The sequence below is a fragment of the Hymenobacter coalescens genome, assembly GCF_054783195.1.
Map to the genome: position 1 here is coordinate 115,344 of NZ_BAAGRA010000003.1, position 57,671 is coordinate 173,014.

Genomic DNA, 57,671 nt, shown 5'->3' on the forward strand with positions numbered 1-57,671 from the left:
GACATCAAAGCCGAGGATCAGGCCCCGGTGGCCGTGCTCAATAGCGCCGACATGCAGTACTAACGCTTCCGGGGCCGCTGCTCAGCGCCCGGAGCGCGCCGCGGTTCGGCTGGCGGCCGCCAGATGCGCCTGATTCTTCGCTCCCTCACCGCCTTCCCGCCCGCGCATGAAACCATCCCGTCACCTGTTCGCGGTGGGGCTCATCACCTCGCTGTTTTTCCTCTGGGGCCTGGCCGTCAACCTGAACCCGGTGCTCATTCCGCACCTGAAAAAGGCTTGCCAGCTCTCGGACGCGCAGTCGGCGCTGATCGATTCGGCCTTTTTTGCGGCGTACTTCCTGGTGGCCCTGCCGGCCGGACAGTTCATGCGGCGCTTCGGCTACAAGGGCGGCATCATCCTCGGGCTGGGGCTGTTTGCCACCGGCGCCTTCCTGTTTTATCCCGCCGCCGAGGCGCGCGCCTACGGGCTGTTTCTGGGCGCGCTGTTCATCATTGCCAGCGGGCTGACTTTCCTCGAAACCGCCGCCAACCCCTACATCACCGTGCTCGGCGACCCGGACGGGGCCACCCAGCGCCTGAACTTCGCGCAGTCGTTCAACGGCCTGGCCGCCACGCTCGCCCCGCTCATCGGCGGGCAGCTCATCCTCTCGGGGCGCACGCTCTCGACCGCCGACGAAGCGGCCATGAGCCCGGCGCAGCTCGGTGCCTACCTCAGCCACGAAGCCCAGGCCGTGCAGCTGCCCTACCTGGTCATCGGCCTGGTGGTGCTGCTGGTGGCGGTGGTGCTGTACTTCACCCGCCTGCCCGACATCGTGGAGGCCGAAGCAGCGCCCGGGGTGGCTGCGGGCTCCATCTGGCAGGAGAAAAACCTGCTGCTGGGCGTGGCGGCGCAGTTTTTCTACGTCGGCGCGCAGGTGTGCGTCAGCTCCTTCTTCATCCGTTTCGCCGGCCGCGTGGCGGGCATCGATGAGAAAACGGCGACGTTATACCTGTCCGGAGCGCTGCTGGGCTTCATGGCCGGCCGCTTCATCGGCACGGCGCTGATGCGCGTGGTGGCCCCGGCTCGGCTGCTGGCGCTCTACAGCGTGCTGAACGTGGTGCTCATCGGGCTGGCCGTCACGCTGCGGGGGCAGCTGCCGGTGTACGCGCTGATGGGGGTGGAGTTCTTCATGTCCATCATGTTCCCGACCATCTTCTCGCTGAGCATCCGCCGCCTCGGGGCCCACACCAAAACCGGCTCCTCGCTGCTCATCATGGCCATTGTGGGTGGGGCGGTGTTCCCGGTCATCATGGGCCGCCTCTCCGACGCGAGCAGCATTCAGACGGCCTACGTGGTGCCGGGCGTGTGCTTCCTGATGGTGCTGCTGTTTGCCCTGCGCAACGCGGCTGCCCAGCCGCGCCCGGTGCTGGTGGCCACGCACTGAGATTTAAGGAGGAAGGAGGAATGATCAATGAGCAATTAACAATGAGCAATGGGCGTAACCTGGCCGGTAGGCCGGCGTAGCTTCCTTCATCCTTCATCCTTCATCCTTCATCCTTCATCCTCCTCATTCCCCCTTCGCATGTTCGACCTAAGCGGCAAGACGGCCGTTGTGACCGGCGGCGGCAGCGGCATCGGCCGCGCCATCAGCCAGCTGTTTGCCCGGCAGGGCGCCACCGTGCACATCCTGGAGCTGAGCACCGAGGCCGGCCAGGGTACCGCCGACGAAATTCGGGCGGCTGGCGGCGCCGCTCACGTACACGCGGCCGACGTGAGCCAGCAGGCCCAGGTGGCGGCGGTGCTGGCCGGCATCGGACGGGTGGATATTCTGGTCAACAACGCCGGTGTGGCACACGTGGGCAACGTGGAAAACACCGCCGACGCCGATTTCGACCGTGTGTACCAGGTCAACGTGAAGGGCGCTTACAACTGCCTGCACGCCGTGGTGCCGGGCATGAAGGCGCAGGGCGGGGGCGTGGTGCTGAACCTGGCGTCCATCGCCGCGCACGTGGGCATCACCGACCGTTTCGCTTACTCCATGAGCAAGGGCGCCATCTTCGCCATGACCCTCTCGGTGGCCCGCGACTACCTCGCCCACGGTATCCGCTGCAACAGCATCTCGCCGGCCCGCGTGCACACGCCCTTCGTCGACGGCTTCATCGCCAAAAACTACGCCGGGCAGGAGCAGGAAATCTTCGATAGGCTTTCCCGCAGCCAGCCCATCGGGCGCATGGGCCGGCCCGAGGAGGTGGCCGCCCTGGCCCTGTACCTCTGCTCCGACGAAGCCGGCTTCGTCACCGGCTGCGACTACCCGCTCGACGGCGGCTTCATCCGGCTGAATAACTGATGATGGTTGATTGTTGATGGCTGATTGTTAATCGCCTGGGCTACCAAACCATCAACAACCATCAACAATCACCTATCAGCCATCAACAATCAACCCCCACCATGAAACTCATTCGCTTCGGCCAGCCTGACCAGGAAAAACCCGGCGTCCTGCTCGACGGCACGCGCTACGACGTGTCGGCCCACTTCGTCGATTACGACGAGAAGTTCTTTGCCCACGGCGGCTTGGCCCAGCTGGCCGACCTGCTGCAACGCCAGGCCGGGCAGCTGCCCGTGGTGCCCGCCGAGGTGCGCCTGGGCGCGCCGGTGGCCCGCCCCAGCAAAATTGTGTGCGTGGGGCTGAACTACTCCGACCACGCCCGCGAGGTGGGCGCCACGCCGCCCGCCGAGCCGGTGCTGTTCTTGAAATCGACCACGGCCATCGTGGGCCCGACGGACGACATTGTCATTCCGAAGAACTCGGTAAAAACCGACTGGGAAGTGGAGTTGGCGGTGGTTATCGGCCGGAAGGCCTCGTACGTGACGGAGGCCGAGGCGCTGCAGTACGTGGCCGGCTACGTACTGCACAACGACGTGTCGGAGCGCGAGTTTCAGATGGAGCGCGGCGGCACCTGGGACAAGGGCAAGGGCTGCGACACCTTCGCGCCCATCGGCCCCTTCTTGGCCACGCCCGACGAGATGCCGGACCTCGACACCCTGCGCCTGTGGCTGTCCGTGAACGGGCAGATGATGCAGGACGGCACCACGGCCGAGCTGATCTTCCGCATTCCGCACCTGATCAGCTACATCTCGCAGTTCATGACCCTGCTACCCGGCGACGTGATTTCCACCGGCACGCCGGCCGGCGTGGGCTTGGGCATGAAGCCGCCCGTGTACCTGCAGCCCGGCGACGTGGTGGAGCTGGGCATCGACGGCCTGGGCAGCTCGCGGCAGGTGGTGAAGGCCTATGAGCCGTATTGACGCCCACCAGCACTTCTGGCGCTACGAGCCCGTGCGCGACGCTTGGATAAGCGCCGACATGCAGGCCATCCGGCGCGACTTCGGGCCCGACGACCTGGCGCCGCTGCTGCGCCGGCACGGTTTCCAGGGCTGCGTGGCCGTGCAGGCCGATCAGTCGGAGCGAGAAACGGCGTGGCTGCTGGCCCTGGCCGCCGCGCACCCGTTCATCCGCGGCGTGGTGGGCTGGGTGGATCTGCAAGCCGCCGACGTGGTCGAGCGGCTGGCCTACTACCAGCAGTTTCCCCGGCTGAAGGGCTTTCGGCACGTGCTGCAGGGCGAAGCCGACCGGGCCCTGATGCTCACGCCCGCGTTCCGGCGCGGCCTCGGGGCGCTGCAGGCGCACGGCTTCACCTACGACCTGCTCATCCGGCCCGATCAGCTGGGCTACGCCGCGGAGCTGGCGGATATCTTCCCGACGCAGCCCTTCGTGCTCGACCACATGGCCAAACCCTACATCCAGCGGGGGGAGCTGGAGCCTTGGCGGCGGCAGCTGCGCGCGTTGGCCGGGCGCGAAAACGTGCTCTGCAAAGTGTCGGGGCTGGTAACCGAAGCCGACTGGCAGCACGCGCAGCCGGCCGACTTCCGGCCCTACCTGGACGCGGCCTTCGAAGCCTTCGGGCCGCAGCGCCTCCTGTACGGTTCCGACTGGCCCGTGTGCAACGTAGCCGGCGGCTACGCGCGGGCCTATGGGCTGGTGGAGGACTACCTACGCACTTTTTCGGCCGAGGAGCAGCGGCAGTTCTGGGGCGAAACGGCCGCGCAGTTCTACCGGCTGTAGCGGCGGCCGTTCAATGTCAGCAGTCGAAGACCAACGCAGTGAACGAGCGAGGCGCGGGTACGCGTCTTCCCAACGCATTTTACCATGAATCTGGAGCTACAGGACAAAGTCATCATCGTCAGCGGCGGGGCCAAGGGCATCGGCGAGGGCATCGTGCGCGTGCTGGCGGCCGAGGGCGCCGTGCCGGTCATCCTCGGCCGCCACGAGCCGGACAACCAGCAGACCGTGGCCGCGGTGCAGGCCGCCGGCGGCCACGCCGCGCAGGTAGTAGCCGAGCTGGCCGACCCGGAAGCCTGCGAGCGGGCCGTGCGGGCCGTCGTCGAGCAGTTCGGGCGCCTCGACGGGCTGGTGAACAACGCCGGCGTCAACGATGGCATCGGGCTGGAGCACGGCTCGTACGAGGGCTTTATGGCCTCGTTGCACAAGAACGTGGTGCACTACTACCTGCTGGCCCACCACGCGCTGCCCGAGCTCATCAAGAGCCGCGGGGCCATTGTCAACATCACTTCCAAAACCGCCGAGACCGGGCAGGGCAACACCTCGGCCTACGCGGCGGCGAACGGCGCCCGCAACGCCCTCACCCGCGAGTGGGCCGTGGAGCTGCTCAAGTACCAGATCCGCGTCAACGCCGTGGTGGTGGCCGAGTGCTGGACGCCGCAGTACGAAGCGTGGATTCAGACGCTGGCGCACCCCGAGGACAAGCTGCGCGAAATCACCGGCCGCATTCCGCTGGGACACCGCATGACCACGGCCGAGGAAATTGCCCACACCACCGCCTTTCTGCTCTCGACGCGCAGCAGCCACACCACCGGGCAGCTCATCCACGTCGACGGCGGCTACGTGCACCTGGACCGCGCCCTGGCCAACGCCTAGACGTGCCGGACGCAGGCTGCTTGCCCGTAAAGCGGAACCCGTGCGGGTCGGGCCTGCGCGGGTTTCCCTTTACAGGCAAGTAGTTCGACTCCAACCCGAACCAATTCCTCCTATAACCGAACCAGTTCGGGTCCGACCCGAACTGGTTCCTCTTTTTGGCCAACTAGTTGGGGTTCGATCCGAATCAGTTCGTCTTTCCGGCGAACCTTTCGGGGACCGATCCGGACCAGTGTGGGGGCGACGCGAACTCACGGGCGTCGCAAGCCAACCGGTTTGCGTCCGACCCAAACCGCTACCGCAGCAGCACCACGAGGCTGCGGGCGCCGTGGGCGCCGATGACCAACGACTGCTCGATGTCGGCCGTTTTCGACGGGCCGGCGATGAACACGCCGTACGCGCCCGTGTGCTGCACGGCCGCGTAAGCCTGGTGCATGGTGGCCACGATCTGGCGGTGGTCGAGCACCAGCGCCAGGTGCTGGGTAATCATGGGCAGGGCGCGGTGCAGCATGTTGGCCTCGGGCACCCACACGGCCCCGTTTTCGGCCACCCCGATTTCGCCGGCCAGCACGGCCAGGTCCACGGCTTCCAGGGTTTCGGTCGGGGTCTGCGCGTCGACGGCGATGGTGGCCGGCATCAGGGCGGAGGCCACGCGCACAGCCTCCGGAAACAACTGCCGCACGGACGCGTCCAGCGGCTGCGCGGGCGCCAGGCGAATGACCTGCCCACCAATGAAGTGCAGCCACTCGGTGAAGCGCGCCACGGAGGCCTCGCCGCCAAAATCGGCCACGGGAGGCAGCGGGGTAGGAGCGGGGCGGTTGGCCCGCACGGCCGCCAGGATAGATTCGCGGGAGGACATGTGTGATGTAGTGAGTTGGTGAAATAGCGCGTTGGTGGTTTAGTGACTTAGCGTATGATCGAACGACGATTCACTAAATCACCAACGCACTATTTCACCGTTTGCTGATACCAGTCGCGGAAGCTTTGGGGGGGCGGCTCGGGCAGCTCCCGGGCTTTGGCCCAGGGGTTCAGGGCGGTGGCGTGGGTGAGGCCGTGGGGCAGCAGGCGTAGGCCTTCGCGGGCGATTTTGCCGCCGAGGCGGTAGATGGCCGGGCGGGCCAGCACGCTGCTCAGGAGCTTCATGCCCAGCTTCTTGGCGGCCAGTAGCTCGCCCTGTGCACCGATGATCTGCCGCCACTTGTAGAGCTGGGTGTGGATGTCGATTTTGACCGGGCACACGTCGGTGCAGGAGCCGCAGAGCGTGCTGGCAAAGGGCAGGGAGCTGTGCTTGTGCAGGTCGATGTTGGGCGAGAGAATGGCACCGATGGGCCCGGGCACGGTGAAGTCGTAGCTGTGGCCGCCGCTGCGCCGGTACACCGGGCAGGTGTTCATGCACGCCCCGCAGCGGATGCATTTCAGCGAGGCGCGGAAGTCGGGGCGGCCCAGCTGCCGCGTGCGGCCGTTGTCGACGAGGACGATGTGCAGCTCGCGCCCGGCTGCGGGCCGGGTGAAGTGCGAGGTGTAGGTGGTGACGGGCTGCCCGGTGGCGCTGCGGGCCAGCAGGCGGGTGAACACGCCCAAATCGGCGGTGCGCGGAATGAGCTTTTCCAGGCCCATGCAGGCAATGTGCACGCGGACCAGGTTCACGCCCAGGTCGGCGTTGCCCTCGTTGGTGCACACCACCACGGCCCCGGTTTCGGCCACGGCGAAGTTGACGCCGGTAATGGCCACCTCGCCGGTCACAAACTTCTCGCGCAGGTGCAGCCGGGCGGCTTCGGTGAGATTTTGCGGGTCTTTTTCGCCCTTGGGCGTGCCCAGGTGCCGGTGAAACGTTTCGCCCACGTCCTCTTTCTTCAGGTGAATGGCGGGCAGCACCAAGTGGCTGGGGGCCTCCTCGCGCAACTGCACGATTCGCTCGCCCAGGTCGGTGTCGATGGTCTGGATGCCGTGGCGGATCAGGTAGGGGTTGAGGTGGCATTCCTCGGTGAGCATGGACTTGCTCTTGACGATGCGCGTGGCCCCGGCCTGCCGGATGATGCCGAGCACGATGCGGTTGTGCTCCTCCGCGTCGGCGGCCCAATGGACCGTTACGCCGTTGGCCTGCGCGTTGCGCTCAAACTGTTCCAGGTACTCATCGAGGCGGCTGAGCGTGTGTTCCTTGATGTCGGAGGCCAGCTGGCGCAGCTGCTGAAACTCGGGCATGGCGTACACGGCCTTGTCGCGCTTCTGGCGCACAAACCAGAGCGTCTCGTCGTGCCAGGTGGTGCGCTCCGCGTCCTGGGTGAAGGCGGCGGCGCGTTCGGGGTGGTTCATGGATGTGGGGCGCAGTGGTGCTACAATTCAAAGCCGTAGCACCACTATCGTTGCTGATGTGGGGGCAGAGGTGCCGTGGGGTTGTCGTTCAACGATAGTGGTAGTGCGGCTTTAGCTACGCTGACCTCCGGTTAGAGTCGTACTACCACTATGCGTTACAGCGCGGCCACCGCGCCGGGCACGAAAGTCGAAACCGACGGGCTGGGCTGTTGCAGCGCCTCGTTCAGAATCTCGGCCGCGTGCATGACGCGCATGGGCAGCTGCCGGCGCCGCACGATGCCCTCCAGGTGCATCAGGCACGACATGTCGCCGCCGGTGAGCACCTCCGTACCGTTGCGCACGTGGTCGGCCACGCGGTCCTGGCCCATGCGCGCCGACACGGCTTCCTCCGTGATGCAAAACGTGCCGCCGAAGCCGCAGCACTCGTCGTTGCGCGTCAGCTCGGTCAGCGTCAGGCCGTCCACCGAGCGCAGCAGGCGGCTCAGCTGCCCGTCGCGCACCGGCGTCATCTCCGATTCGTTGGCCTGGTGCAGCCCGCGCTGCCCGTGGCAGCTCAGGTGCAGCCCCACTTGGTGCGGAAAGCGGCCCGGCAGCTCCGTCACGCCCAGCACCGTGGTGATGAAGTCGAACAGGTCGTAGGTCGACTGGCGCACGTGCTGCACGGCGGCGGTCTGCTCCACCACATCGTAGTGCTTGCGCACGTGGTACACGCAGCTGCCCGAGGGCGCCACCACGTAGTCGCAGCCCGCGAAGGTGCGCGCGAAGTGCTGGTACACCGGCTTGGCGTCCTGCTCGCAGCCGGTGTTGGCCATGGGCTGCCCGCAGCAGGTTTGCTGCAGCGGAAAATCAGCCCGCACGCCCAGCTTTTCCAGCAGTTGGTAAGTCGCAATGCCCACCCGCGGGTAAAACTGGTCGACGTAGCACGGAATAAACAGGCCTACTTTCATGGGAAAGCAGTTGTCGGTTGTTGGTTGTCGGTTGTTAGTTCGTTCTGGCAAATCGAGAGAACAGACTGACAACTCACAGCCGACAACTGACAACCAATTTAGGTAAACAACAGCTGCGTTTTGGTCCAGGCTTCGCCCTGCTCCAGGTGCGTGAGGGCGCCCAGCGCGGTGGCCTGCGGCACCTCCAGGGTGCGGATATCGGCCTGGGGAAAATTCCAGCTCAGCACCTGCATAAACAGCGGGTTGCGGGCGAAACCGCCGTCGACGTAGATGATCCGCTCGTCCTGGTGCACCAGCTTGATGGACTCGGTCAGAATGTCCATCAGCCCGTGGATGAGGTGGTGGTAGGCCTCGCCAGCCGTTTTGAAGGCCGACAGGTCCCACTCCTGCACCGGCGCCTCGGGGAAGGGGCCCGTGCCGGCCATGCACCACGGCCGGAAGCGCTCCGAGGCCTCGTCGTAGGGCCGCGCCAGCACGATGCTGTGGTAGAAGTCGGGCTTGACGTGGAAGTGGTTGGCAATGCGCTGTACCTGGTAGTCGTGCTCGCGGCCGAAGAACACGCGCGCGGCCTTGGTCATGCGGCCCTTCGGCGAAAGGAAGCTCAGGCAGTCGCGGCGCAGCAGCTCGGGCGTGAGCGGCTGGTCGTTGAAGGGGTTCAGCGTGATGGCCCAGGTGCCCGTAGAGACGAGCAGGAACGGGTCGGCGCACTCCAGCAGGTAGGGCAGCACGGCCGCGGAGGAGTCGTGCAGGCCCACGCCCACCAGGATGCCGTCGACCACGGTGGCCACTGAATCCTGGGTCAGGGGCGCCAGCTTGTCGTCGATGCCCTCGCGGTACACCCAGTCGTGGTAGCGGTTCTGGCGAAAGTCCCAGAGGCCGGTGTGGCAGCCCACGGAAGTGTAGTCGCTGAAGGCCTCGCCTGTGATGAGGTAGGAGAGGTACTGCGGCAGGTGCAGCGAGGTGCGAATGCGCGAAAACTGCTGCGGCTTGGCGTGCTTCAGCCAGTACAGCTGCAGGCCCGAGTTGAGCATGCCCAGCTGCGGCGAGCAGGTAGCGGCCGCAAACTCCTGCGGCGACTGGTCCAGCTCGTCGTAGAATCGCTCCAGCCACTGCTCCGGCAGGGGCTTGAGGTAGTTGTAAAGCGGGAGCACGGCCTGGCCGTTGGCGCCCAAATGCACGAAGCTGGCCCCGTACGACGTGAAGTTCACGCCCTTCACGGAGTAGTGCGGGTTCTGGCGCAGCGCGTGCCAGTGGTCCTGCACCCACTGGGTCAGGCGGGCCAGGCTTTCGCAGGGGAAGCCGTCGTCGTCGACGGTTTCCACGCACACGTGCTGCTTTTCCTCGATTATCTGCCGGTCCTCGTCGAAGAGGATGACCTTCTTGTTGGTCTTGCCCACGTCGAAGACGGCGTAGATGGTCTTTTTCATACGAGTTGGCTTACAGGCCGGTCGACAGGCTGAGCTTGCCGCGTTGCTGGACAAGTTGTTCGCGAATGCGCTGCGTGCGGTACGCCGCCACGGGCTCGAGGGCGCCGCCGGCCTGGCGGTACGCCTCCTGCACCAGGGGCCGCACGTCGGTCAGGAAGGCGTCGCGCAGCAGCTCCTCGGCGCGCACCACGTCGTTTTGCTGCTGCAGCTCGCCGAGGGTGGCGCGGTCCACCAGTAGGGCCTTGGCGTAGGCGCCGAGGATGTTGTCGACCGACTGCAGCAGGTCTTCCAGCGGGTCTTTCGTGTTATGGCTCGCGTCGATCATGTAGGCCACGGCCGGGTTGTGCACGGCCGCGTCCTGGGTTCCGTCCACCAGCTCGTTGAAGATGAGGAAGAGCTGGAAGGGCTTCATGCTGCCGGTGGTCAGGTCGTCGTCGCCGTACATGGAGCCGTTGAAGTGGAAGCCGCCGAGGCGCCCGAAGTGCAGCAAACGGCCCACGATCTGCTCGATGTTGGTGTTGGGCAGGTGGTGGCCCAAATCCACGAGTACCTGCGCCTGCTGGCCCAACTGCTGGCACAAGGAGTAAGAAGTGCCCCAGTCGGGGATGATCATCGAGTAAAAATTCGGCTCGTAGGGCTTGTACTCGATGAGCATGGTCCAGTCGGAGGGCAGGGCCTCGTAGATGGCCGCCAACGACTCCTGGGTGCGCTGGTAGGCGCGGCGGAAATGCTGCTGCCCGGGGAAGTTGGAGCCGTCGGCCAGCCACACGGTGTGCGTTTTGGCGCCGAGCTGCTCGCCGTAGCGCACGCACTCGATGTTGTGCTGAATGGCCTGCTCGCGTACCCCTTGCTCGGTGTGGCACAGGGAGCCAAACTTGTAGGAATACGCCTGCTCTTTCTGGTCCTGGAACGTGTTGGAGTTGACCGAGTCAATCACCAGCCCGCTCTGCTGCAGGCGCTGCTGAATGGCGGCCACGTCGGAGGGAATGTCCCAGGGAATGTGCAACGAAATGGCGTTGGAGGAGCCGTTGAGCTGGTTGAGCACGCCGATGTCCTGGATTTTTTCCTCCAGGTTGCGCGGCTCGCCGCCCAGCGGAAAGCGCCCGAAGCGCGTGCCGCCCGTGCCCAGCGCCCAGCTCGGAATGGCCACCTGAAACCGCACCAGCTGCTGAATAACCGCCTGCGCGTCGAGGCCGCGGCGGGCCAGCAGGTCGCTGAGGAAACCGAGGCGCAGCTGGTGCTCGTCCTGCAGCGGCTGATTGAGGTCGTGGATGCGTTGGGCGTCGATCATGGTCGGGCAAGGAGTAACGACGGCGCGGCGGGCTGAGTGAGTAGTCACCGCGCGTCGGGTGGGACATGGCAAAGCGTAAGCAAAGTAGCGGCGCCGCCGGCCGGAACTGTTCTGAACTCTCCTGCTACCGGTGCGAATGCGCAGAGAAAGGTTGCGCGCAAGGGGCCGTGCCGGCCATGGGCCAGGGTTCCGCAAACAAGAACGTCCTGCGAAGTGCCAACGAACCAACGGTTGTCGGCGCTCCGCAGGACGGCTGGCGTCGGGTGTGCCCGACGCGCTACAGCGAGCCGCGCCGGATGGTGTAGAAGGGGTTCTTCACCTTCTCGCGGCGACCCTGCAGCAGCAGCTCGGCCGCGGTCTGGCCCATAGCCTCGAAGTCGGTGGAAATGACGGTGATGCCCAGCAGCTCCTTCAGGGTGCTGGTATTGAACGAGAGGATGCCGATTTCGCGGCCCAGCAGGAAGGGCGTCTGGCGCACCTTCTTGATGAGCTCGGCCAGGTCGGTGGTTTCCACCACCACGTAGGCCGTGCCGGCCTCCAGCACCTCGTTCATGGCGTGCTCCTTGATGGCGAATTCCTTCCCGTTTTTGGCGCAGAAGGTGCGGAAGCCCCAGGCAATTTCCACCGGGTAGTTGTTGCCCACGCTCGGCAGCACCAGCACCAGCCGGTGGTACTTGGCCAGCAAATCCTGCACGCCTTCCAAGGCCCCGAAAATGTCCTTGTCGAAATCCTGGAATACGCTCAGGCAGGGGTGTTTCAGGTCGGGAATATCCTTGTCGAGCAGCACCAGCTCTCCGGCCGGAATAGAGTTCAGAATGGTTTTGTAGTCAGCTTTATCCAGGTCCTGGGTAAAGTGCGGCATGATGACGTAATGATTATACTTGCCGAGGCTTTTTTCCATGATATCCTGGAATAAGCTGGCGCTGTAATGGTGAATTTGTAAATCCACGGATGCCCGGTCGCCGAGCGCATTCAAAAACGCGTAATAAATAATTTTTTTATAGGAGCTTAATTTATTAAACACGAGCAGGATTTTTAGCTTGCTCGCGTCGGTGGCCTGCACGTAATAGCCTTTGCCCTGCACCGAAGTAATGAAGCCGCGGGCGCGCAGCTCGCGGTAGGCCTTTTCCACGGTGTCGCGCGCCAGGTAGTACTCCGCGCTCAGCTCGCTGATGGAGGGCAGCTGGTCTTCGCGCTTAAGTACGCCGCGCTCGATGTCGGTAATTACCGACTGCACAATTTGCTTGTACTTTGGAGTCTTGTCAAAGGGCTTAAACTGCAGCTTATACATGCCAGAGGCGCAGGAGCAAGAGGTGGGGGCTCGAGCCAGCCGGGCGCGGAGCGGCCGGGGCAGCTGGCGCGCCCGCACTGCCGGGACAGTGCAGGGGTGGCGCAGAGCTGGGCGACCCGGGTGGAAGGAGGTCAGCGACAGACAAAACTTAGCAAATTCGGCGGACTCCAAGAAGCCAAAGGCTTAATTATTTGCGCAAACGATGCCGGGAACGTTGTCAGAATGGAATAATTGAAACGATAAAATATAATTGTTCAGTAAAGAAAAAATAGAGCCACTCCAAAAAAAATAAATAAGCCGGCTCAGCGAGCCGGCTTATTTATTTTCTCTCTTGCGCAACAAGGAATTGCGCTGGTTCCCCAGGTGGCGATTAGCGCACGAAAGCCATGGCCACGCCGCCGTCCACGTTGAGCACGTTGCCGGTGGACTTGCTCAGCGAGCCGTCGACGAACACGAGCACCGCCTTGGCAATGTCCTCGGCCAGCACTTCCTCGCCCAGCAGGGTGCGCTTGGCGTAGTGAGCTGGCAGGTCTTCTACCGACACGCCGTAGGCCTTGGCGCGGCCGGCGGCCCAGTCGCCTTCCCAGATCTTGCTGCCGCGCAGCACGGCGTCGGGATTGACGGTGTTGACGCGGATTTTATCCGGGCCGAGCTCGGCCGCCAGCAGGCGCGACATGTGCAGCTGGGCGGCTTTGGCCGTGCCGTAGGCCACGTTGTTGGGGCCAGCCACCAGCCCGTTCTTGCTGGCTATGTTCACCACGTCGCCGCCGAGCTGCTGCTGGCGCAGGGTTTCCACGGCCTGCTGCGTCACCAGGAACTGGCCCTTCACGAGCACGTCGTTCAGGATGTCCCAATCGGCCTGCGTGGTTTCAGCCAGCGGCTTGCTGATCGAGAGGCCGGCGCAGTTCACCACGATATCGACGCCGCCGAACTGCAGGATGCCCTGGCGCAGCGCCTCGCCGATGCCCTCGGCGCTGGTCACGTCGATGGGCGCGGTTAGGGCGTTGTCCTTGCCGTAGTGCTGGCGCAGCTCCTGCTGGGTTTCTTCCAGCCGGTCGCGGTCAGCGGCTACCACGCAGGCGCCATTTTGCAGCAATACCTCGCAGATGGCCTTGCCGATGCCGCCGGTGCCGCCCGTCACGAAGGCCACTTGGCCGGACAGCGACTTGGGCTTGGGCATGCGCTGCAGCTTGGCTTCTTCGAGCAGCCAGTATTCGATGTCAAACGCCTCCTGCTCGGGCAGGCCCTGGTACTCCGATACGGCCTCGGCGCCCTTCATCACGTTGATGGCGTTGGTGTAGAACTCCGCGGCCACGCGGGCGGTCTGCTTGTCCTTGGCGAAGGCAAACATGCCCACGCCGGGCCACAGAATCACCACCGGGTTCGGGTCGCGGCGGGCGGGCGAGTTGGCGTGTTTGCTGCGCTCGTAGTAGGCGGTATAGTCCTGGCGGTAGGCCTCAAACTGCTCCTGCAGGTACTCCTTCACCGCGGGCAGCGGCTGGTGCATCTGGGCCGGGTCGAGCACCAGCGGGCGGATCTTGGTGCGCAGGAAGTGGTCGGGGCAGGAGGTGCCCAGGCGCGCCAGGCGCGGCAAATCGTGCGAGTTGACGAACTCGAGCACGCGGGCATCGTCGGTGAAGTGGCCGAGCATGCGGCGGTGGCCCGAGGCCAGGCCGCGCAGCGTGGGCATCACCGTGGCGGCGTGGCGGCGGCGGGTGGCCGCGTCGGGGCCGTTCTGCAGTTTGGTGCCGCCGAATACCGGGCGCTTCTGGCCGTAGTGGGCCTCGAGGTAGGCCGCGGCCTGCTCAATGACTTCCAGCGTGTTGATATACGAGTCGTAGCTCGTGTCGCCCCAGGTGAAGAGGCCGTGGCCGCCGAGGATGACGCCGCGCAGGCCGGGGTTGTTTTTTACCGTTTCCTCCAGCTTCAGGCCCAGGTCGAAGCCCGGCCGCTGCCAGGGCAGCCAAGCCATGGTGTCGCCCCAGATTTCGCGCATGATCCGCTCGCCGTCCTTGCTGGCCGCAATGGCGATGAGCGCGTCGGGGTGCAGGTGGTCGATGTGCTTAAAGGGCAGCAGCCCGTGCAGCGGCGTATCGATGCTGGGTGCGGCGCACTTCGGGTCGAACAGGCAGTGGTCGAACAGGGCCACCATCTCGTCTTCGAACTGCAGGCCACGGTAGCGCTGCTTCAGGGCGTGCAGCTTCTCCACGTAGAGGTTGGCGCAGCCGGCCTTGGTCAGCGTGCCGATGTCGCCGCCCGAGCCCTTCACCCACATCACCTCGGCGGGCTGCCCGGTGACGGGGTCCGTGGCGGTGATTTTGCAGGAAGTGTTGCCGCCGGCGTAGTTGGTCAGGCGCAAATCGGCGCCCAGCAGGTTCGAGCGGTACAGGAACAGGGCAACTTCGTCGCCGGCAAGCTCGGCCGCCCGGGCGTCGTCCCACAGGTAGCTGACGTGCTGAAAGGTGAGCGTTTTTTCCATATTACGCCTTGGTTGATGTCGCAGGGAAACGGTAGAGACTTTAGCTTTCGACAAAGTACGCCGCCGCTGCCGGCCCCCACATCCTGCACTCTCCTGCTCGCGCCCAAAAAAATGTGCGCATCGGCGGGCGGGCCTGGCCGGGTGAGTAAGCATTTACTCGTGTTCAGGAGGGAGCAGGAGAGTTGGGCGCCTGCTACGGGGCAGATTTGTTTAAAACCACAACACGCATATGGCTGTCATCTGGGGAGTAATACTGCACGCGCTGGGGGGCTTTGCTTCGGGAAGCTTCTACCTGCCCTACAAGAAAGTGAAAGGCTGGGCCTGGGAAAGCTACTGGCTCGTAGGCGGTATCGTCTCGTGGCTGATTGCCCCGCTGGTGCTCGGCTCGCTCACCGTGCCCGACCTGCTGGGAGTGCTGCGCGAGGCCAGCAGCTCCGACCTGTTCTGGGTGTACATCTGGGGCGTGCTCTGGGGCTTCGGCGGCCTCACCTTCGGGCTGGCCATGCGCTACCTGGGCCTGTCGCTGGGCATGGCCGTCACGCTGGGCCTGTGCGCCGTGTTCGGCACGGTGGTGCCCCCGCTCTGGAAAAGTGAGTTTGGCCAGCTGCTGGGCACGCCCTCGGGCCGCATGATTCTGATGGGGCTGGTGGTGTGCGTGGCGGGCATTCTGGTGTGCGGCGTGGCCGGCATGATGAAGGAAAGGTCGCTGACCGACGACCAGAAGAAAGCCACCATTGCCGAGTTTGACCTGCGCAAGGGTCTGATGGTGGCCGTGTTTTCGGGCATCATGAGCGCCTGCATGTCGTTTGGCCTGGAAGCCGGGCAGGGCATTGCCGACCTGGCCGTGCAGCACGGCGCCGACCCGCTCTATAAGAACAACGCCATTCTGGTGGTCATCCTGCTCGGCGGCCTGACCACCAACGGGCTGTGGTGCCTGTACCTGAACTTTAAAAATAAAACGTTCTCGGATTACACCAACATGACCGCGCCCGTGGCCCGCAATATCTTCTTTTGCGCCCTGGCCGGCCTCACTTGGTACCTGCAGTTCTTCTTCTACGGCATGGGCGACACCAAGCTCGGCGACTATCGTTTTTCGGGGTGGACACTACATATGGCTTTTATTATTACCTTCAGTTCGCTCTGGGGGCTGTACCTCCACGAGTGGCGGGGGGCCAACCGGCCCACCATGCGGACCGTGTCGCTGGGTATCCTGGCGGTGGTCTTGTCCACGGTGATTGTCGGCTACGGCAACTACCTTGGCTCGCAGGATTCGGCGGACGCAGCGCAAGCTGCCGAAACCGCTCGCCCACAGGCCCGTACCACCACCAACGCGCCCGCGCAGTCGTTGGTCGCTCAGCAGTAGGCCCTCCGGGCCGTCGAATGACAGTACATGCGCCGAACACCCTGAGTGAGTGAAGCAAAAGAGGTCAGCCCGCCCCGGCTGACCTCCTTTGTTTTGGGGCAGTCGGGGCCGCGCCCGGCGCGGGCGGAGCAGGACCCAAGTGGCGGGCATTGGCGCCGCTGCCGCCGGCCGGGCTGGTTGCGCCTTTCACGCCGTCGTGCCACGCCGCCCGGCCCACTCCCGCGGCTGCTCCGTGGGCGGCGCGTGCGGTTGGCGGCCGGACGGGCCCTGGCAGTGCCAGGCGGCCGCGCAAGCCCGGGCCTGAGAAGCCCTGCGGCCGCGGCAGGAGGGAGGCTGAGTGGGCCGAAAAGGGATGGTGCTTTCGGGTACTCTCCTGCCTGCCGAGGCCGCCCGGCAAAAATTTACTTTTGGCTATGTTCAGCGGGCTGAATGCCGGGCCTGTGCCAGGGCCGACGGCGCGGGCAAAGCACCGAAAAGTACCTCCGGCTTCCGGAAAAAAGTGAGTGCCCACGCACCAAACAGTACTCTACAGGACAGTTTCGGTGCGCCGTGGAAATAGTTTGGCTTCCGAATCGGACGTCTTCCCCACTCTTCTTCCCACGACACACACCATGAAAAAGTTTTACGCATGGCAACGGTATCAGCCGCAGGCAGCCTTGTCGCTGCTGCTGCTGGCCGTGCCGGGCCTGGCGCCCGTGCAGGAGGCCCACGCCACGGTTATTACCCCGGCCGAATGGCAGCTCACGGGTAAGGTCGTTTCGGCCAAAGGCGAAGGCCTGCCCGGCGTGACGGTGGCGCTGAAAGGCACCTCGCGCGGCATGACCACCGGCGTCGACGGCTCGTTTGCGCTGTCGGTGCCCGAAACGGCCGGCACGCTGGTCTTCAGCTTCGTGGGTTTTCAGACGGTGGAGCGCCAGTTCTCGGGTGCCCAGACGTTTACCATCACGCTGCAGGAAGACACCAAGGCGCTGGAAGAAGTAGTGGTGGTGGGCTACGGCACCCAGAAGAAGGCCGACGTGACCGGCGCCATTGCCACCTTCAACGCCGAGAAGCTGGAAGAGCGGCCCCTGGCCCGCGTGGACCAGGCGCTGGTGGGCCAGCTGGCCGGCGTGCAGGTAAAGCAAAACACGGGCGTGCCCGGCCGGGGCTTCTCGGTGCAGGTGCGCGGGGCGGGCTCCATCTCGGCCGGCAACGAGCCGCTGTACGTGCTCGACGGCTTTCCGCTCGATAACGTGAGCCAGAACGGCGGCGGCCGCTTCGCCAACGGCAGCCCGCTGGACAACATCAACCCCAACGACATCGAGAGCATTCAGGTGCTCAAGGACGCGGCCGCGGCCGCCATCTACGGCTCGCGCGCGGCCAACGGCGTGGTGATTATCACCACCAAGAAGGGCAAGACCGGCAAGCCGCAAATCACCTTCAATACCTACGCGGGCATCTCGCGCGCGGCCAAAAAGCTCGACCTGCTCAGCGGCGACGAGTGGACGGAGCGCGCCATTGAGATGATCAACGCCAACTGGGTGGCCTCGGGCCCGGGCCGCACCGCCAACCAGACGACGGCCGACCGCCGCCGCATCCTGAACCTGGCCCCGACGGCCATCAACAACTCGCTGCTCATCGACGACCGGTGGCTGATTCCGGGCCACCCGGGCCTGCAGTACGTGGACTGGCAGGACGAGGCCTTCCGCACCGGCCAGACCCAGAGCTACCAGGTGGCCGCCAGCGGCGCCGCCAACAACGTGAACTACTACATCTCGGGCAACTACACCAACCAAGAGGGCATGATGGTGGGCCTGGGCTACAAGCGCTACTCGGCCCGCGCCAACGTGGAGGTGAAGGCCTCCGACAAGCTGAAGTTCGGGGTGAACATGACGCCTTCGTACTCCGTCACGAAGGACCCGGGCATCGAGGGCAAGGACAACCGCCTGCACCAGCTCGTGTCGATGACGCCGGTGGTGGAAGACACGGCGGGCGTGAACACCGCCTACGGCAAAAACGAAGCCTACCGCTGGGGCGTGTCGACGGCCAGCCCGGTGCGCGTGATGGAAAACGCCATCGGCGAAACCAAGTCGTTCCGCACGCTGAGCACCGTCTTCGCCGAGTACGAAATCATCAAGGACCTGCGCTTCCGCACCACGCTGAACCTGGACAACAACGACGTGACGGCCAAGTCGTACGCGCCGCCGACGCGCACGCTGCCCACCTCGCTGGCCTCGGGCTCGTACAGCGGTTTCCGCCGCCAGACGTTCGTGAACGAGAACACGCTGACCTATAGCAAGGTCATTGCCGACAACCACGACTTCACGGTGCTGGCGGGCTACGCCTACAACACGTCGAAAATCGACAACGTGCGCCTCGGCGCCTCGGGCGGCTTCATCAACAACACGGTGACCACGCTGAACGCGGCCACCAACATCAACGGCACGGGCGCCAACAACACGACCGAGTCGAAGAACGTGCTGATTTCGTATTTCGGCCGCCTGCAGTACAGCTACCAGGGCAAGTACCTGCTGAGCACCAGCATCCGCCGCGACGGCTCCTCGCGCTTCGGCCAGGAAAACCAGTGGGGCGTGTTCCCGGCCGCTTCGGTGGGCTGGCGCATCTCGCAGGAGCCGTTCATGCAGAACGTACCCGGCCTGAGCGACCTGAAGCTGCGCGCCAGCATCGGCCTCTCCGGCAACAACTCCATCGGCGACTACAACAGCATCGCCACGCTCGGCTTCAACAACTACGCCTTCGGCGGCGCGCTGGCCACGGGCCAGGCCCCGAACCGGGTGGAAAACCCGCTGCTGCAGTGGGAAAAGAACCGCACCATCGACTTCGGCTTCGATGCGGGCCTGCTCAAGAACCGCATCTACGCCTCGTTCGACTACTACACCAAAACCAGCAAGGACCTGCTGCTGAACGTGCCCATCAACCTCGCCTCGGGCTTCGCCACGAACTTGGTGAACATCGGCGAGGTGGAGAACCGCGGCTGGGAAGTGGAGCTGACCACCCACAACCTGAACAACGCCCTGAGCTGGACGACCTCCATCAACTTCTCCCACAACCAGAACGAGGTAAAGCACCTCGGCCCCGGCGACGCGACCATTGAGGTGGCCTCGGTGACGGACCTGCCCAGCAACGTGCTGCAGGTGGGCCTGCCGATGTACAGCATCTACGTGGTGAAGCAGCAGGGCATTCTGACGCAGGCCGACATCGACGGCGGCGCGGCCCTGTTCGGCAACCAGTCGGCCGGCGACCCGCGCTACGAGGACTTCTCCGGCCCGAACGGCCGGCCCGACGGCAAAATCGACGCCTTCGACCGGCAGGTGGTGGGCCAGCCCAACCCCAAGTACACCTGGGGTATTACCAACACCTTGAAGTACAAAGGCTTCGACCTGAGCTTCCTGGTGCAAGGCCAGAACGGCGGCTACATCTACTCCATGCTGGGCCGGGCCATCGACCGCACCTCGGTGGGCTACCAGGAAAACGCCCTGGGCCACGTACGCGACCGGTGGCGCAGCCCCGAAGACCCCGGCAACGGCGTCAAGGGCAAGGCCAACGCCAAGTTCGGCTTCATCAAGAACACCGACTGGCTGTACTCCTCCGACTACTACCGCGTGCGCAACATCACCCTCGGCTACGACCTGGGGCGCATCGTGAGCAAGCGCGTGGCGCAGGGCGCCCGCCTGTACGTGACGGCCGAAAACTGGTTTGGCCACGACAAGTACTACGGCGGCTACAACCCCGACGCGGTGAACACCGACAACGGCAGCACCTTCACCTCGGGCGTGGACTACGGCGGACTGCCGCTGGCCAAGTCGCTGATCCTGGGCCTGAACGTGACTTTCTAAGCATCAAGAACAGAGGCCCCGGGCGTGAGGGGCAGGCAGCGGCCGACCGCGGCGGCGCCCCCGACTCAAGCCCTCCGGCTCACTACTTCTTCCCGACATTCCCATGAAAAAGATAACGCTGCTGCTGGCTACCGCGTGCCTGCTGGCCCTGGGCGCCTGCGAAAAAGACCTGAACCAGACGCCGATTTCCAACGGCTCGGTGCCCGACTTCTACAAAACCCCGCAGGACTTCGAGCAGGCCCTGACGGCCGTTTACAGCCAGCTGCGCGGCTACCCGAACCGCCAGCTGTTCCTCTCCGAGCTGCGCTCCGACAACATCTACGCCGCCAGCAGCCAGGGCGTGCGCGACTGGGACCCGATCAACAACTTCGCCACCGCCCTCTCGAGCAGCGCGTATATGACCGACTCCTGGGCCACGCCGTTCAACGCCATTTTCCGGGCCAACGTGTTCCTGGATCAGCTCGGTAAGAACGGCACGGTGGTGGGCGAAACGCTGCGCAAGCGCTACGAGGCCGAGGCCCGGTTCCTGCGCGCCTTCCACTACTTCGAGCTGGTGCGCACCTTCGGCAAGGTGCCCATCATCGACAAGCCGATGATTCCGCAGGAAGTGGCGCAGATTCCGCGCAGCCCCGTGGCCGACGTGTACACGCTCATCATGTCGGACCTCACGTTTGCCAAGGATAACCTGGCGCTCAATTACACCGGCACCAGCGTGGGCCGCGTGACCAGCGGCGCGGCCAAGGGCCTGCTGGCCCTGGTGCACCTCACGCGCTCGGGCCCCACCTACGGCATCGAGGGCCCGGGCCTGGGCCTGAACGAGTTCCGGCAGGCCTACGACCTGCTGCGCGAAGTGGAGACGAGCGGCCGCTACACCTTCGCCCGCAACACCGGCACGGCCACCACGGCCTACGCCAACATCTTCTCCTACACCAACGAGAACAACCCGGAGGTGGTGTTGGATGTGCAGTACATCGTGGGCCTGGGCGCCACCTTCCCCGGCATCTTCGTGCCCGATGCCTACTTCACGTCCCTGGGCATTCCGTTCGGCTCGCGCGGCATCGAAATCAAGCCCGTGTCGACCAACATGTACAACTCGTACCCCACCACGGACGTGCGCCGGGCCTTCAACATCCAGCTGGGCTACACCCAGGCCGGCGTAACCGACAACCGGCCGCTGCTCAAGAAGTGGATCAGCGCCGCCGGCCGCGGCACCGGCGACTCGGATTGGCCCATCAACTTCATCGTGATGCGCTACACCGACATCCTGCTGATGAAGGCCGAAGCCATCCTGCGCGGTGGCGTGGGCACCCCGGCCGAGGCCCTGACCATCGTGAACGACGTGCGCACCCGCGCCGGCATTCCCACGCTCACCAGCCTTACCCTCGACCAGCTGCTGGAGGAGCGCCGCCGCGAGTTTCTGGGCGAAGGCCTGCGCTGGCACGACCTGGTACGCACCGGCAAGGTGCTGGACGTGATGAACGCCTGGCTGCCCACCGAAGACACCCGCAACGCCATGCCGGAAAGCATCGGGCCGAACCACATCATCTACGCCCTGCCGCAAAACGAGCTGAGCGCCACCCCCGGCCTCTACGAGCAGAACCCCGGCTACTAAGCCCCTTCTTTGACACCGATGGAAAGCCCGGTTTTCGCCTTGTCCCGAAGGCGGAAATCGGGCTTCCTATCTTTTCGCGTTCCACCCACCGCGCCCCACCCCGGCTAATGGCTGAAAACCCCTTCCGGCTCACCCGCCGCCGCTTTTCTTTCCCGCTTTTCCCGCGCACCTGGGCAGGGCTGCTCGCCTGGGCCGCGTGCGCCCTGCCCGCGCCGGCCGCGCAGGCCCAGGCGCCGGCCCCGCCGCTCTGGCACGGGCAGGAGCGCACCCTGCGCTACCGCCCCGACGGGCAGGATTTTGTCATCGTCAACGGCGACCGGCGCTTTACCCGCGCGCTGTACGGCACCAACACGGCTTTCCGCGTGGAAACCGGCGACTTGCCCGAGTTTGCCCTGTACCTGCCCGGCATGGGCGGCAACCTTAAGTTTGGCCTGCTGGTGGGCGGGCAGAGCAAGTGGCTTACGCAGGCCGCCCGCATCGAGGCGCGCTACCGCCCGGGCGCCATGCTTTACGACATTCAGGACCCGCTGCTGGGCACGGGCACCCGGCTGCGCCTGACCGTGCTGGCCCAGGCCGACGCCGAGGGCGCGCTGGTGCGGGCCGAGCTGCAGGGCCCCACGCCGACGCCCGTGAGCCTGGTGTGGGCCTTCGGCGGCGCCACGGGCAAGAAGTTCAGCCGCGACGGCGACATCGGGGCCGACCCGGAATCCAGCTTTTACCTCAAGCCCGAGAACTGCCGCGACAACCAGGTGGAGCCGCGCGCCAACGCTTTCACCCTGTACTACGGCGCGGCCAAGGCCAGCGAGGCCCGCAAGCGGCTGATCGGCGTGGCCCCGCCAGCGGCGCAGATCAAAGTGGGCGACGCGGCCCAGCAAACCTCGCCGCAGCTGTTTTGGGAGGCGGCTGCCTCGGCAGCAGCGGCTCCAGCGGCCCCGGTGGCGGCCGGCCGAGTGCCGGTAGCGGCGGGCCGGGTCCTGTACTTCGCGGTGCAGAAGCCCGCCGACGGCGCGGCCGCCGCGCTGCGCTACGCCGACCTGCCGCGGGCCTTTGAGCGGGCCGAAGCCGCCCGCCGGCAGCTGGCCGGCCGCGTGCAGGTGCTGACGCCCGACGCGTACCTGAACACCCTGGGCGGGGCCCTGAGCGTGGCCGCCGACGCCATCTGGGAAGCTCCGTCGTACATGCACGGCGCGGTGGCTTGGCGCATGCGCCTCAACGGCTGGCGCGGCCCCTACGCCGCCGACCCGCTGGGCTGGCGCGACCGGGCCCAGACGCACTTTCGCGCCTACGCGCAGTCGCAGCTCACGCAGCCCGAAATCGGGCCGGTGGTGATGGACACGGCCCTGAACCTGGCCCGCTCGCAGGAAAAGCTGGGCACCAGCGTGTACTCCGAGGGCTACATCAGCCGCAACCCCGGCGGCGACTTCCGGCCCCACCACTACGACATGAACCTGGGCTTCATCGACCAGCTGCTGCGCCACCTGCGCTGGACCGGTGACCTAGCCTTTGCCCGCGAGATGTGGCCGGTGCTGCAGCGGCACCTGGCCTGGGAAAAGCGCAACTTCGACCGCGACAACGACGGCCTCTACGACGCCTACGCCGCCATCTGGGCTTCCGACGCGCTGCAGTACAGCGGCGGAGCCGTTACGCATTCCTCGGCCTATAACTACCTGGCCAACAAGCTGGCCGCCGAGTTGGCCGGGCTCCTGGGTCAGAACCCCGAGCCGTACTGGCAGGAAGCCGCCAAGATCCGGCAGGCCCTGAACGCCCGCCTGTGGATGCCCGCCCTCGGCTGGTACGCCGAGTACCAGGATGCGCTGGGCAGCCGGCAGCTGCACCCCGCCGCCGGCCTGTGGACCATCTACCACGCCCTGGATTCCGAAGTGGCCGACGCGCAGCAGGCCTACCAGGCCACGCGCTACCTGGATACCCAGCTGCCGCGCATTCCGGTGCGGGCCACGGGCCTGCCCGACGAAGGCTATTACCTGCTCTCGACCACCAACTGGCAGCCCTACGACTGGTCCATCAACAACGTGGCGCTGGCCGAGAACCTGCACGCCTCGCTGGCGTACTGGCAGGCCGGCCGCCCGGACGCGGCCTTCCGGCTCTGGAAAAGCGCCCTGCTCGAAAGCATGTACCTGGGCAGCAGCCCCGGCAACTTCCAGCAGGTCAGCTTCTACGACGCGCACCGCGGCGAGCTGTACCGCGACTTTGCCGACCCCATCGGCGTGGCGGCCCGCACGCTCGTGGAGGGCCTGTTCGGCATCCGGCCCGATGCCCTGCACGATACCCTGCTGGTGCGCCCGGGCCTGCCCGCCGCCTGGGATTCGGCCGCGCTGGTGGTGCCCGACGTCACCTTTCGCTTTCGGCGGCAGGGGCAGCGCGAGGTGTACCAGCTGACGCCGCGGCTGCCCAAGCGCCTGGCGCTGAAGCTGCAGGTACCCGCCCTGGCCACCGAAGTGGCGGCCGTGACGGTGAACGGCCAGCCCGCCGCTTGGCGCAACCTGGCGGGGGCGGTGGGCCAGCCGGTGATTGAAATCAGCAGCGCGCCGGCCGCGCAGTACGCGGTGGAAATCCGCTGGCAGGGCTCGGCGCCGACCTTCGCGGCGGCGGCCCCAACCGCGCCGCCGGCCAAGCGCCGCACGGCTTTCGAGCCGCAGCGCCAGGGTAGCCTGCAGTGGTGGGCCCCGCGGCACCTGGACGAAGCGCCGCCCGCGGCCGCCGCGGCCGCCGCCGCTACGCCCGTGGCCAAGCGCTGGGAGACGGTGGAGCTGACGCGCCACTTCAACGATGAGGTCAACCGGATTTTTCAGCCCAACAAGTACCTCGCGCCCCGGCCCGCGGGCCCCACGCTGCAGCTGCCCACCCAGGGTATCGGCAACTGGTGCTACCCGCTGATCATGGCCAATATCGATGATGCCGGGCTGCGCCGCCTGGCCGGCGCCAAAAACGAGATTCGGCTGCCGGCGGGCGTGCCGCTGCGCACGCCCGGCGCGGCCGGGGCCCGGAACGTGCTGTTCGTGTCGCAGTGGGACAACTACCCCGATGCGGCCACGGTGCCGCTGAAGGGCCGGGCCGCCCACGCGTACCTGCTCATGGCCGGCTCCACCAACCCCATGCAGAGCCAGCTCGACAACGGCGAGGTGGTGGTGCACTACACCGACGGCACGTCGGCCCGCCTCGCGCTGCGCAACCCCGACTCCTGGTGGCCCATCGAGCAGGATTACCTGGACGACGGCTTTGCCTTCCGCACCGGCGCCCCGCACCCGCTGCGCGTGCACCTGAAAACCGGCCGCCTGGTGCTGGGCAGCGAGTTCGACCAGTACACCAGCCTGAAAGGCTACAGCACCCGCGTCATCGACGGCGGCGCGGCCACGGTGCTGGACCTGCCCCTCGACCCGAAAAAGAAACTCAAAAGCCTCACCGTGCGCGCCCTGGCCAACGACGTGGTCATCGGCCTGATGAGCGTGACCCTGGCCCGGCAATAGCTTTCACTCGCCAGGGTAGCGCCGCCGCGCGGCGTCCGGCCGTTGGGCCGAACCCGCGGACGACCATCCTTGGCAACCATGATGGCGACGCGACGACGCGTTTCTGCATCCACCCCCTCCATATGTCCACCTCCCGCTTCCTTTTTCTCTCCCTACTCGGCCTCGGCGCCGCGGCTTTGCCCATGGCTGATGCGCTGGCCCAGGCCATCAACCGCCAGGCCGTGGTGGAGCGCCACAAAGTGCTGAACACCACCACCGATTCGCTGGCTTCGGTGAACGTCGGCAACGGGGCGTTTGCCATGACCGTCGACGTGACGGGGCTGCAAAGCTTCCCGGAGTACTACCAGAAGGGCGTGCCGCTGGGCACGCAGTCGGAGTGGGGCTGGCACCGCTTCCCGAACACCCAGAACTACCAGGTGGAGGAGGCCCAGCGCCAGTACGAGCTGAACGGCCGCAAAATCCCGTACACCGTGCAGGTGAAGGCGCCCGAGCGCAACAAGCAGGCGGTGGACTTTCTGCGCGCCAACCCGCACCGCCTGCAGCTGGGCAACCTGGGCTTCGTGCTGCTCAAAAAAGATGGCTCCCGCGCTACCATCAAAGACCTGCGCGACATCCGGCAGGAGCTGAACCCGTGGACCGGCGAAATCCGCAGCCACTTCGTGCTGGAAGGCACCGCGGTGAACGTGGTGACGGTGGGCCACCAGCAGCAGGACGCGGTGGCCGTGCAGGTGAAGTCGCCCCTGGTGAAGCAGCAGCGCCTGAAGGTGTTTTTGCGCCTGCCGTACCCCACGGCCGAGTGGAGCGACGAGGGGGTGAACTACAAGGATGCCGACAAGCACCAGTCGAAAATCGAGCAGGCGCAGGCCAAGTCCGCGGTAGTGACGCACCAGCTGGATAATGACCGGTACGCCGTGGCCCTGGGCTGGAGCGGCGACGCCCGGCTGACGGCCGGTGCGCAGCCCCACGAGTTTGTACTCACGCCGGGCAAGGCGCAGGACGTGCTGGAAGTCAGCGCCCGGTTTGCGCCCCAGAGCAAGGGCGCGCTGCCCAGCTTCGCCGAGGCCCAAAAAAGCAGCCAGGCCGGCTGGAAAAGCTTCTGGCAGAGCGGCGGCGCCATCGACTTCGGGGCCACCCCGGACCCGCGCGCCAAGGAGCTGGAGCGGCGCATGATCCTCTCGCAGTACCTGATCCGCAGCCAGGAGACGGGGCAGTTCCCGCCCCAAGAAACGGGGCTGGTGTACAACAGCTGGTTTGGCAAGCCTCACCTGGAAATGCACTACTGGCACGCCATGCACTACGGCCTGTGGGGCCGCACCGCGCTGCTGGAAAAAAGCCTCGACTGGTACCTGCGCCCCGAAATTGTGGCCGGGGCCAAGACCCTGGCCCAGCGCCAGGGCTTCGAAGGGCTGCGCTGGCAGAAAATGACCGACAACGAAGGCAAAGAAGCGCCGTCGTCGGTGGGCGCGTTTTTGATCTGGCAGCAGCCGCACTTCATTTACTTGGCCGAGCTGGTGCGCCGCCACGGCAACGCGGCCGCCCAGAAGAAGTACCAGGAGCTGGTGTTTGCCACCGCTGATTTCATGGCCTCGTACTCCTTCTACGAGAAGGACAAGGACCGCTACATCCTGGGCAAGGGCCTGATTCCGGCGCAGGAGCGCTTCAAGGCGGAGGAAACCTTCAACCCGACCTACGAGCTGGTGTACTGGCACTGGGCGCTGACCACGGCGCAAGAATGGCGCAAGCGGGCCGGTCTGCAGCCCAATCCCAAGTACGACCAGGTGCTCCAGAAGCTCTCCAAGCTGCCCGAAGCCAACGGCGTGTACCTGGCCACCGAAAGCGCCACCGACTCCTACACCAACCCCGAGTACAAAACCGACCACCCCTCGGTGCTCGGCGCGCTGGGCATGATGCCCGCGACGGGCCAGCAGGACGCGGCCACCATGCGCCGCACCTTCGACCTGGTGTGGAAGGACTGGAGCTGGGACAAAACCTGGGGCTGGGACTTCCCGATGACCTCCATGACCGCCACCCGCCTGGGCCTGCCCGACAAGGCGGTGGACGCGCTGCTGATGCCCATCAAAACCAACACCTACCTGCCCAACGGCCACAATTTCCAGGACGACCGGCTGCGCATCTACCTGCCCGGCAACGGCGGGCTGCTGGCCGCTGTGGCCCTGATGTGCGCCGGCTACGACGGCAGCAAAACCGCAAATCCTGGCATTCCGCAGGGCTGGACCGTGAAGTGGGAAGGCCTCAAGCCGATGCCCTAGCAGCACGACCCCGTCTCCCGGCTCCGCCGAAGCCGCCAGGCAGCCTGCCCGGCGTAAGCGAGGCATCTTTACCGCTTCATCCTCTGACTTCTCACAGGCTGCTCGAACTCAATCACCTCAGCCCATTCCACTGTCGGGAAAGGGCCGTGAGTTCCAGCTGCCAGCCTTGATCCATGACGAAATACCTCCCCATCCTTGCCCTGCTGACGCTGCCCGGCCTGCCGACCGCCGCGCAGTCCTTCGCCCCGAACCTGCCGAAGGTCAACCTGACCTCGTTTCGCGCCGACACCTTCGCCATCACCAAGTACGGCGCCGTGTCCGACGGACTCACGCCGAGCACTCAGGCCATTCAGCAGGCCATCGATGCCTGCGGGCAGGCCGGCGGGGGCGTGGTGCTGGTGCCGCGCGGCCACTGGCGCACGGCCGGCCTGGAGCTGCGCTCCAACGTGAACCTGCACCTGGCGCCCGGCGCCTTTGTGCAGTTCTCAAACAACCGCGCCGACTACAAGCTCATCAAAACCAACTGGGAAGGCCTCGCGGCCGTGCGCAACCAGGCGCTGATCTACGGGCAAAACCTGCAGAACGTGGGCATCACAGGCCACGGCATCCTCGACGGGGCCGGCGAGGCCTGGTGGATGGTGCAGAAGGCCCGCACCACCGAAGGCGAGTGGAAAAAGCTGGTGGCCTCGGGTGGGGTGCTAAACGAGAAGCAGGACCGGTGGTACCCTTCGGCGCAGTCGTTGGCGGGCACCAAGGTGAAGGAGGCCGGCGTCATCACCGAGGAGAAAAAGGAAATCAAGGACTTTGAGGACCTCAAGGACTACCTGCGGCCCGATTTTCTGGTGCTCGACCGCTGCCAGCGCCTGCTGCTGGAAGGCGTCACGTTTCAGAACTCGCCGGCCTGGACGCTGCACCCGATGATGAGCCAGGACGTGGTGGTGCGCAACGTGCGCGTGCTCAACGGCCCCTACACCCCCAACACCGACGCGCTGGACCTGGAATCGGTGAACCGCGCCCTGGTGGAAGGCTGCACCTTCGATGTGGGCGACGACGCCATCTGCATCAAATCGGGCCGTAACGAGCAGGGGCGGCAGCGCGCCATGCCCACCGAAAACATCCTGGTGCGCAACTGCACCGTGTACCGGGCCCACGGCGGCTTTGTCATCGGCTCGGAAATGTCGGGCGGGGCGCGCAACATCCACGCCCACAACCTGACCTTCATCGGCACCGACATCGGGCTGCGCTTCAAGACCACGCGCGGCCGCGGCGGCGTGGTGGAGGACATCTTCATCGAGAACGTGGACATGAAGGACATTCCCGGCGAGGCCCTGCTCTTCGACATGTACTACATGATCAAGGACCCCACGCCGCAGGTGGCGGGCTCCAAGGAGCGGCCCGTGTCGCCGGCCCAGCCGGTGGGGGGGGGCACCCCGCAGCTGCGCAAAATCAACATCCGCAACGTGACCTGCAACGGGGCCCGCACCGGCATCCTGGTGCGCGGCCTGCCGGAAATGGCCATCAAGGACATCAGCATCGAAAACGCCGTGCTGCAGAGCCAGAAGGGCCTTACCTGCATCGAGGCTGATAACATCCGGCTGAAAAACGTGACCTTGCTCACCCGCGACACCGACCCGGTGATGGAAGTGCACAACAGCCGCAACATCTCGCTCGACGGCATCCGGTACGCGCCGCAGGCCGCCGTGCTGCTGCGCGTGTCAGGCGCCGACAAGGCACAGGACGTCAAGCTCCGCAACACCGACGTGAGCCAGGCCAAGCTGGCGGTGGAGTACGGCTCGGGCGTGAAAAAGAAAGCCGTGAGCGTAGCCAAGCGCTAATCGGCTACCGCAACCGCTCAGCATCTCCCTTGTGGTAAACTAAGCTACCAATTGCTGCGGCTGATTATTGCCGAGCTTATCAAGTAGTACAGTTTACCGAGTAACGGGCCGATGCTTGCCGTAATGCGTACCCCAGCCGAAAAGCAGGCTTGGCTCTTCTAGTTGCTAGCCAAGCCGATCAACTAATTTTTGTGTCCTCGCCACTTCGCTTTCCTATGCGACTTTACCGTTTGCTTTTGCTACTGATCGGCTTGCTGGGCCTCAGCCAGGCGGGCCAGGCCCAGGCCCCGCCGGCCGCGCGGCCCTGGTCGCAGCGCATGGCCGATTCGTTTATGCGCTGGTACCCCGACTCGGTGCCGGCGGTGCGCAACAAGGCTGCCCGCTGGGGCTACGAGCACGGCCTGATGCTCAAGGCCCTGGAGCGCGTGTGGCAGCGCACCGGCGAGCGGCAGTACCTCGACTACATCGTGCGCACGATGGACCAGTCCATCGGGGCCGATGGCTCCATTCAGCGCTTCAAGCTGGAAGACTACAACCTCGACAACATCAACGCCGGGCGCACCTTGCTCACTCTGTACCAGCAACCCCAGCTGCCCCGCCGCGAGCTGTACCGCAAGGCCGCCGAAACCCTGCACCGGCAGCTAGAAGGCCAGCCCCGCACCCAGGAAGGCGGCTACTGGCACAAGAAGCGCTACACCAACGAAATGTGGCTCGACGGGCTGTACATGGCCGAGCCGTTTTCGGCGGAGTACGCCAAGCTGTTCAACCAGCCCCAGGATTTCGACCACGTGGCCCTGCAGTTTGCCCTGGTGGAAAAGCACATGGCAGACCCCAAAACCGGCCTGCTCTACCACGGCTGGGACGAGGCCAAAACCGAGCAGTGGGCCAACAAGCAGACCGGCCTTTCGCCCAACTTCTGGAGCCGCGGCATAGGCTGGTACGCCATGGCCCTCGTGGATGTGCTCGACTATTTCCCCAAAGACCACCCGAAACGGCAGAACCTCATCCAGTACCTGCAGCGCCTCGCGCCGGTGCTCACCCTGTACCAGGACCCTAAATCCGGCGGCTGGTGGCAAGTCACCGACCACGGAGGCCGGGCCGGCAACTACATCGAAACCTCCGGCACCTGCATGTTTGTGTACGCGCTGCAGAAGGGCGTACGCCTCGGCTACCTGGATAAAAAGTACGCCGCCTCGGCCCGCAAAGGCTACGAAGGCGTGCTCCGGCAGTTCGTAGCCGCGCAGCCCGACGGCACCCTGGCCCTGAACGGCACGGTGAGCGTGGGCGGCCTCGGCGGCTCGCCCTACCGCGACGGCAGCTACGAGTACTACCTCTCCGAGCCGCTCAAGCAAAACGACTTCAAGGGCGTCGGGCCGTTCATCATGGCCAGCGTGGAAATGGAAATGGCGGGCCAGAAAAGCCGCTAGCCGGAGTAGCCAAGCCCACCGGTCGAATCCAAAAAAGGCCGCCCCGAACAATCGGGGCGGCCTTTTTGCGGATTCGACCGGTGGGCAAGTGCCGCTTGGGCGCTTCTGGTTTTAAAGCGTGCTGGGCGCTTCTGGTTTTAGGTCATGCTGAGCTTGTCGAAGCATCTCTACCGCTTCATCAGATACTATTCAACGAAGCGGTAGAGATGCTTCGACAAGCGGACGCCAGATGAGCATGACGTGCTGGAGGCATCATGGTAGCAAAGTCCCCACTACGGTCTAAAACAAATCGTCCTTGGCCGGGGCGGTGTAGGGCTGCGGGGCGCCGCTCATCTTGGGCAGGCCGAAGTAGAAGTAGAGCGTGCGTTTGCGGGTGCCGCTGAGGTGGTTCAGCTCGCTCTGCGGGCCCAGATTCTTGGTGTCCGCGTCGATGTTCAGGGCCAGCTTGGTGCCCAGCGGCGGAATGGCGTCGAGAAAGGAGAGGTTGCCCACGGGCAGCTGCGGGTGGGGCTTCACGCCCGAGAGGCCGTAGAAATCAAAGAGGCGCGCGTAGAGGCCCGCATCGGGCGTGGCGACGAGAAACTTGCCCTCCACCGTGTTCAGCTCCAGCCAGCTGATGTCGGCGAAGTAGCCCTTGAACTCGGGGTAAATCCACGGCGCGGCGCCGGTCTGGGTGTTGTTGTAGGCGTTTTCCCACACGTTGGTCGTCACGCCCTGCAGGCGGTTTTTCCACACGCGGTAGGGACCCTTGCCCAGCCACTTGGCGCCGAGAACGAAGTTTTCGGGGTAGGTGAAGCTCAGGCCCGCGAAGGGTACGTCGCCGCTCACCGCGTACTGGTAATCGAGCTGCAGCCAGCCCGAGCCGTACATCTTCCAGCGCACGGCCTGCAGGTCGCCCTGGTAGCGCGCCTCGATGACTTCGCCGTCGGCTTCCGAGCGGTACTGCAGGCCCTCGAAGCGGGCGTTGCCGGTCACCAGCACCGGCCCGTTGCCGAAGCTCAGCCGGTCGCCGTTGTTGCCCTTCAGCCCGCTGATGCGGCCGGTGGTCTTGTTCCAGGTGACGGTGATGCCCCCGGCTTTGAGCGTGAGCGTGGAGTCGGTTTCGGTGCGCTCCACTGCCTGCTTGTCTGGCAGGGCCACGATGCCGTCGAGCAGCCGGGCGGGCGCGCCGGTGGCCCAGCTCCACTTGTACACCAGGTTTTTCTGCGGGTCGTAGGCCGAGAGCAGCAGCGCGTCGTAGCGGCGCCAGTCCTGGGGCAACTCCAGCCGCAGCTGGCCGCGGCCCAGCGGGGCCACGTCGGGGCTGGCGGCGCGGCCTTTGGGGCCGCCCACGTAGCCGCTGAACGTGTCGCCGGGCTTGCGGTACGTCACCAGCTCCCACTGAAAAAAGCACTGGCGCAGGTTGGTGAAGTGGTAGCGGTTTTCCAGCCGCACGACGCCTTGAAAGTCGGCCGGCAGGGCCGCCGTCGTGGCTGCGCCGAACCCGCCCGCTGCCGCGTCGGCCGGGGCCGCCGGGGCCGCCGGGGCGGCTTTCGCCCGCTTCGCGGCCTTGGGCTCGGCGCTCAGGCTGACTTTGATCGGCGCAAAAATTTCGCGGATGGCGTAGAAGCTGCCTTCCTTTTCGCGGTGCGGGCCCACCACGCCGTCGGGGGCATTCACCCCGTTCACGTCGATGATGCCGCGCTGGTCGGTGCGCACGATGCCCTCGTCGACCAGGGCCCAGAGGAAGCCGCCACCCGAGCGCGGCGCCTGCCAGTGCAGCTCCCAGATGTCCTGCAGCCCCACGGCCCCGCCGCCGTCGTCCTGGCAGTGCAGAAACTCGGTGGGCATGTAAATCAGCGAGTCCGCCAGGATTTTCTGCGAGCTGTAGAAGTTCTCGTAGTGGTTGGTGTCGATGCCGTTGTGCTGGTTGCTGGGCCGGTGGTGGGCGTGGATAACGGGCCGCCGCGAGAGGTCGTAGCGGGCGTAGTGGGCGTCGAGCTCCTTGTTGGTGCCGCCTTCGTTGCCGTTGCTCCAGCACAGGATGCTCGGGTGGTTCGCGTCGCGCTGCACCAGCTCGCGCACCAGCGGGGCGCCGGCCTTGGTGGAGTACGCCTTCTGCCAGCCGGCCAGCTCGTCGAGCACGTAGAGGCCCAGGGAGTCGCAGAGCTGCAGGAAGCGGCGGTCGGGCGGGTAGTGCGACATGCGGACGGCGTTCATGTTCATCTCCTTGATGAGGCGCACGTCCTGCAAATGAATGGCGTCGTTGAGCGTGCGTCCCGTTTCGGGCCACCAGCTGTGGCGGTTGATGCCCTTGAGCTTGACCTGCGTGCCGTTGACGAAAATGCCCCGCCCGCGCCGGATTTCGATGGTGCGGAAGCCGAACTGTTCGGTGGTCTGGTACAGCGGCTGCCCGCCCGCCCGCAATGATACCCTTGCGCGGTACAGGTGCGGCGTTTCGGCGGTCCAGCGCAGGGGTTTGGCGATGCTCGTCCGAATATTGACCAGCGTGTCGCCGGCCTGGGCCGTGCCGCGGGTGGTGCCCACCACCTTACCGGCCGCGTCCAGCAGCTCGGCCTGCACCTCGGTGGCCTGCCGCAGCCCCTGCACGAACACGTTCATGGCAAACGAGCCGTCCGCACGCGCGTCGATGGCGGTGCGCGCAATGAACTGCTGCGGGTACGCGGCCAGGTACACGGGCCGGAAAATGCCGCCGAACACCCAGTAGTCGGCCAGCCGCTCGGCGTTGTTCACCGACGCGTCGGCCGACATCTTGCTCACCGTAACTTCCAGCAGGTTGGGCTGCCCGGCGGGCTTGAGCTTGTCGGTGATGTCGTACTGAAACCGGTAGAACGCGCCCTGGTGCACGGGCCCGGCCAGCTGCCCGTTGATCTTCACCTCCGTGTCGGTCATCGAGCCTTCGAAGACGATAAACACCCGCTGCCCCTGCCAGCCGGCGGGCGTGCGGAACTCGTGGCGGTAGCGGCCCTGCTCGTCGGCAAAGCGGAAGTTCTTGCCGTAGGTTTTGTAGTCGCGGCCGTAGTTGTAGCTCCCGAAGCCTTGCTGCTCCCAGCACGAGGGCACCTGAATGGTTGTCCAGGCGCCGCTGCGGCGGCCGCCGGTGCAGAAGAAGTCCCAGGTTTGAGTGTGCTCGTTGTCGCGACCCGAGAGGTACTGAATCTGTTGGGTGGGCGCGGCGGGCTGGGCCGCGGCGGTAGCCGCCCACAGCAGCAGGCAGCCGAGCCAGAGGGCGCGGAAAATAGACATAGGCACGGGGAGGTCAGGAGCGGTTCAGGGCCTGAACATACTGTCTGCCCGCTGGCTGGCCGCCCTGTAGTGTCCTGCTGCCCGCCGGCTCAGAAGCTCAGCGCCACGCTACCGGTCACGTTGGCATAGCTGGCCGAGGGGCGGCCGGCGTCGGTGCGGAAGGGCCGCTCGGGGCTGCGCAGCGCCCGGCCTTCCACGCGCACCAGCACGTGCGCGCTGGGCGCGTAGTCCAGGTTCAGCGAGGCGCCGCGCACGCGAAAAGCGGCGTCGGTGGGGGCGGGGCTCGGGGAGCGGATGACGACGCCGCGGCCGGCGTGGTAGTACTCGCCGCGGGCCACGGCCGCCCACTTGGGCGTGAACTGGTAGCGCACGAAGGCCGCGCCGGTGTGCCAGGTATCGGCGCGGCCGCGGCGGGCGCCCTGTTGCTGGCCGAGGTCGAACACGGCGGCTACGCTCAGCCGCTCGGTGGCCGCGTAGCTGGCGTACAGGTTGTGAAAGTAGCGGCGGCGACGCACGGAGTCGCGGGGCTGCTCGTTGCCGTAGAACGTGCTGCTGTTCAGGGTGAGCTTGGCCGTCGGCTTCCACTGCAGCTGCGTGCCCGCGGCCTTTGCCCGGTTGTTGTCGCGCAGGTTCTGCCAGCCGTTGAGCACCAGCCCGGTCAGGGTTAGCTTCGGGCCGAACTCGTAGCTCAGGCGCGCGCCGGCTTCGTAGTAGGGCGAGTTTTCGGCCATGATGGAGCGCGAGAGCGTCCAGTTGTCCTTGCTCAGCGCCGACTCGAAACCGATGTGCGAGGGAAAGATGCCCACGTCCAGCCAGGCCCGGGCGAAGGGCCGGAAGCCCGCGTAGGCTTCGTACACCGGGCGCAGGGCCGCGGGCTCGGCGGCGTAGTTGGCCTCCACGTAGGTGCCCGCGTGCAGGCCCAGGGCCCCGCGCACCTGCCCGTCGTCGTAGCGCGCGCCGAGCACGGCGTTGTTCAGCGCAAACTCGTTGGCGCGGCTGTGGGCGTAGAGAAAGTCGGGCCGCCGCGCGCTACGTCCCTGTAAATCGTAGCCGTAGTAGCCGTCCACGAAGCCGTAAAAGGTAAGCGGATTGGCCGGCGTGGGCACTGCGGCAGAGTCGGTGCGGCCACCATCGGAGTTCTGGGCCTGGGCTGCGGAAGGCAAAAGGGCAAGCAGCGCAAGCGGGACGAGTAGTTTCATCAGTGGGGGAGAAAGGCGCGCCCGACCCGCAGTACGAGTTGAGCTGGCTACATGATACGGTTTCCTGTCTCTCAATCCCTGCGCCCGGTTTGCTGCGGTACTAGTAGTTATTTGCAAGGGCTTGATGGAGAGCTTAAAGCAGAAATAACACAGGCTGGCGTGCCGGCGGTGTGGCCACTCATCACCCCACTCCGGTAAGGTGGTATTACCGTTTTGGGGGACTTAAGGGAGTTGGCCCCCACTGGCTGCTGGCCCACTGGGCGCGGAGCAACTGGTGCGCCGGGGTGATGCAGCCGAATCCCGCCCGCTTATATTGGTCTTAATTGATAATTAATGGTAAATTATCGATGTGAATCAGGGTTTTCCGAACCTTCAGTGGGAATTGCTATGGCTGCTTTGCTTCCGGGGTACGAGTACGACATCTTCATCAGCTACCGGCACAACGACAACCTCTTCGACGGCTGGGTCACGGAGTTTGTCACGCACCTGCAGGAAGAGCTGGCCGCTACGATCAAGGTCCCACTGAGCATCTACTTCGACAAAAATCCCCACGACGGCCTCGGCGACTCGCACTTGGTGCACCCCAGCCTGGAGCATCGGCTGCGCGCCCTGATCTTGATTCCGTTGATTTCGCAGACCTACTGCGACACCGAGCGCTACTCCTGGAAGCACGAGTTTCTGCCTTTTTGCCAACAGGCCAGCGCCGATGCGCTGGGCTTGCACCTGCGCCTGCCCAACGGCAACGTGGGGTGCCGCATTCTGCCGCTGCGCATTCACAACCTCGACGAAGACGACGTGCAACTGCTGCACCGCACGCTGGGCGGGCACCTGCGCTCCATCGATTTCGTGTACCAAGATATCGGCGTCAACCGGCCGCTGCGCCCCCAGGACGATGAGCTGTACAGCCTGCACCGGGGGCTGCTGTACCGCAACCAGATCAACAAAGTCGCCAACGCCATCAAGGAGCTGATCCAGGCCATCCGGAAGCCTACCGCGCCGGCGGTGGCCCCCCCCGTTGCCCCGGCCGCCCCGCAGCCCGCACCGGCCCCGGGCGGCCCGGTAGTGTTTCTGGCCTGGACGTCCCGCGAGCTGGCCAGCCGCCGCGAAGAGCTGGCCCTGGTGTGCACCAAGGCCGGCCTGCACGTGGTGCCCGCCACCGATTGCCCGCTCGACGAGGAGGAGTTTCGGCGCAAAACCCAGGAGGCGCTGGCCGCCGCCACCTGCGCGGTGCACCTGCTGGGCAACGAGTTCGGGCGCCGCTTCGAGGATGACGAGGACTGCTCGTTCCCGATGTACGCCTACCAGGAGGCGCACCGCCTGGCCGCGGCCCGGGCCGATTTCCGCCAGTTCGTGTGGTACTGCCCCGACGAGGCCCTGGCCGTGCGGCCCGCCCAACAGGCCTTCGTCAACAACATCCGCAACGAGCTAACCGAGCGGTGCACCTTCACCAACGCGGCCAGCGCCATGCAGCTCGTAGAGGATTTGCGCAGCACGCTGGCCCGGCCAGCCGGGCCGCCCCCCCCGGTGGAGAAGGAAACAGACATCTTCTTCGTGTTCAACCAGCTGGACAGCCAGGAGGCCAACGACATTACCGACCGGCTCAGCGAGGAAATTCCGCTGGAGGTGCTCACCATCGAGCCCGACAGCGAAGACCTGTACAAGGAAATAACCGTGCGCAGCATTCCCAAGAGCCGGCTGACGGTGGTGTATTTCAAGTACAGCGCCGACTGGGCGTTGCCCTTCGTCAAGCAGGTGTGGCGGCTGGTCGGCGGCGCGGGCTCGGCTACGCCCATCCTGTTCGTGGGCGAAGACGAGCCCGCGCAGAACCGCATGCGCGTGTTCAAGGCGCCCCGGGTAATTTCCTGCATTCAAAGTCATTTGGGCGTGTGCGCGGAGGTACGGCGGGTGTACCAGCAACTAAACATGCCCGTGTAGATGGACACCTTCTGCGAACCTACCCTCTCGTTTTTCGACGTGGACGAGCCGGTTTGTCCCTACACCGGCCTGCGCACGTTCACCGAGGACGAGGCCCTGTATTTCAAAGGGCGCGAAGCGCACGTAGCCAAATGCCTCACACGGTTGGCGCGCCACCGTTTCCTGATGATAACCGGGGCCTCCGGCGACGGCAAATCCTCGCTGGTGTACGCGGGGCTGCTGCCCGAAATCCGGGCCGGGTTCGTGCGGGCGCGCTACAGCAGCTGGGCGGTGGCCACGTTTCGGCCCGAGCGCAGCCCGCTGCGCAACATGGCCCGGGCCGTGGCGGCGGCCCTGCGCCTGGAGCAAAGCGCGGCCACCGTGGAAACGGAGCTGAGCCAGGGCTTCTCGGCGCTGGTGCAGCTGTACCAGGCGTCGTCGCTGTGCCCGCCCGACGAGCTGCCCGCCGACCTGCTCCCGGCCGAGCAGCGGCGGCAGCGGACGCAGGCCGCCAACCTGCTGGTGGTCGTCGATCAGTTCGAGGAGTTTTTCACCAACCCGGAAAACTACGCGGGCAACAGCCCCAATGCGGCCGCGCAAACGGTCGTGAACCTGCTGCTGGAAACCACCCGGCTGGTGCAGGAGCAGAACCTGCCCATCTACATCGTGTGCACCATGCGCTCCGATTTCGTGGGGCAGTGCGCCGAGTTCCGCGGGTTGATCGAGCAGGTGGGCGAAAGCCAGTATTTCGTGCCGCGGCTGCTGCGCCACGAGTTCGTGGAGGTCATCCGCGAGCCGGCCGCGCTCAGCGGCTCGCGCATCAGCGAGCGGCTCGTGCAGCGGCTCGTCTACGACATCCAGGACGGCCAGGACCAGCTGCCCGTGCTCCAGCACGCGCTGCACCGCATCTGGATGGCCGCCGACCAGGGCCGCGAGGAAATGGACCTGATCCACTACGCCATGGTCGGCGGCTTCAGCGGCGTATTGCCAGCCGCCGACCAGGCCCGTTTTGAGCAGTGGCGCGCGGGCGTGCCGGCCTGGCAGCAAACGTTTTTGCTGACCAACTGTTCCCTGCGCAACGTGCTCGATGCCCACGCCAACCAGCTGTACACCGAGGCCACGGAACTCTACAACCAGGCGTACGAGCCGGCCCTGGCGCCGGGCACGGCCCAGCAGGTTATTGAGAAAACCTTGCGGGTGCTCACCCGCGCCGACGGGCCGCGCGTGGTGCGCAACCGCCTGAGCGGGGCCGAAATCACCGCCATCCTGGCCGATGCGGCCCTGCCCTGGCCGGTGGTGTGCCGCATCCTGCGGCCGTTTCGCGCCGAAGGGGCCACCTTCCTCTCACCCTTTCTGCTGGCGGGCGACGACGACCCCACGCTGCCGCCCGACACGGTGCTCGACATCACCCACGAAAGCCTGATCCGCAACTGGGCGCGCCTGGCCGGGTGGGCCGCCAGCGAAGCCGAAGACGTACGCGTGGTGCACGACCTGCTGCACCAGGCGGAACGTTGGCAGGCCAGCCGGCGCGACACGGGTTTTCTGTTGCCCATCGGGCCGTATACCTTTTTCTCTGAATGGAGCCGTCGCAAGCAAGGCAACGCCAGCTGGCTGGCCCACTACGTGGCCACCGGCCCCGACACGGCCCACCGCCAGGAGCAGGCCACTCAGCAAAGCCAGCTGCTGACCAGCTACCTCGAAGCCAGCCGGCGGCGCCTGCAGTTTTCGCTGCTAGTGGCGCGCTACCACGTGAGCCGGCGTACGGTCGCGGCCGTTTTGCTGCTGCCGCTGCTGCTGCTCGGGCTGGTGTGGTACGGCTGGGTGGCCCGCAAGCGCAAAGCCGACTACGTGGCGCATTCCATCGTCCGCAGCCGCACCAACTACCTCGCCTCGCCCGACTTGCTGCCCGCCGACAAGGCCAACTTCATCATCCAGACCGACCGGCTGAAACACTACACGTACCAGCCGCTGCTTGGCGGGAAGAGTGCCGACGACCACTCCTTTCCGCGCCAGCTCGACGCGCTGGCCAACGACACGCTGGCCCTGGATACGGAACTGGCCCTGTACACGCGGGTGAGCAACGTGGCCTACGATTCCATCGAACGCGAAAACCCCTGGGCCCGCCGCCTCCTCTTCGACCTGGACCGGCGGCTGGACCGCGCCGGGAGCATCGAGCAGCCTACCGCGGGGGCCGCGGCCCTGAGCGAGCAGCAGCGGCAGCTGGCCCTGCACACGGCCCGGGCCGTCATGACGCTGACGCACTACCTGCTGTACACCGACCCGGCCACGCCGGGCGTCAAGCCCCGGGTGCTGCGCCGGCGCGACAACCAGCCGCTCTACGCCATGCGGCGGAAGCTGCTGCGGCGCCTGCGCGGGTACGTGCGGCGCGAGGTGCAAACCACCGAAGGCGCGGCGCCCAACGCCGTCAAGTTTGGCTTTTGCCTGCGCGTGCTCCTCAGCCAGGGCCAGGACACAGCCGACGAGCTGGCCTTCTTGAACGGGCTGAACCCGTTGAACCTGAACTCGCCGGCGCGGCGGCAGTTTCTGCGGTTTTTTCCGGCCACGTTTCAGGAGAAGTCGACCAGCGGGGTGCCCAGCCTGCGCAAGTACGAGCTGCACCTGGCCGGCGGCAGCATCGAGCACAGCGGCGGCTACCAGACCAGCGCCATCATCTTTGCCGCGTTGCGGCAGCCCGCAGCCCTGCTGCAGTGCCTGGACTCGCTGCAGCGCCAGACCCGCGACATCGACGACGCCGACGGGGGCATCGCGCTGCTGCCGTACCTGATCAAGTACGAGCTGCTGACCCCCGACAGCCTCTACCCGCTGCTGCGGCGCTGCGCGCGGCTGGGTGCGTTTTCGTTCAACGAGATGTACGCGGCCACCGCCTACTGCCTGCTGAGCGTGAGTCCCTCGCTGCGCGTGAGCGAGCTGTACGTCGTCGATCCGAACAAGGCCAAGGGCCGCAGCCCGGATCTGCTGAACTACGACCGGGCCAGCTTCTCCATTCCGCTCGGCTCGCGCGACAAAGCTTGGACGGCCCTGGCCGCCGCCACGGGCACCATTGCCGCGCAGGAGCCGCTGTTTATGGAACCGGGGCACAGCAGTCCGGCCTTTACGCGCCGCAACACGCTCTTTCTGCAGGCGTTCCTGGCCAAGATGCACGGCGTGTACCTGGCCGAGTTGAAACGGCAGCCCGCAGCGGCCGCCCAGCGCTTTGCCGCGTTTGCGGCGGCCGTGGAGCAACTCAAAACGGCTTATCCGGCCGGGGCCATCGTCAACGAGCACGACTGGAATTTTCACGTCGGGCAGGTGGTGAACATCATCGGCCCGGCCACCGTGGGGCGCGACCCGGTGCGGTTTCTGCAGCTGCCCATCCGGCCCAAAACGCAGCTGTTCGAAACTTACCTGACCTGCCCGTTCGACGCGTTTTTTCGCTTTGAGCTGGAGCACGCCGCTGCCCAGCCCCGGCCCGACGCCGGCCTGGTGCAGCTGCTCGACAGCGTGGCCTTCGTGGAAGCGGCTTTTCCCGACCGGTACTCCGGCACGCGGGAACGTTCTTTGCGCGCGGAGGCGCTGTCCCGCCTTCGCGAGAGCGTGCCCAACATGGCTTGGATCAGCGCCATACACCGGGTGGCCGTGCCGGGCTTGCCGGCGGCGCGCGCGCAGCGCAATGCGTTGTTGTTTGAGCTGGAGCAGGCCCTGCAAAGCCCGGCGCACTTGGCGGCGCTGGACGTGCCGCGGCGGGTGCTGCCGCAGGTGCGCCTGCTGCCCACTCAGCCGGCCTTTGCCCAGGTGCCGCTGCAAATGGCGCTGTCGGACGTGGCCGCGGCGCTGGCCCGCAACGGGCGTCCGCGCGAGGCTTTCGAGCTGGCCGCAGCCCTGCCCGCGCCGATGAACGATGCCACGCACATCCGCATCGGCGAGCAGCTGATGATGCGCGACAACCGGGAGGAAAAGGACCGGCTCGACGCCTTTCTGGATGATTACCGGCGGCGCCTCACGCCCCGGCCTGCCGATGCCGCCGCCAGCGTGCTGCCGCTGCTGTACTGGCGGCCGTACCTGTTCGACAGCAACACCGGGTTCTACGATTTTGCCGCCCTCATCACCAAGGAAGGGTCGGGGTTTGCGGCGCAGAACGGCGGCTTCTACATGTGCAAGGGCCGCAGCTTGGCCGACGACAGCTACCGCGCCGTGCAGGGCATTCCTGCTTACGAGGCCGAGTACCGCCGGCAGCGCTACTACAACTATGTGCTGGCGGGCCTGGCGCACCTGAAAACTGCGCGGCCCAACGACGGCTGGCGCGAGTACGACGAAAAGGTGCTGCTGCGGCCCGCCGACTACGACGGGCCGGCCGAGTAGCTCCGAACCGGCGCCGCCGTTTCCGTTTCGGCCAGGCTGGGCTCGTGGTCGAAATGGACCTGGCGCTGAATCAGCCACTCGTGGTTTTGGGAGAGCAACGTGCTTTCCACCTGCTGCACGTAGCCGGCCAGGGGCAGGCTGCTCGATGGTGGCAGCTCAGCGAGCTGTTGGAGGTTGTGTGCCAAGGTTTTGTAGCGGCTCAGCAGCAGGTCTACGTTTTCCGTCTCGATGTAGACTTTTAGTAAGCCGATGGCCAGCACGCAGATCAACAACAGGTTGAAATGCTCAATGGATTTCGCTGCATCGGGTTCGACGAGCGTAGAATTAAGAAGCGTCGCAACCCGAAGAATGGCCCACGCTACTCCAATGAGAAGCACGATGAGTACCAACTCCCGGTGCTCCGCCACACGCCGTTTCAGCTGCTGGGCGCGGCGGGCGAAGTACTGCTGCTGCTCCTGTACCCGGTACTGCTGGTACTGCCGCCGTTTCTGTGGCTCGGAAAGGCTGGCATATTCGCTTTTCTGCTGCGCCAGTTCATCCGCAGCCACGTATTTGCCAAACTCTTCGCCGGCCAACTGCTGCTGAAACCGGCGCCATTCGGCCGGTGAGTAGGCGCCGCCGTGCGGCCCCAGGTCGAACAGGTAGCACCAAACTTCACTTTTCAGCTTTTCTGCCTTGGCGCGCAGCGTGGTCCAACGGGCGAAGCTGCCGCGGTGCCCAAACTGGTAGTATACCTCGTAAATGGCTCCTCCCACCGTCAGCGCGCAGACGAATATTCTGATCCACAATGTCTCTGTAATAGCCCACACTTCGTGGGCCAACCCAATCAAGCCCAGCCCGACCAATGAGCAGATGTACAGTCGTCGCCACGCGTGCTGCGCGCGGTCGGCGTGCAGGTCCAGGGCATTGTAGAGCGGAATCAAGCGTTCAGGAGCCATGCGTCAGGAAGGGGTTAGGATACTGGTGCCGAGGTTGAGCGTGGGAATGCGGCGCGCGTGCAGCAGCTGCAGAAAATCGCGGCTGCCGCCCGGTTCGGGCGGCTGATGCGCCTGCAGAAACAGCACCGCCTGCACGTGGGTGTGGGCCCCGGCCGCCAGCGTGACGGCCTGGCGCAGCATCGTGCGGTTGCAGCGGGCAAACTGGTCGGACTGCGGCTCGTAGCCCGTGCAGGTGGTGTAGGTAACCGTTGCCGCCGCGCGAAGGGCTTGCTCAAACAGCTGTTCCCAGGGCGTCGGGTCGGGGCCGGCTTTGGGGTAGGCCACGGACACGCGCACGAAGTCGGGCAGCCCAAACGGCAAACACACGTGCAGCGGAACGCGCAGCTGCAGGCACTCGTGCGCGAACAGCAGATCGGCGCCAGCGGCCAAACTGCCCACGGCGGCGCGCACAGGGTGCGCCGGCGCGGCCAGCCGCTGCAGCACCGACCGGATTTTTACCTGCACTTCCGGTACCCGGGAAGGAGGGAAACGAGCCTCAGCGAGACCCTGCCAGTCCAAGCGGTGTCCGGAAAACAGCAGTACGGTCATGCGGTGGAGGAGGCTGCAGGGCAGTTGCCGCAGCGGAGGTGAAAAATCGGCGAAAAACGGGGCGACCGAAATCGGCACAGGCGGCAAAGACTAAGGGGGCAGCGGTTGCATCGGTGGTCGGGTGTAAGGGTCAATAAAAGGCGGGTATTTCGCTTCCCGGCAAAGACCTACCGGATCAGCAGGCGCTTGGCAACGAAGGCGTGGCCGGCCCGCAGGCGCAGGGTGTAGAGGCCGTTGCGCAGGCCCTGCAGGTCGACGGTGAGCCAGCTGCCCGTGGCTGCCAGCGGCATTTCCTGTTGCCGCACCACCTGCCCCAGCTGGTTGATGAGCGTGAGGTGCACGCGGCTGGTGCCGGGCACGGCCGGCACCCACACGTGCGCCTGCTCATCGGCCGGGTTGGGGTGTAGCACGACGGCCTCCGGGGGCCAGAAGCCCGGCCGGGCAGCTTGCGGCAGGCCGCGGAAGCGCAGGCTGAAGCGGCCGGTAATGGGGCCGGCGGCCTGCGCGGCCGTGACGTTGAAGGAGTAGCTGGCCGTCTGCAGCAAGTTGATTTGCTGGCCCGCCGCGGCATCTTCCAGGTAGGGCGTCAGGTTGGCGGGCAGGTTAAGCAGAGCTTCCCGGCTGATCAGCCCGGTGCCGGGCCCGGGCACGCGCACTACCAGCGGTACCACCGTGCCATCGGCGAAGGCCGGCAGGCCCTGAATGGACAGCTCAACGCCGGTGCTGGTCGGCGCGCTTAGGTTCACTAGCGTGGTATTCAAGATTTTGCTGGCGTCCAGGTCGGCGTCGAAACCGGCCGTGGCGTTGCGCTCCACGTAGGTGCTGAACACGTCGCCGCCCCCGCCGCCTCCGCCGCCGCCGTTGTGGCGCAGGCTCAGCTGCACCTGGGGCCGGAGGTCCAGCTGCCGGTTGAACGGCGGCTGCACGTCGAAGGAGGTCACACGCTGGCTGTTGCGAAACACGAGCGCGCCGCTGGTCTGGCCCTGCAGCACGCGCACGAAAAACGCCTGCCCCAGCGGCAGCACGGGCCCGGCCGTGCCCACCCCGTTGACGTAGCTCCGGTACACCCCGCTGTCGGGAGCCGTGCTTTCAAACACGTACACGGCCGCCTCCAGGTTGGGGCGGTCCGCCGGCAGCACCCGCTCCCAGTCGAGCGGGGCCGGGTAGGGGTTGCCCACCAGGTGCCAGCCCGCCGAAGCCGCGTTGGGGCCTGTGCCGCGCGCCAAAGCCAACGGGTAGTCGCCGGTGGAAAGCGTCCCGGTGAAGCTCACTTTTTCCGTGGCGGGGATGCTCACGGCGAATCCGCGGCCCGGCGCCCAGCTTTCGGTGGCCGAAGCGGGCGAAAAGTAGCCCTGCTGAAACGGCGTGAGGTTGCTGGTTACCGTGGCCAGCCGGCTCTGGTCGTAGCCGAGTACGGTAGGCCGGGGCACCACGCTCAGCGGCTGCGGGGCGCTGTTGTACAGCGGGTTGAACACCGGCGCGAAGCCGGGCGTGGCGAGCGTTGCCAGCGTGGCGCCGCCAACGGGCGTGCTGTAATAGCGGCTGCCCCGGCCCGGGCTGGCTGTGGGACTGATGGCGCGCTGCACGGTGGCCGGGCCGCGCACCTGTCCGGTGCCGCTGTTGACCACCAACGCCGTGCTCGCCGCCGTTGAAAGCAGCGTCAAGGGCTGTCCGTTCAGGTTCAGGTCGCCGGCTCCGGCCACGGTCAGCACCCGTGCCACGGCGGTGGGGCCCGAAAGTGTGAGCCCGACGGGGTTGCTGGTGGTCAGGGAGCGAACCTGCTCCGGCAGGCCCGGGCCGGTCACCTGCGCCGTGGTGCCGCTGTACACGTAGTTGGCATCGGGCGAAAAGGAGCGCAGCCCCGTCACCTGCACGGCACCGCTGGGGCCGGTGGCGCTGATGCCCTGGGCGTTGGTCAGGTTCAGGGTGGCGCCGGGCGCGAGCGTGAAGCTGCCGGTGCCGCTTAGCTCAAAGGAATTGGTGTTGAGCGTGGCGCCGGGCTGCACGGTCAGTACGCCGCTTACTTGGGTGTTGCCGGTAAGCGTCAGCGTGCCGGTGCTCGTTACGTCTATGTTGTTGTAGGTGGCCGCTGGCAGCGCGGTGGCCGAAGAAATAGTCAAATCGCCCGCCGAGGGCACCGTAAATGCCACCGGCCCCGTGCCCGAGCCGCAGCCCGCGCTGATGATAACCGGGCCGCTGATCGTATTCGGTACCGTGGCCGTTATCTGCGTGGGCGAATTGATGGTGAAAGTGGCGGTGGCCGGGCCGATCCTTACCGTCGTGACACCGCCCAAATCGGTGCCCGTCAGGGTAACGAGGGTGCCGGGGCCGCCCACCGTGGGGGTGATGCCCGTAATGGCCGGGAGCGTCACCACGACGGGCGCCGCCGTTACGCTGCTGCCCAGCGCCACCACGGTCACCGTGTACGTGCCGCCCGCCCGCACCGTGATGCTGGGCGTCGTGGCGCCGGTATTCCAGACGAACGCGGCGGCGCTGAGCGGCGCGGCGGCGCTGTTCAGGCTGCCATCGGGGTTAAGGCGCACGAAGCGGTTGGCGCTGGCGCCGTTGAACGTGGTGAAGCCGCCGGCCACGAGCACCTTGCCGTCGGGCTGCAGCCGCAGGTCGTTCACGATGTTGTTCAGGCCGCTGCCGGGCGTGACGAAGCTGGGGTCCAGCGAGCCGTCGGAGTTGAGCCGGGCCAGGTACTGGCGCGGGGTGCCGTTGTAGCTGGTGAATTGCCCGCCCACCAGCAGCTTGCCGTCGGGCTGCACCGCCAGCTCGGTGGGCCAGTTGTTAAGGCCCGTGCCCGTCAGGCCAAAGCTGTTGTCGCGGCTGCCGTCCGGGTGGAAGCGCACAATGGTGCCCTGGTCCGCAACCAGGATGCGCCCGTCGGGCTGCACGGCCAGGGTATGCAAAGAAGTAGTTAGGCCAGTATTTGAGGGGGCAAACGCGGCGTCCAGCGTGCCGTCGGGGTTGAGCCGGGCCACGCTGGGCCGGGGCGTGCCGTTGTACTGGGTAAACGCGCCGGCTACTACAATCTTGCCGTCGGCTTGCAGCGCCACCGTATTCAAGCCGTTGTCGAGCCCGGTGCCGGTCGTGGCAAAGGAGGCGTCGAGCGAACCGTCGGCGTTCAGGCGAGCAATGTAGTTGCGCGGGGTACCCCGGTAGCTGGTGAAGGTGCCCCAGATGATGAGCTTGCCATCCGCCTGCGGGGCCACGCCGAAAATGAAGCCGCCCGGGTTCAGGCCGGTACAGGAAAACGAACCGTCCAGCGAGCCGTCCGCGTTAAGCCGCGCGAGCCGCTCGCAGGCCACGCCGTTGTAGCTGGTGAAGGAGCCCTGCACCAGGATTTTGCCGTCGGCCTGCACCTCCACGCTGTTCACCTCGTCGTTGAAGCCGGTGCCGGTAATGCTGAAGCCCGTATCGAGGCGGCCGTCCGGCAGCAGGCGGGCCACGTTGCGGACCGCTGCGCCGTCGTAGGCACTGAAGGGCCCGACCGCCACGATTTTACCGTCGGGCTGCAGGGCCACCCCTTTCACGGTGCTGTTGAAGCCCGCGCCCAGGGCGAAGCCCGGCGACGTGACCGTGGCCGTGAGCGTCTGCACCGAGCCCGCGCACAGGTTCAGCGGCCCGGCCGGCGATACGCTCACGGTGTAGTACGGCGAGGTCTGGGCAAGTGCCGTGCGTGCCACCAGCAGTAGCCAGGCGAAGCCGCTCCGCGCCAGCCAGCGCCGGGCCCGGCAGGCCCAGTGCCGCGACGCGGCCGCTAACCCGACCTGAGCGAGCTGTCTGTTGGTGGGTGGCTTCATGGCGGTACCCGGCAGTCGATAAGGCGGCGCACGTCGGCGCCGCGTCTTATTCCTTAAGCAGTTTGATTACCTGGCGCTGGCCGTCTTGGCGCAGCAGCAGCGTGTAAGGTCCCGCGGGCCATTCGCGAGCCGTCGGTAGCGAGAGCCGGGTGACGCCGGCGGGCAGCTCGCAGGCTTGGGTGTGGCGCACGCGGCCCAGTGCATCGTACACCACAAGCTGCGCCGCCCCGGCCCGGGGCAGCGCCACCTGCACCGCCAGCTGGTGCTGGAAGGGGTTGGGCACCGCACGCAGCGTCGGCTGGCCGGCCGCCAGCGACACGGCCTGCACAGGGCTGTGATGCTCGGTCGCGTCCTCGTCAATCTGCCGCAGGCGGTAGAATACCACGGGCGCCGCGTGGCGCAGCAGGGCCGGATCGTCAAACTGATAGTCCGTGGCTGCGGTGGCATTGCCCCGCCCCGGCACCCAGCCCAAGCGCCGGAAGGCGTGGCCGTCGGCCGACACCTCCACCACGAAGCCCCGGTTATTTTTTTCCTGCGCCGTGGTCCAGCGCAAGTGGGCGGCTTCGCCCCGGCGCTGAGCCGTAAAGGCTACCAGCTCCACGGGTAACGTACTGGCGGGCTGGTTCAGGCGCAGGATGGTTGCGCCGGCTCCGGGCGCAAGCGTGAGCAGGTCCAGGTCCTGGTCGCCGTCGAGGTCGGCCAGCAGCGGGCCGGCTCCGCTGGCCGCCGCGGTGGCGTTGCTCGCGAAGCCCGCCGCCCCGTTGTTGAAGAGGGCAGTGGTGGTGTTGGCGGTTTGGTTGTAGGTCAGCAGATCCAGGTCGCCGTCGGCATCCAGATCGGCCAGGCGCAGCTGCGCGGGGCCCGTGTCGACGTTGATGTCCGCGCCGCCGCCAAACACCCCGGTGCCGCTGTTGAGCCGTACCGACACGGTCTGGCCGGTGCCGTTCTGAAAATTGGTCGTCACCGCGTCCAGGTCCCCGTCGGCGTCCAGGTCGCCGAGGCGTACTTCGTGCGGGCCAGTGCCCACGCCATAGTCGCTGCCGCCCATAAACGTGCCGTTGCCGGTATTCAGCCGCACCGCCAGCTGGTTGGCGCTGTTGTTGGGCCCTACCACGTCCAGGTCCCCGTCGTTGTCCACGTCGCCCAGCACCACGTTTTGACCCACGCCCGACAGGATGTAATTGCCCGTAAACGTGCCGCTGCCGTTGTTGAGCTGCACCAACAGCTCCTGGGGAAAACTATTGCCCGACAGCAAATCCTGGTCGCCGTCGCCGTCCACGTCGCCCAGCACCATCTGGGTGGTAAACCGGCCGACGGTAGGCGCGGGCGCCGTCGAGCGGCTGATAACACCGGTACCGTTATTTAGCCCGATGGCTACGTCGCGCACCTGGGCGCCGGAGGCGTAACTCACCAGGTCCAGGTCCCCGTCGTTGTCTACGTCGCCCAGGGCCACGGCCGTGAAAATGCCGTCGAGCTGGCCGATGGGGTAGTCGCCGCCGCCCGCAAACGTGCCGTTGCCGGCATTCAGCCGTACCGATACCAGGCCCGAGGTCGTGGCGGTGCCGCTGGTGGTCGTGACGAGGTCCAGGTCGCCGTCGTTGTCCATGTCGCCGAGCAGCGGACGAGCGGCGCCGGCCGGCTGGCCCGCGGGCGTAGACACGGGCAGCCCGAAGCTGCCGCGGCCCGTGCCGCCCGTGGCGGCTGTAAACTGAAACACGTAGGGCTGAGCCATGGGCCGGCCCGCCTGGTCCTGCACGGCCGTGGTGACGGTGGCTTGCACCGTTTCGCCGGGTTGCCAGCTAAACGAGGGCGTGCTGATCAGTTGGTTGCCAGATACCGAGTTGACGGCTCCGTGGCCGGTGCACAGGCCTCGCTGCATACTGCTGAATACCTGCAGGCCGGCAACGCTGCCGGCACTGATGGCCCGGCTGAAGGTGACACGCACGGCGCTGGTGGGCATGGCGTTGCGCAGGTTGGCGGTGGGCGAAAGGGCCGATACGGTAGGTTGGGCCAGCGTCGGCAAAGACAGCAACAGGCCGCTGCCCAGCAGGCAGCCAGCGCACGACAGCACAGGAATCGACATCACGAAGACCTCAGGTGAAAGCAATGGGCGTAGGCAGGTGCTGCCGGGCCCGCACAGTTAAGGCGGCTCCGGCAACGCTCATAGGCGGTAAGCCTGAAAAGCCCCAGCGCACGAGGGTGGAAAGCGCGGTGGGCCACCGAAAAGCCAGGGCACCCGTCATTGCATAAGCTCGATGGTGCCTCCACTACCGCGAGGTAGGGAGGCCAATAATAAAGATTACTATGGTAATAGTTAAGTTTTTTAATAAAAAAGTTAAATAATAAATCGGGTTTCGTACGCTCACCATTTAGCGTGGATGTGCGTCGGCTCAGCTACAGCAGCAGCTTGTAGCCGATGCCCCGTACGTTCACAATCTGCACCTGGGGGTCGTCTTTCAGGTAGCGGCGCAGGCGGGTGACGAACACGTCGAGGCTGCGGCCGTTGAAAAAGTTGTCGTCGCCCCACAGCTCCCGGAGCACGTCGGCGCGCTCCAGCACCTGGTTACGCTGGTCGTAGAGGCGCTTGAGCAGCTCGGCTTCGCGGTGCGTCAGGGCCTCCTCACGGCCCTGCCAGTGCAACCGCTGCCGGGGGTGGTCGAACTGGTACTGGCCGATGCGGAGCACGCCGGCGGGGGGCGCCGGCGCCGGGGCGGGCTGCCCCAGCCGGGCCCGGATGCGCACGATCAGCTCGTCCATGCTGAAGGGCTTCTTGAGGTAGTCGTTGGCGCCCAGCTCAAAGCCGCGCACCACGTCGGCGGGCTGCGAGCGGGCCGTCAGGAAGATGATGGGCACCAGCTGGTTGTCGCGGCGGATGAGCTCGGCCAGCGAGAAGCCATCGAGGTGCGGCATCATCACGTCGGCCACCACGATGTCGGGGCACTCTTCGCGAAACAGCGCCAGGCCCTGCTGCCCGTCGGCGGCGTAGCGCACCGTGAAGCCGCGTACTTCCAGGCTGTCTTTCACGATCATGCCCAGCGCGGGCTCGTCTTCGATGAGGAGAATGGAGGGCACTTTCGGTGATTAGGTGATTAGGTGATTAGGTGATTAGGGGGAGGTCTGAAGTCGGTTGAGTAGCCCTTGCACCAACGCGCTGATGTGGTCAAGCTCTTGCAAGGCTTGAGAAGTTTGGTCTTCCGATAGATAGCTGAGCTTTTCAGCCAACAGAATTATCGTATCGAGCTCGGCCAAGGAACCTCGGGCATTGATAAGGAAAGCTATAAACTCTTTAGGCGTACGCCTCCCTGCGCCTTCGGCTATGTTGAGTGGCACTGAAGTAGCCGCCCGACGCAGTTGAGAAGCCAGTTCAAATTTCTCGTGACCAGGGAAACCAGCAGCCAGCGCATAAGCCAGCGGAACAAAATCAAAAGACCGTTTCCAACAATCAAGACGATAGTGCGGTTTGTTGCGACGCTGCATACAGTCAAAGAATAGCGGTTAGTTGAAACCTAATTACGGCTACCGGACCTCCACCTAATCACCTAATCACCTAATCACCCAGAAACCGGCAGCCACAGCGAAAACTCGCTGCCGCGGTTCGGCTCGCTGCGCACGGCGATGCGGCCGCCGTGGCGCTCCACCACCTGCCGCACGTAGTACAGGCCCAGGCCGAAGCCCTTGACGGGGTGCAGGTTGCCGGTGGGCACGCGGAAAAAGCGGTCGAAGATGGCCTCCTGGTAGCTTTTCGGAATGCCAATGCCGTCGTCCTGCACGGTGAGGCGCCAGCCGGTTTCATCATGGCGGCCGCGGATGCCGATGGTGACCTGCTCACGCGAGTAATTGATGGCGTTGTCGATCAGGTTGTTGAGCACGCCCGCCACGTGCAGCCGGTCCAGCGGCACCGAGTCGGTGGGCGCGATGTCCACCTCGAAGCGCACCGGCTTGGGGGCCTTGAGCTGGTGCCGGGCCACCAGCTCCTGCACCAGCTCGGCCGGCCGTACGGGCTCGGGGCGGATAACCAGGGCCTGCTGCTCTTCCACGGCGATGTTCAGCACCTTCTCCACCAGATCCGACAGCCGCTGCAGCTCGCGCTGCGAAATGCTCAGGTACGTCTGTGCCCGCTGCGGGTCGTGGAGCGCGCCGAAGTGCTGCAGGGCCTCCACCGCGGCCGACACCGTGGCCAGCGGGGTCTTCAGCTCGTGGGTCATGTTGTTGATGAAGTCGTTTTTGACGTCGGAGAGCTTTTTCTGGCGCAGAATCGTGCTCAGCATCAAGCCGAAGCAGCCGGTGGTGAGGCCCAGCAGCAGCACCGAGCCGGCCAGCACCCCGCCCATCTGCCGCAGGATGAAGAACGTGGGCGCGGGCAATGACGCCTGCACGTACAGCGAGCGGAGCGGGTTCAGCGGCACCGGGGGCGTCTGCACCGGGTAGTCGGCCCGCGCGGTCCGGCCGGGCCCGCTGGCGGGCAGGAAGGCGCTGTCGACGGGCACGGTGAGCGTGTCCAGCACGGCCTCGGGCGCCACGCCGCGCAGGCGCAGCTCGGCCTGGTACGCGGCCGTGAGCTGGCGCAGATCCACGCGCCGCGCGCCGGCCCAGTCGTCGATGATGATGCGCGAAAGCCGGCGCGCCGCCGTGTCGGCCGCAGCGTGCCGGCGGGCGCCCGGCCGGGTAGTCAACCGCATGGTGGTGGTGCGCAGCGGCCGCCGGAGCGAGTCGATGGGTTTGTCGCCGGGCACCACCACGATGCGGTTGAACGTACCGTTGTCGTCGGAGCTGAACTCGCGCACGAAGACGCGGCCCGGCCCCGGCCGCCCCTGCGCCAGCTGCCGGGCCCCGCTAAGCAGCTGCCGCTGCACCACGGCCAGCAGGGCTTCGCGGGCGGTGCGGTCGAACTGCGAGGCGGTGAGCCGGTAGGTGTTGTAGAGCCAGTAGGCCTGGAAGCCGTTGATGCCCAGGATGCAGGCCGCCAAAAGCCAGAAGATGGAGCGGATGCGGCGTTTCATGAGCGGGGCGGGAGAGGAGTGCAAGGCGAAAATACAGCCTGCCGGACCGGCGCCGGGTGCCGTTAACGTTCTTTAACACAAGATAACAGTGCTTTACAAGCCCATGGCGGTGCTTTGCAAGCGTCAACTCCACGCTAACCTCTCCAAGCCCCCGCCATGAAAAAGCTGCTCACCATTCTGTTGCTGGCCCTGCTGCTCGTCACGGGCCTCAGCATCGTCAGCCACCTGCGCGCCCAGGCCGCCGGCCGCATCAGCTACGAAGTTTCCCGCCGCATCGACCCGAGCCAGCTGCGCGTGATGGTCAACGGCCAGCAGGTGCGCCCCGGCTCCCCCGACTTTCCCACCGACATTCCCGACGTGCGCACCTTCAGCCAGACGCTGAGTTTCGCCGGCGACTACGCCCGCGAAACCCAGGAAGGCGGCGGCGCCACGCGCACTGTAATGGGCGGCCCGGGCCTGGCCCCCGAAACCCGTTCGCTCGGCAGCCCCTTCGAGGAAACGGTGTACCTCAACCTGAAGGAGCGCACCTACGCCACCCAGCTCACCGTCAAGAAAGACGAGCAAACGACCACCTACCGCGCCGACGCGCCCTTCGGCCCGGCCCAGGGCTGGCAGCTCACCGACCAGACCAAGAAAATTGCCGGCTACACCTGCCGCAAGGCTACCGTGCCCTACCGCCAGGAAACCTACACGGTGTGGGTGACCACCGAGCTGCCGTTTACCTACTCGCCCATCCGCGAGCTGATGCCTGACAAGGGCGTGGTGCTGGCCGTGGAAGGCTCCGGCGAGCAGTTTCGGGCCAGCAAGGTGGACCTGAAAGCCCCCGTGCAAGCGGCCGACGTGCGCCCCAGCGGCGCAGCCCAATCCGTGACGTTGGCCCAGCTGCAGGACCTACGCGAGAAAGCCCGCGCCGACTTCCGCCAGCGCATGATGGACAACCTGAGCACCCCCGGCTCCAATAACTAACGCTGCCCTGCCAGCGGCGCCGTCTTCCCCAGAGCAGGGTCCGACGCCGGGCCATGGCTCCGTGCTGCGTGCGACTGGCAGCCACGGGCCAGGACCGGCCGGTTTCCCTGCTCTGCGCGGAGGGCCGCCGCGGCGTAGCCCGCTGCCCCTATGCGCTTCTCCTTATTCCTTCTCTTCTTCTTGTGCGGCTGCCTCGGCTGGGGCACTGCCGCCCGGGCCCAGCAACCGGCACCTCCGGCCAGCGGCCTGGTGCAAGGCACCGTGGCCGATTCGGCCAGCGGCAAGCTGCTGCGCGAGGCCTCCGTCTCCCTGCTCGCAGCCCGTGACTCGTCGTACCTGACCTTCACCATCACCGACGGCGACGGGCACTTCGCCCTACGTGGCGTGGCGCCGGGCCGCTACTTGCTGCTGGTGACTTTTCTGGGCTACCAAAGCAAGCTGCTGCCGCTGAGCCTGACGGCCGCGCAGCCGGCTCTGCACCTGGGCCCGGTGCGCCTGCGGGCCACCGCGCACACGCTGGGCGAAGTGGTGATTCAGCAGGAGCGCGCCCCCGTTTCGGTGCAGGGCGACACGGTGGCGTTCAGTGCCCGCGCCTTCAAAACCCAGCCCAACGCCGCCGTGGAAAGCCTGCTCAAGAAGCTGCCCGGCGTGCAGGTCGACCGCGACGGCACGATCCGGGCGCAGGGCCAGACGGTGAGCCGCGTGCTCGTCGACGGCAAGCCCTTCTTCGGCGACGACCCCAAGGTGGCCACGCGCAACCTGCCGGCCGACATCATCGACCAGGTGCAACTGTTCAACCAGCAGAGCGACCAAGCCGCGTTTTCGGGCATCGACGACGGCCAGCAGCAGCGCACCATCAACCTGATAACCCGCCGCGACAAGCGCAAGGGCTATTTCGGCACCGAAAGCCTGGGCGCCGGCACCGACGGGCGCTACCGCGCGCAGCTGGGCCTGAACCGCTTCAACAACGGCCGTCAGATTTCGGCGCTGGGGCAGGCCAATAACGTGAACGAGTTGGGCTTCACCGACAACGGCGGTCCGGCCGCCGGCGACGTGAGCGGCGGGCCGCGCGCGGGCGCCGAGGCTCTGCCCGGTGGCTTCGGCGGCGTGGGCGGCCCCGGCGGCGGCGGGCCCGTCATGGTGCAGGGCGGGCGCGGCGGAAGCGGCGGGCGCGCCCAAGCCCCGGCCACCAACAACCAGCCCAGCAGCATCACCGAGTCGTTGGCGGGCGGGCTGAACTACCGCGACGCCTGGGGCCGGCGCACCGAAGTGGCCACCAGCTACCTGGCCAGCCGCACCACGGTGCGCGCCGAGCAGCTCAGCCGCCGCGAGAACGTGGCCGGCGCCCGCGGCGCCGCCGACGAAGCCGCCCCGGCCCTCGTGACCGATCAAAGCGCCGCGGCGCGCACGCAGACGGTCAGCCAGCGCCTGAACTTCCGCCTCGATTACCGCCTCGATACGCTTACCTCGCTGCGCTTTACGCCGGCGCTATGGTGGCTCAGCACCGAGCAGCGGCGCACCAGCCAGCAGCAAACCAGCCTCGGCGGGCGCCGGCTCAACCAAAGCCAGAGCCGCTACGACGCCGGGGCCGACAACCTCTGGGCCAACGGCAACCTGCTGCTGATGCGCAAGTTTGCCAAGGCCGGGCGCACGTTCTCGGCCAACCTGAGCGCGGTGGTCAACGACCAGGACGGCACGGCTATTAACCAGGCCACCAACACTTTCTATGCCCCGGACGGCACGCCGCGCACCAGCCTGCTCGACCAGCGCATCGCGCAAGCGTATCCGGCCCGCACCCAGTCGCTGAACCTGGCCTACGTGGAGCCGCTGAGCCTGCAGCAGAAGTTGGAATTCCACTACAACGCCGCCGACACCCGCAGCCGCGGCCAGCGCGACGTGGCGGACTGGGACGAAGCCACCGGCGGCTACGACCGGCCCAACGCGGCGCTGAGCAACCGCTTCGGCAGCGGCTTTGCGGCCCACCGCGCGGGCCTGAGCTGGCAGACGCGCCGCCTGCGCTACACCTACGGGCTAGGCCTCGACGGGCAGCAGTCGGCGCTGCGCGTGAACGACCAGAGCGCCGATACCAGCTGGACGCGCCGCTTCCACACGCTGCTGCCCAACGCCATGTTTACGCTGAACGGCTCGCGCGGCCGCACCCTGCGCCTGAACTACCGCACCCGCCTGCAGGCGCCCACGGCCCCGCAGCTGCAGCCCGTGGCCGACAACACCAACCCGCTCAACGTGCGCCTGGGCAACCCCGGCCTGCGCCCTGAGTACTACCACGCCCTGACGGCCACCTACAACCAGTTCAACGCCGTGAACAACCGCAGCGTGTTCGGACTGCTGGCGGGCACGGCCGCCCAGGACCGCATCGTGTCGGCCACCACCATCGACGCGGCGGGGGTGCAAACCACGCGGCCCATCAACGCCAATGGCTACCGCAACCTCACCGGCTTTTTGTCGCTGGGGCAGCGCCTGGGCTGGCACAAGCTCAACGTGAACCTGACCACCAACGGCGCCTTTACGCAGGGCCGGAGCCTGGTGAACGAGCGGTGGAACCAGGCCCGCAACTGGAGCCTGGGCCAGGGCCTGAGCGTCAACACGGCCTTCAACGAGCAGCTGGAGCTGGGCTTTTCGGCCAACGCCACTTACCTCGATGCGCGCTACTCCCTGCTGCCCCAGCAGAACACGTCCTACTGGACGCATACCCTGCAGGCCGACGTGTACTACCAACTGCCTGGGCGCTGGGTCGTCAGCTCCGACCTGTGGCTGACGCGCTACGCGGGCCGCTCGGCGGGCTTCAACCAGGGCGTGGCGCTCTGGAACGTGGCCCTGGTGCGGCAGCTGTTCCGCAACAAGCAGGGCGAGCTGAAGCTCCAGGCCTTCGACCTGCTGAAGCAGAATCGCAGCGTGGTGCGCAACGTGACCGATACGTACCTGGAAGACGTGCGCAGCCGGGTGCTCACGCAGTACTTCATGCTCAGCTTCAGCTACAACGTGCGCAGCTTTGGCAAGTAGCCACGTCTCGGGCCCCTATTCAGCAGCAGCCCACGCGCCTGACTCGGCTGCTTTCGGCCGGTGCCCGGCGCGTGGGCTGCTGCTGGCCGGGGCGGCTACTGCGCCGGGCCGATCAGCCGCTGCACCTGCGCCCGCAGCTCCGCCAGCGAACCGTCGTTGCGCAGCACCGCGTCGTAGTGCGGGTAGGCGTCGAGGGCGGTTTCGCTGGGGTGGTTGTCGTCGCGGGTGCCGTCGCCGCGCTGCCGCCGCGGGTCGCCCTCCACGCGCCAGACCACCCCGCCGCGGGCGCGCAGCGCGTCGGCCTCGTCGGGAAAGCGCAGGTCGGCCACCACCACCGGCGCGTCGGCCGGCAGGTTGGCCAGCAGGGCTTCGATCCAGACAGGGGCCCGCCACGCGCGCAGGGCCGCGCCCACTTGCTGCAGCAGCGCGCCGCGCGTCAGGCCGTACGTGGGCAGCAGCTCGGCCTTGCCCGGCTGGGTGTAGTACGGAGCGGTGGATTCGCCGCTGAGCACGGCGCACACGCCCTTGATGGCGTCGCCGAAGGAGCGGACCTGCCAGGCGCGCGCGGGCTGCAGCTCCTGGATGAGGCGGGCTACGGTGTCCTTGCCGCTGCCGCGCTTGCCCGCGAGGCCAATCAGATGAATCATAAGTGTAAAACGTAAGGGCTGCCGGCGCCGGCCGGCCAAACCGGTTTGCGGCCAACGGCGCCGCAAAGTTGCGGCTTATCCGCCAACCGCGGTCGGCCCGGCGCCGCGCCTCACAACCCGGCTGGCGCCGTCGTAGTACATTGCGGTACGCTATGCCCGACTCCACCCCGCCTGCACCCTGGCGCCGCCCCGACCTGCTGCGCCTGTCATACGACGACTACCGCGCCCTGCCCGCCATTGCCAACTCCGACCTGTCCAAGCTGCGCGACGCGTTGAACGGCCGGCCGCGGCGCGAGTCGGGCGGGTCGTCCGGGGCGCTGAGCTTCGGCACGGCTTTCCACACGGCCCTGCTGGAGCCCGAGCAGTACGTGCCCGCCTACCCGGCCGTCAACGATACGCTGGTGTGGTGGCTGGTGGAGGGCGTGCGCCTGCGCGACGACCTGCGCGAGATGCTTGAGCAGGGCGTGGCCGAGCCCAGCTGCATCTTCACCGAGCCCATCACCGGCACCATGTGCAAGCTGCGCGCCGACCTGGTGGTGGACGTACCCGGCCAGCCCTACACGGTCATCGACTTCAAAACCACGCTGGCCCGCGACTACCATCACTTCGTGGCCCAGTGCTCGGGCTACGACTACGACCGGCAGGCGGCCTTCTACCTCGATGCCTTGCGGGCCGACCGCTTCATCTTGGTGGGCGTGCAGAAGCAGCCGCCCCACCACCTGTTCGTATTTGAAGTGCCCCCGCACATGCTGGAGGAAGGCCGCGCCAAGTACCTGCGCCTGCTGCGTCTGCTCGACCCGTCCAAACTGCCGGATTACCTCGACCCGTCCGTGCGCAACGTGGTGCTCGAACTGGGGCACACCCCGCCCGAGCAGGAAGACGACGCGGCGCCCCTGGCCGAATAGCCCGGTTGCCGCGCCGGCAGCACACCCGTTCCCGAAAGGCCACGGCCGGGTCGTCAAGACGTGACGACCCGGCCGTGGCCTTTCGGGCAGATAAACCCGCCGGGCCGGAAGGCGTTCGGGGGCCGGCGGGTGGGCCGTTGGGGGCGGGGCTGCGCCGGTTTTGTCATTTCTCGCGTATTTGCCCCGGCACTCATCCATTCACTACCTCATCCTTTCACCCATGCTCAAGCGTGATTTTCTGAAGAACGGGCTGCTGACGGTGGTCGGCGCCCTCCTCAGCCCGGCCGTGCTGGCCGCCGCCCACGAAGAACGCCTGCTGCGCGAGGCCCGCGCCACGCCCCTGGCCGACGGCCCCTTTACGCTGCCGCCGCTGCCCTACGCCTTCAATGCGCTGGAACCGCACATCGACGCGCGCACCATGGAAATTCACCACGACGCGCACCATAAAACCTACGTGTCGAAGCTGAACGAGGCCGTGGCGGGCAAACCCGAGGAGAAGATGAGCCTGGCCCAGCTGCTGGCCTCGGCCGG

At 66.4% G+C, this 57,671-nt stretch carries 36 protein-coding genes (2 of these 36 cut by a window edge); 19 read left to right on the plus strand and 17 right to left on the minus strand.

What is annotated here, in order from left to right; all coding sequences use genetic code 11:
- The 6 genes from ACYVKQ_RS02640 to ACYVKQ_RS02665 form a co-directional block, all read left to right on the plus strand.
- Positions 1-63, plus strand: the final stretch of a protein-coding gene (locus ACYVKQ_RS02640) for a glycoside hydrolase family 28 protein (protein ID WP_460575332.1). 1,359 nt of this gene lie to the left of the window's left edge; only the last 63 of its 1,422 coding nucleotides appear in the window; its start codon lies beyond the left edge, outside the window; its stop codon occupies positions 61-63.
- 103 nt (positions 64-166) lie between these two features.
- The gene (gene fucP, locus ACYVKQ_RS02645; RefSeq protein ID WP_460575334.1) at positions 167-1,423 is read left to right on the plus strand and encodes a sugar MFS transporter; all 1,257 of its coding nucleotides are present in this window, start codon (positions 167-169) and stop codon (positions 1,421-1,423) included.
- Between the two features lie 138 nt (positions 1,424-1,561).
- Positions 1,562-2,326, plus strand: a complete 765-nt coding sequence (locus ACYVKQ_RS02650; protein ID WP_460575336.1) for an SDR family NAD(P)-dependent oxidoreductase — start codon at positions 1,562-1,564, stop codon at positions 2,324-2,326.
- Positions 2,327-2,427: 101 nt separating this feature from the next.
- Positions 2,428-3,285 (plus strand): fumarylacetoacetate hydrolase family protein, encoded by an 858-nt coding sequence (locus ACYVKQ_RS02655; protein WP_460575338.1) that lies wholly within the window; start codon positions 2,428-2,430, stop codon positions 3,283-3,285.
- Positions 3,272-4,102, plus strand: a complete 831-nt coding sequence (locus ACYVKQ_RS02660) for an amidohydrolase family protein (protein WP_460575340.1) — start codon at positions 3,272-3,274, stop codon at positions 4,100-4,102. The genes ACYVKQ_RS02655 and ACYVKQ_RS02660 overlap by 14 nt, the downstream gene beginning before the upstream one ends.
- Before the next feature lie 84 nt (positions 4,103-4,186).
- Entirely contained in the window at positions 4,187-4,975 is a 789-nt protein-coding gene (locus ACYVKQ_RS02665) for an SDR family oxidoreductase (protein ID WP_460575342.1), read from the plus strand.
- Between the two features lie 292 nt (positions 4,976-5,267).
- On the opposite strand, the gene ACYVKQ_RS02670 is transcribed toward ACYVKQ_RS02665, so the two are convergent.
- From ACYVKQ_RS02670 to ACYVKQ_RS02700, 7 genes are all read right to left on the minus strand, one after another.
- Complete coding sequence (locus ACYVKQ_RS02670) at positions 5,268-5,831, minus strand: LutC/YkgG family protein (protein WP_460575346.1); 564 nt, start codon at positions 5,829-5,831, stop codon at positions 5,268-5,270.
- Positions 5,832-5,920: 89 nt separating this feature from the next.
- A complete protein-coding gene (locus ACYVKQ_RS02675) occupies positions 5,921-7,285 on the minus strand; it encodes a lactate utilization protein B (RefSeq protein ID WP_460575348.1) in 1,365 nt (454 codons plus the stop codon).
- Positions 7,286-7,440: 155 nt separating this feature from the next.
- Complete coding sequence (locus ACYVKQ_RS02680) at positions 7,441-8,232, minus strand: (Fe-S)-binding protein (RefSeq protein ID WP_460575350.1); 792 nt, start codon at positions 8,230-8,232, stop codon at positions 7,441-7,443.
- A 98-nt stretch (positions 8,233-8,330) separates the two neighbouring features.
- Positions 8,331-9,659 carry an FGGY-family carbohydrate kinase gene (locus ACYVKQ_RS02685; protein WP_460575352.1) on the minus strand — a complete coding sequence of 443 codons (1,329 nt, stop codon included), beginning with the start codon at positions 9,657-9,659 and terminating at the stop codon, positions 8,331-8,333.
- A gap of 10 nt (positions 9,660-9,669) precedes the next feature.
- The gene (locus ACYVKQ_RS02690) at positions 9,670-10,950 is read right to left on the minus strand and encodes a TIM barrel protein (protein ID WP_460575354.1); all 1,281 of its coding nucleotides are present in this window, start codon (positions 10,948-10,950) and stop codon (positions 9,670-9,672) included.
- Positions 10,951-11,227: 277 nt separating this feature from the next.
- Complete coding sequence (locus ACYVKQ_RS02695) at positions 11,228-12,241, minus strand: GntR family transcriptional regulator (RefSeq protein WP_460575356.1); 1,014 nt, start codon at positions 12,239-12,241, stop codon at positions 11,228-11,230.
- A 370-nt stretch (positions 12,242-12,611) separates the two neighbouring features.
- Positions 12,612-14,720: a bifunctional aldolase/short-chain dehydrogenase gene (locus tag ACYVKQ_RS02700; RefSeq protein WP_460575358.1), complete on the minus strand. Its 2,109-nt coding sequence runs from the start codon at positions 14,718-14,720 to the stop codon at positions 12,612-12,614.
- 229 nt (positions 14,721-14,949) lie between these two features.
- On the opposite strand from ACYVKQ_RS02700, the gene rhaT reads away from it, so the two are divergent.
- From rhaT to ACYVKQ_RS02735, 7 genes are all read left to right on the plus strand, one after another.
- Positions 14,950-16,083, plus strand: a complete 1,134-nt coding sequence (gene rhaT, locus ACYVKQ_RS02705) for an L-rhamnose/proton symporter RhaT (protein ID WP_460575360.1) — start codon at positions 14,950-14,952, stop codon at positions 16,081-16,083.
- A 611-nt stretch (positions 16,084-16,694) separates the two neighbouring features.
- Positions 16,695-19,919 (plus strand): SusC/RagA family TonB-linked outer membrane protein, encoded by a 3,225-nt coding sequence (locus ACYVKQ_RS02710; protein WP_460575362.1) that lies wholly within the window; start codon positions 16,695-16,697, stop codon positions 19,917-19,919.
- A 103-nt stretch (positions 19,920-20,022) separates the two neighbouring features.
- Positions 20,023-21,531 (plus strand): RagB/SusD family nutrient uptake outer membrane protein, encoded by a 1,509-nt coding sequence (locus tag ACYVKQ_RS02715; RefSeq protein WP_460575364.1) that lies wholly within the window; start codon positions 20,023-20,025, stop codon positions 21,529-21,531.
- Between the two features lie 107 nt (positions 21,532-21,638).
- Positions 21,639-25,016, plus strand: a complete 3,378-nt coding sequence (locus tag ACYVKQ_RS02720; RefSeq protein WP_460575366.1) for a DUF4450 domain-containing protein — start codon at positions 21,639-21,641, stop codon at positions 25,014-25,016.
- Positions 25,017-25,138: 122 nt separating this feature from the next.
- Positions 25,139-27,286 (plus strand): hypothetical protein, encoded by a 2,148-nt coding sequence (locus ACYVKQ_RS02725; RefSeq protein WP_460575368.1) that lies wholly within the window; start codon positions 25,139-25,141, stop codon positions 27,284-27,286.
- Positions 27,287-27,459: 173 nt separating this feature from the next.
- Positions 27,460-29,121 carry a glycoside hydrolase family 28 protein gene (locus tag ACYVKQ_RS02730; RefSeq protein ID WP_460575370.1) on the plus strand — a complete coding sequence of 554 codons (1,662 nt, stop codon included), beginning with the start codon at positions 27,460-27,462 and terminating at the stop codon, positions 29,119-29,121.
- 215 nt (positions 29,122-29,336) lie between these two features.
- Positions 29,337-30,548, plus strand: coding sequence for a glycoside hydrolase family 88/105 protein (locus tag ACYVKQ_RS02735; RefSeq protein ID WP_460575372.1), 1,212 nt, complete (start codon positions 29,337-29,339; stop codon positions 30,546-30,548).
- 279 nt (positions 30,549-30,827) lie between these two features.
- Here the strand turns inward: ACYVKQ_RS02735 and ACYVKQ_RS02740 are convergent, their stop codons facing one another.
- Positions 30,828-33,794: a glycoside hydrolase family 2 protein gene (locus ACYVKQ_RS02740; RefSeq protein ID WP_460575374.1), complete on the minus strand. Its 2,967-nt coding sequence runs from the start codon at positions 33,792-33,794 to the stop codon at positions 30,828-30,830.
- Between the two features lie 89 nt (positions 33,795-33,883).
- Positions 33,884-34,993 (minus strand): porin, encoded by a 1,110-nt coding sequence (locus ACYVKQ_RS02745; protein WP_460575376.1) that lies wholly within the window; start codon positions 34,991-34,993, stop codon positions 33,884-33,886.
- A gap of 387 nt (positions 34,994-35,380) precedes the next feature.
- On the opposite strand from ACYVKQ_RS02745, the gene ACYVKQ_RS02750 reads away from it, so the two are divergent.
- Together ACYVKQ_RS02750 and ACYVKQ_RS02755 are read left to right on the plus strand one after the other, a co-directional pair.
- Entirely contained in the window at positions 35,381-36,928 is a 1,548-nt protein-coding gene (locus ACYVKQ_RS02750) for a hypothetical protein (RefSeq protein ID WP_460575378.1), read from the plus strand.
- A complete protein-coding gene (locus ACYVKQ_RS02755; protein ID WP_460575380.1) occupies positions 36,929-41,266 on the plus strand; it encodes an nSTAND1 domain-containing NTPase in 4,338 nt (1,445 codons plus the stop codon).
- Here the strand turns inward: ACYVKQ_RS02755 and ACYVKQ_RS02760 are convergent.
- The 7 genes from ACYVKQ_RS02760 to ACYVKQ_RS02790 all read right to left on the minus strand — a co-directional run bounded on the left by ACYVKQ_RS02760 (position 41,245) and on the right by ACYVKQ_RS02790 (position 51,601).
- The gene (locus tag ACYVKQ_RS02760) at positions 41,245-42,204 is read right to left on the minus strand and encodes a hypothetical protein (protein WP_460575382.1); all 960 of its coding nucleotides are present in this window, start codon (positions 42,202-42,204) and stop codon (positions 41,245-41,247) included. The genes ACYVKQ_RS02755 and ACYVKQ_RS02760 overlap by 22 nt on opposite strands.
- Before the next feature lie 3 nt (positions 42,205-42,207).
- Positions 42,208-42,792: a hypothetical protein gene (locus ACYVKQ_RS02765; protein ID WP_460575384.1), complete on the minus strand. Its 585-nt coding sequence runs from the start codon at positions 42,790-42,792 to the stop codon at positions 42,208-42,210.
- A gap of 167 nt (positions 42,793-42,959) precedes the next feature.
- The gene (locus ACYVKQ_RS02770; RefSeq protein WP_460575386.1) at positions 42,960-46,601 is read right to left on the minus strand and encodes an IPT/TIG domain-containing protein; all 3,642 of its coding nucleotides are present in this window, start codon (positions 46,599-46,601) and stop codon (positions 42,960-42,962) included.
- 46 nt (positions 46,602-46,647) lie between these two features.
- On the minus strand, positions 46,648-48,684 hold the full coding sequence (locus ACYVKQ_RS02775; RefSeq protein WP_460575388.1) for an FG-GAP-like repeat-containing protein: 2,037 nt from the start codon (positions 48,682-48,684) through the stop codon (positions 46,648-46,650).
- A 311-nt stretch (positions 48,685-48,995) separates the two neighbouring features.
- Complete coding sequence (locus ACYVKQ_RS02780; protein ID WP_460575390.1) at positions 48,996-49,673, minus strand: response regulator transcription factor; 678 nt, start codon at positions 49,671-49,673, stop codon at positions 48,996-48,998.
- Between the two features lie 33 nt (positions 49,674-49,706).
- Positions 49,707-50,078, minus strand: coding sequence for a four helix bundle protein (locus ACYVKQ_RS02785; RefSeq protein ID WP_460575392.1), 372 nt, complete (start codon positions 50,076-50,078; stop codon positions 49,707-49,709).
- Positions 50,079-50,152: 74 nt separating this feature from the next.
- Positions 50,153-51,601: a sensor histidine kinase gene (locus tag ACYVKQ_RS02790; protein ID WP_460575394.1), complete on the minus strand. Its 1,449-nt coding sequence runs from the start codon at positions 51,599-51,601 to the stop codon at positions 50,153-50,155.
- A 156-nt stretch (positions 51,602-51,757) separates the two neighbouring features.
- Here ACYVKQ_RS02790 and ACYVKQ_RS02795 point away from each other — a divergent pair, with 156 nt between their 5' ends.
- Positions 51,758-52,567, plus strand: a complete 810-nt coding sequence (locus tag ACYVKQ_RS02795; protein WP_460575396.1) for a GLPGLI family protein — start codon at positions 51,758-51,760, stop codon at positions 52,565-52,567.
- 150 nt (positions 52,568-52,717) lie between these two features.
- Positions 52,718-55,588 carry an outer membrane beta-barrel protein gene (locus ACYVKQ_RS02800; protein WP_460575398.1) on the plus strand — a complete coding sequence of 957 codons (2,871 nt, stop codon included), beginning with the start codon at positions 52,718-52,720 and terminating at the stop codon, positions 55,586-55,588.
- A gap of 95 nt (positions 55,589-55,683) precedes the next feature.
- Here the strand turns inward: ACYVKQ_RS02800 and ACYVKQ_RS02805 are convergent, their stop codons facing one another.
- Positions 55,684-56,235, minus strand: coding sequence for a nucleoside/nucleotide kinase family protein (locus ACYVKQ_RS02805; RefSeq protein ID WP_460575399.1), 552 nt, complete (start codon positions 56,233-56,235; stop codon positions 55,684-55,686).
- A 152-nt stretch (positions 56,236-56,387) separates the two neighbouring features.
- Here ACYVKQ_RS02805 and ACYVKQ_RS02810 point away from each other — a divergent pair, with 152 nt between their 5' ends.
- Together ACYVKQ_RS02810 and ACYVKQ_RS02815 are read left to right on the plus strand one after the other, a co-directional pair.
- A complete protein-coding gene (locus ACYVKQ_RS02810) occupies positions 56,388-57,140 on the plus strand; it encodes a PD-(D/E)XK nuclease family protein (RefSeq protein WP_460575401.1) in 753 nt (250 codons plus the stop codon).
- Positions 57,141-57,360: 220 nt separating this feature from the next.
- Positions 57,361-57,671 carry the 5' portion of a superoxide dismutase gene (locus ACYVKQ_RS02815; RefSeq protein ID WP_460575402.1) on the plus strand. Its footprint extends 439 nt past the window's final position, so 311 of the gene's 750 nt are visible here — the first part of the coding sequence; its start codon is at positions 57,361-57,363; the stop codon falls past the right edge of the window.

Bases quoted from the DNA above. Each gene is read 5' to 3' on its own strand.
- ACYVKQ_RS02810 (WP_460575401.1), top strand. From the start codon at position 56,388: ATGCCCGACTCCACCCCGCCTGCACCCTGGCGCCGCCCCGACCTGCTG.
- ACYVKQ_RS02730 (WP_460575370.1), top strand. From the start codon at position 27,460: ATGACGAAATACCTCCCCATCCTTGCCCTGCTGACGCTGCCCGGCCTG.
- ACYVKQ_RS02710 (WP_460575362.1), top strand. From the start codon at position 16,695: ATGAAAAAGTTTTACGCATGGCAACGGTATCAGCCGCAGGCAGCCTTG.
- ACYVKQ_RS02670 (WP_460575346.1), bottom strand. From the start codon at position 5,831: ATGTCCTCCCGCGAATCTATCCTGGCGGCCGTGCGGGCCAACCGCCCC.
- ACYVKQ_RS02715 (WP_460575364.1), top strand. From the start codon at position 20,023: ATGAAAAAGATAACGCTGCTGCTGGCTACCGCGTGCCTGCTGGCCCTG.
- ACYVKQ_RS02725 (WP_460575368.1), top strand. From the start codon at position 25,139: ATGTCCACCTCCCGCTTCCTTTTTCTCTCCCTACTCGGCCTCGGCGCC.
- ACYVKQ_RS02765 (WP_460575384.1), bottom strand. From the start codon at position 42,792: ATGACCGTACTGCTGTTTTCCGGACACCGCTTGGACTGGCAGGGTCTC.
- ACYVKQ_RS02740 (WP_460575374.1), bottom strand. From the start codon at position 33,794: ATGTCTATTTTCCGCGCCCTCTGGCTCGGCTGCCTGCTGCTGTGGGCG.
- ACYVKQ_RS02785 (WP_460575392.1), bottom strand. From the start codon at position 50,078: ATGCAGCGTCGCAACAAACCGCACTATCGTCTTGATTGTTGGAAACGG.
- rhaT (WP_460575360.1), top strand. From the start codon at position 14,950: ATGGCTGTCATCTGGGGAGTAATACTGCACGCGCTGGGGGGCTTTGCT.
- ACYVKQ_RS02695 (WP_460575356.1), bottom strand. From the start codon at position 12,241: ATGTATAAGCTGCAGTTTAAGCCCTTTGACAAGACTCCAAAGTACAAG.
- ACYVKQ_RS02700 (WP_460575358.1), bottom strand. From the start codon at position 14,720: ATGGAAAAAACGCTCACCTTTCAGCACGTCAGCTACCTGTGGGACGAC.
- ACYVKQ_RS02690 (WP_460575354.1), bottom strand. From the start codon at position 10,950: ATGATCGACGCCCAACGCATCCACGACCTCAATCAGCCGCTGCAGGAC.
- ACYVKQ_RS02805 (WP_460575399.1), bottom strand. From the start codon at position 56,235: ATGATTCATCTGATTGGCCTCGCGGGCAAGCGCGGCAGCGGCAAGGAC.
- ACYVKQ_RS02665 (WP_460575342.1), top strand. From the start codon at position 4,187: ATGAATCTGGAGCTACAGGACAAAGTCATCATCGTCAGCGGCGGGGCC.
- ACYVKQ_RS02720 (WP_460575366.1), top strand. From the start codon at position 21,639: ATGGCTGAAAACCCCTTCCGGCTCACCCGCCGCCGCTTTTCTTTCCCG.
- ACYVKQ_RS02790 (WP_460575394.1), bottom strand. From the start codon at position 51,601: ATGAAACGCCGCATCCGCTCCATCTTCTGGCTTTTGGCGGCCTGCATC.
- ACYVKQ_RS02675 (WP_460575348.1), bottom strand. From the start codon at position 7,285: ATGAACCACCCCGAACGCGCCGCCGCCTTCACCCAGGACGCGGAGCGC.
- ACYVKQ_RS02770 (WP_460575386.1), bottom strand. From the start codon at position 46,601: ATGAAGCCACCCACCAACAGACAGCTCGCTCAGGTCGGGTTAGCGGCC.
- ACYVKQ_RS02685 (WP_460575352.1), bottom strand. From the start codon at position 9,659: ATGAAAAAGACCATCTACGCCGTCTTCGACGTGGGCAAGACCAACAAG.
- ACYVKQ_RS02650 (WP_460575336.1), top strand. From the start codon at position 1,562: ATGTTCGACCTAAGCGGCAAGACGGCCGTTGTGACCGGCGGCGGCAGC.
- ACYVKQ_RS02795 (WP_460575396.1), top strand. From the start codon at position 51,758: ATGAAAAAGCTGCTCACCATTCTGTTGCTGGCCCTGCTGCTCGTCACG.
- ACYVKQ_RS02660 (WP_460575340.1), top strand. From the start codon at position 3,272: ATGAGCCGTATTGACGCCCACCAGCACTTCTGGCGCTACGAGCCCGTG.
- ACYVKQ_RS02745 (WP_460575376.1), bottom strand. From the start codon at position 34,993: ATGAAACTACTCGTCCCGCTTGCGCTGCTTGCCCTTTTGCCTTCCGCA.
- ACYVKQ_RS02775 (WP_460575388.1), bottom strand. From the start codon at position 48,684: ATGTCGATTCCTGTGCTGTCGTGCGCTGGCTGCCTGCTGGGCAGCGGC.
- ACYVKQ_RS02680 (WP_460575350.1), bottom strand. From the start codon at position 8,232: ATGAAAGTAGGCCTGTTTATTCCGTGCTACGTCGACCAGTTTTACCCG.
- ACYVKQ_RS02760 (WP_460575382.1), bottom strand. From the start codon at position 42,204: ATGGCTCCTGAACGCTTGATTCCGCTCTACAATGCCCTGGACCTGCAC.
- ACYVKQ_RS02755 (WP_460575380.1), top strand. From the start codon at position 36,929: ATGGACACCTTCTGCGAACCTACCCTCTCGTTTTTCGACGTGGACGAG.
- ACYVKQ_RS02800 (WP_460575398.1), top strand. From the start codon at position 52,718: ATGCGCTTCTCCTTATTCCTTCTCTTCTTCTTGTGCGGCTGCCTCGGC.
- ACYVKQ_RS02750 (WP_460575378.1), top strand. From the start codon at position 35,381: ATGGCTGCTTTGCTTCCGGGGTACGAGTACGACATCTTCATCAGCTAC.
- ACYVKQ_RS02655 (WP_460575338.1), top strand. From the start codon at position 2,428: ATGAAACTCATTCGCTTCGGCCAGCCTGACCAGGAAAAACCCGGCGTC.
- fucP (WP_460575334.1), top strand. From the start codon at position 167: ATGAAACCATCCCGTCACCTGTTCGCGGTGGGGCTCATCACCTCGCTG.
- ACYVKQ_RS02735 (WP_460575372.1), top strand. From the start codon at position 29,337: ATGCGACTTTACCGTTTGCTTTTGCTACTGATCGGCTTGCTGGGCCTC.